General features: G+C 67.8%; 58 protein-coding genes and 1 pseudogene (1 of these 59 running past the window's edge). 23 read left to right on the forward strand and 36 right to left on the reverse strand.

Annotated elements, in window-relative coordinates; translation table 11 throughout:
- Nucleotides 1–447: 447 nt before the first annotated feature.
- The 11 genes from RIF23_RS16065 to RIF23_RS16115 form a co-directional block, all read right to left on the reverse strand.
- Nucleotides 448–627 (reverse strand): DUF397 domain-containing protein, encoded by a 180-nt coding sequence (locus RIF23_RS16065; protein ID WP_310913497.1) that lies wholly within the window; start codon nt 625–627, stop codon nt 448–450.
- The gene (locus RIF23_RS16070) at nt 627–1,409 is read right to left on the reverse strand and encodes a helix-turn-helix domain-containing protein (protein WP_310913373.1); all 783 of its coding nucleotides are present in this window, start codon (nt 1,407–1,409) and stop codon (nt 627–629) included. The genes RIF23_RS16065 and RIF23_RS16070 overlap by 1 nt, the downstream gene beginning before the upstream one ends.
- Before the next feature lie 151 nt (nt 1,410–1,560).
- Nucleotides 1,561–1,908: an IS3 family transposase gene (locus RIF23_RS16075; protein WP_310913498.1), complete on the reverse strand. Its 348-nt coding sequence runs from the start codon at nt 1,906–1,908 to the stop codon at nt 1,561–1,563.
- Nucleotides 1,841–3,139, reverse strand: a complete 1,299-nt coding sequence (gene hisS / locus RIF23_RS16080) for a histidine--tRNA ligase (protein WP_310913374.1) — start codon at nt 3,137–3,139, stop codon at nt 1,841–1,843. Before hisS ends, RIF23_RS16075 begins: the two co-directional genes overlap by 68 nt.
- Nucleotides 3,140–3,182: 43 nt before the next feature.
- A complete protein-coding gene (locus RIF23_RS16085; protein ID WP_310913375.1) occupies nt 3,183–4,430 on the reverse strand; it encodes an asparagine synthase-related protein in 1,248 nt (415 codons plus the stop codon).
- Nucleotides 4,431–4,473: 43 nt separating this feature from the next.
- Nucleotides 4,474–4,641: a hypothetical protein gene (locus RIF23_RS16090; protein WP_310913376.1), complete on the reverse strand. Its 168-nt coding sequence runs from the start codon at nt 4,639–4,641 to the stop codon at nt 4,474–4,476.
- Between the two features lie 126 nt (nt 4,642–4,767).
- Nucleotides 4,768–5,682, reverse strand: a complete 915-nt coding sequence (locus RIF23_RS16095; RefSeq protein WP_310913377.1) for a helix-turn-helix domain-containing protein — start codon at nt 5,680–5,682, stop codon at nt 4,768–4,770.
- Entirely contained in the window at nt 5,640–6,167 is a 528-nt protein-coding gene (locus tag RIF23_RS16100; protein ID WP_310913378.1) for a DUF6879 family protein, read from the reverse strand. Before RIF23_RS16100 ends, RIF23_RS16095 begins: the two co-directional genes overlap by 43 nt.
- Nucleotides 6,139–6,381, reverse strand: coding sequence for a hypothetical protein (locus tag RIF23_RS16105; RefSeq protein ID WP_310913379.1), 243 nt, complete (start codon nt 6,379–6,381; stop codon nt 6,139–6,141). The genes RIF23_RS16100 and RIF23_RS16105 overlap by 29 nt, the downstream gene beginning before the upstream one ends.
- A 656-nt stretch (nt 6,382–7,037) precedes the next feature.
- Nucleotides 7,038–7,229 (reverse strand): DUF397 domain-containing protein, encoded by a 192-nt coding sequence (locus RIF23_RS16110; RefSeq protein WP_310913380.1) that lies wholly within the window; start codon nt 7,227–7,229, stop codon nt 7,038–7,040.
- A 15-nt stretch (nt 7,230–7,244) separates the two neighbouring features.
- Entirely contained in the window at nt 7,245–8,090 is an 846-nt protein-coding gene (locus RIF23_RS16115; RefSeq protein WP_310913381.1) for a helix-turn-helix domain-containing protein, read from the reverse strand.
- Nucleotides 8,091–8,810: 720 nt separating this feature from the next.
- Here RIF23_RS16115 and RIF23_RS16120 point away from each other — a divergent pair.
- The 3 genes from RIF23_RS16120 (at nt 8,811) to RIF23_RS16130 (ending at nt 10,956) form a co-directional block, all read left to right on the forward strand.
- A complete protein-coding gene (locus RIF23_RS16120) occupies nt 8,811–9,110 on the forward strand; it encodes a hypothetical protein (RefSeq protein WP_310913382.1) in 300 nt (99 codons plus the stop codon).
- Nucleotides 9,103–9,669 (forward strand): ATP-binding protein, encoded by a 567-nt coding sequence (locus tag RIF23_RS16125; protein WP_310913383.1) that lies wholly within the window; start codon nt 9,103–9,105, stop codon nt 9,667–9,669. Before RIF23_RS16120 ends, RIF23_RS16125 begins: the two co-directional genes overlap by 8 nt.
- 183 nt (nt 9,670–9,852) lie before the next feature.
- Nucleotides 9,853–10,956 carry an AlbA family DNA-binding domain-containing protein gene (locus RIF23_RS16130; protein ID WP_310913384.1) on the forward strand — a complete coding sequence of 368 codons (1,104 nt, stop codon included), beginning with the start codon at nt 9,853–9,855 and terminating at the stop codon, nt 10,954–10,956.
- 192 nt (nt 10,957–11,148) lie between these two features.
- On the opposite strand, the gene RIF23_RS16135 is transcribed toward RIF23_RS16130, so the two are convergent.
- The 3 genes from RIF23_RS16135 to RIF23_RS16145 are packed head-to-tail and all read right to left on the reverse strand — an operon-like array spanning nt 11,149 to nt 14,557.
- Nucleotides 11,149–11,820 (reverse strand): hypothetical protein, encoded by a 672-nt coding sequence (locus RIF23_RS16135; RefSeq protein WP_310913385.1) that lies wholly within the window; start codon nt 11,818–11,820, stop codon nt 11,149–11,151.
- A gap of 50 nt (nt 11,821–11,870) precedes the next feature.
- A complete protein-coding gene (locus RIF23_RS16140; protein ID WP_310913386.1) occupies nt 11,871–12,779 on the reverse strand; it encodes a 5'-methylthioadenosine/S-adenosylhomocysteine nucleosidase family protein in 909 nt (302 codons plus the stop codon).
- Nucleotides 12,776–14,557: a hypothetical protein gene (locus RIF23_RS16145; protein ID WP_310913387.1), complete on the reverse strand. Its 1,782-nt coding sequence runs from the start codon at nt 14,555–14,557 to the stop codon at nt 12,776–12,778. The genes RIF23_RS16140 and RIF23_RS16145 overlap by 4 nt, the downstream gene beginning before the upstream one ends.
- 83 nt (nt 14,558–14,640) lie before the next feature.
- Here RIF23_RS16145 and RIF23_RS16150 point away from each other — a divergent pair, with 83 nt between their 5' ends.
- The 6 genes from RIF23_RS16150 to RIF23_RS16175 all read left to right on the forward strand — a co-directional run bounded on the left by RIF23_RS16150 (nt 14,641) and on the right by RIF23_RS16175 (nt 22,404).
- Nucleotides 14,641–15,393, forward strand: a complete 753-nt coding sequence (locus RIF23_RS16150; RefSeq protein WP_310913388.1) for an NUDIX hydrolase — start codon at nt 14,641–14,643, stop codon at nt 15,391–15,393.
- A gap of 199 nt (nt 15,394–15,592) precedes the next feature.
- Entirely contained in the window at nt 15,593–19,336 is a 3,744-nt protein-coding gene (gene drmA, locus RIF23_RS16155) for a DISARM system helicase DrmA (protein ID WP_310913389.1), read from the forward strand.
- Nucleotides 19,336–21,219 (forward strand): DUF1998 domain-containing protein, encoded by a 1,884-nt coding sequence (locus RIF23_RS16160; RefSeq protein WP_310913390.1) that lies wholly within the window; start codon nt 19,336–19,338, stop codon nt 21,217–21,219. Before drmA ends, RIF23_RS16160 begins: the two co-directional genes overlap by 1 nt.
- Nucleotides 21,216–21,737, forward strand: a complete 522-nt coding sequence (locus RIF23_RS16165; protein WP_310913391.1) for a hypothetical protein — start codon at nt 21,216–21,218, stop codon at nt 21,735–21,737. The genes RIF23_RS16160 and RIF23_RS16165 overlap by 4 nt, the downstream gene beginning before the upstream one ends.
- 39 nt (nt 21,738–21,776) lie before the next feature.
- Nucleotides 21,777–21,965 (forward strand): phospholipase D-like domain-containing protein, encoded by a 189-nt coding sequence (locus RIF23_RS16170; RefSeq protein ID WP_310913392.1) that lies wholly within the window; start codon nt 21,777–21,779, stop codon nt 21,963–21,965.
- 73 nt (nt 21,966–22,038) lie between these two features.
- Nucleotides 22,039–22,404, forward strand: a complete 366-nt coding sequence (locus RIF23_RS16175; protein ID WP_310913393.1) for a VOC family protein — start codon at nt 22,039–22,041, stop codon at nt 22,402–22,404.
- 22 nt (nt 22,405–22,426) lie between these two features.
- Here the strand turns inward: RIF23_RS16175 and RIF23_RS16180 are convergent, their stop codons facing one another.
- Both RIF23_RS16180 and RIF23_RS16185 read right to left on the reverse strand, forming a co-directional pair.
- Nucleotides 22,427–22,948, reverse strand: a complete 522-nt coding sequence (locus RIF23_RS16180; protein WP_310913394.1) for a pyridoxamine 5'-phosphate oxidase family protein — start codon at nt 22,946–22,948, stop codon at nt 22,427–22,429.
- A gap of 56 nt (nt 22,949–23,004) precedes the next feature.
- Nucleotides 23,005–23,673 (reverse strand): DUF899 domain-containing protein, encoded by a 669-nt coding sequence (locus RIF23_RS16185; protein ID WP_310913395.1) that lies wholly within the window; start codon nt 23,671–23,673, stop codon nt 23,005–23,007.
- Nucleotides 23,674–23,766: 93 nt separating this feature from the next.
- Between RIF23_RS16185 and RIF23_RS16190 the strand changes: the two genes are divergently transcribed.
- A complete protein-coding gene (locus RIF23_RS16190; protein WP_310913396.1) occupies nt 23,767–24,231 on the forward strand; it encodes a winged helix-turn-helix transcriptional regulator in 465 nt (154 codons plus the stop codon).
- A 494-nt stretch (nt 24,232–24,725) separates the two neighbouring features.
- On the opposite strand, the gene RIF23_RS16195 is transcribed toward RIF23_RS16190, so the two are convergent.
- Nucleotides 24,726–25,304 (reverse strand): CGNR zinc finger domain-containing protein, encoded by a 579-nt coding sequence (locus RIF23_RS16195; RefSeq protein WP_310913397.1) that lies wholly within the window; start codon nt 25,302–25,304, stop codon nt 24,726–24,728.
- Nucleotides 25,305–25,375: 71 nt separating this feature from the next.
- Here RIF23_RS16195 and RIF23_RS16200 point away from each other — a divergent pair, with 71 nt between their 5' ends.
- Nucleotides 25,376–26,167, forward strand: a complete 792-nt coding sequence (locus tag RIF23_RS16200; RefSeq protein WP_310913398.1) for a class I SAM-dependent methyltransferase — start codon at nt 25,376–25,378, stop codon at nt 26,165–26,167.
- Between the two features lie 173 nt (nt 26,168–26,340).
- Here the strand turns inward: RIF23_RS16200 and RIF23_RS16205 are convergent, their stop codons facing one another.
- Nucleotides 26,341–27,120, reverse strand: coding sequence for an aminotransferase class IV family protein (locus RIF23_RS16205; RefSeq protein ID WP_310913399.1), 780 nt, complete (start codon nt 27,118–27,120; stop codon nt 26,341–26,343).
- A 210-nt stretch (nt 27,121–27,330) separates the two neighbouring features.
- Between RIF23_RS16205 and RIF23_RS16210 the strand changes: the two genes are divergently transcribed.
- Together RIF23_RS16210 and RIF23_RS16215 are read left to right on the forward strand one after the other, a co-directional pair.
- Nucleotides 27,331–28,161 (forward strand): hypothetical protein, encoded by an 831-nt coding sequence (locus RIF23_RS16210; protein WP_310913400.1) that lies wholly within the window; start codon nt 27,331–27,333, stop codon nt 28,159–28,161.
- Between the two features lie 178 nt (nt 28,162–28,339).
- On the forward strand, nt 28,340–30,013 hold the full coding sequence (locus RIF23_RS16215; RefSeq protein ID WP_310913401.1) for a DUF7507 domain-containing protein: 1,674 nt from the start codon (nt 28,340–28,342) through the stop codon (nt 30,011–30,013).
- A gap of 210 nt (nt 30,014–30,223) precedes the next feature.
- On the opposite strand, the gene RIF23_RS16220 is transcribed toward RIF23_RS16215, so the two are convergent.
- On the reverse strand, nt 30,224–31,102 hold the full coding sequence (locus RIF23_RS16220; protein ID WP_310913402.1) for an SAM-dependent methyltransferase: 879 nt from the start codon (nt 31,100–31,102) through the stop codon (nt 30,224–30,226).
- A 362-nt stretch (nt 31,103–31,464) separates the two neighbouring features.
- Entirely contained in the window at nt 31,465–32,466 is a 1,002-nt protein-coding gene (locus tag RIF23_RS16225) for an aldo/keto reductase (protein ID WP_310913403.1), read from the reverse strand.
- A gap of 373 nt (nt 32,467–32,839) precedes the next feature.
- Here RIF23_RS16225 and RIF23_RS16230 point away from each other — a divergent pair, with 373 nt between their 5' ends.
- The 3 genes from RIF23_RS16230 (at nt 32,840) to RIF23_RS16240 (ending at nt 36,265) form a co-directional block, all read left to right on the forward strand.
- Complete coding sequence (locus tag RIF23_RS16230; protein WP_310913404.1) at nt 32,840–34,126, forward strand: DUF418 domain-containing protein; 1,287 nt, start codon at nt 32,840–32,842, stop codon at nt 34,124–34,126.
- Nucleotides 34,127–34,283: 157 nt separating this feature from the next.
- Nucleotides 34,284–35,690, forward strand: coding sequence for an alpha/beta hydrolase domain-containing protein (locus RIF23_RS16235; protein ID WP_310913405.1), 1,407 nt, complete (start codon nt 34,284–34,286; stop codon nt 35,688–35,690).
- Nucleotides 35,691–35,923: 233 nt separating this feature from the next.
- The gene (locus tag RIF23_RS16240; protein ID WP_310913406.1) at nt 35,924–36,265 is read left to right on the forward strand and encodes an MmcQ/YjbR family DNA-binding protein; all 342 of its coding nucleotides are present in this window, start codon (nt 35,924–35,926) and stop codon (nt 36,263–36,265) included.
- Between the two features lie 109 nt (nt 36,266–36,374).
- Here RIF23_RS16240 and RIF23_RS16245 read toward each other — a convergent pair whose 3' ends face one another.
- From RIF23_RS16245 to RIF23_RS16260, 4 genes are all read right to left on the reverse strand, one after another.
- Nucleotides 36,375–37,550, reverse strand: coding sequence for a hypothetical protein (locus RIF23_RS16245; RefSeq protein ID WP_310913407.1), 1,176 nt, complete (start codon nt 37,548–37,550; stop codon nt 36,375–36,377).
- A gap of 135 nt (nt 37,551–37,685) precedes the next feature.
- Nucleotides 37,686–38,609, reverse strand: a complete 924-nt coding sequence (locus tag RIF23_RS16250) for a Gfo/Idh/MocA family protein (RefSeq protein WP_310913408.1) — start codon at nt 38,607–38,609, stop codon at nt 37,686–37,688.
- Between the two features lie 374 nt (nt 38,610–38,983).
- A complete protein-coding gene (locus RIF23_RS16255; protein ID WP_310913409.1) occupies nt 38,984–39,310 on the reverse strand; it encodes a nuclear transport factor 2 family protein in 327 nt (108 codons plus the stop codon).
- A 361-nt stretch (nt 39,311–39,671) separates the two neighbouring features.
- A complete protein-coding gene (locus RIF23_RS16260; protein WP_310913410.1) occupies nt 39,672–40,388 on the reverse strand; it encodes a Crp/Fnr family transcriptional regulator in 717 nt (238 codons plus the stop codon).
- A gap of 318 nt (nt 40,389–40,706) precedes the next feature.
- Here RIF23_RS16260 and RIF23_RS16265 point away from each other — a divergent pair, with 318 nt between their 5' ends.
- Nucleotides 40,707–41,411, forward strand: coding sequence for a haloacid dehalogenase type II (locus tag RIF23_RS16265; RefSeq protein WP_310913411.1), 705 nt, complete (start codon nt 40,707–40,709; stop codon nt 41,409–41,411).
- A gap of 85 nt (nt 41,412–41,496) precedes the next feature.
- Here RIF23_RS16265 and RIF23_RS16270 read toward each other — a convergent pair whose 3' ends face one another.
- The 6 genes and pseudogenes from RIF23_RS16270 to RIF23_RS16295 all read right to left on the reverse strand — a co-directional run bounded on the left by RIF23_RS16270 (nt 41,497) and on the right by RIF23_RS16295 (nt 44,188).
- Nucleotides 41,497–41,724 carry a hypothetical protein gene (locus tag RIF23_RS16270; protein ID WP_310913412.1) on the reverse strand — a complete coding sequence of 76 codons (228 nt, stop codon included), beginning with the start codon at nt 41,722–41,724 and terminating at the stop codon, nt 41,497–41,499.
- Nucleotides 41,725–42,093: 369 nt separating this feature from the next.
- Entirely contained in the window at nt 42,094–42,240 is a 147-nt protein-coding gene (locus tag RIF23_RS20860) for a hypothetical protein (RefSeq protein WP_407659487.1), read from the reverse strand.
- A 25-nt stretch (nt 42,241–42,265) separates the two neighbouring features.
- Nucleotides 42,266–42,568 (reverse strand): hypothetical protein, encoded by a 303-nt coding sequence (locus RIF23_RS16280; protein WP_310913499.1) that lies wholly within the window; start codon nt 42,566–42,568, stop codon nt 42,266–42,268.
- 6 nt (nt 42,569–42,574) lie between these two features.
- A pseudogene (locus RIF23_RS16285) lies at nt 42,575–43,351 on the reverse strand (FAD-dependent oxidoreductase); the annotation flags it as partial.
- Nucleotides 43,352–43,460: 109 nt separating this feature from the next.
- A complete protein-coding gene (locus RIF23_RS16290) occupies nt 43,461–43,850 on the reverse strand; it encodes a hypothetical protein (RefSeq protein ID WP_310913414.1) in 390 nt (129 codons plus the stop codon).
- Nucleotides 43,847–44,188, reverse strand: coding sequence for a DUF427 domain-containing protein (locus RIF23_RS16295; protein WP_310913416.1), 342 nt, complete (start codon nt 44,186–44,188; stop codon nt 43,847–43,849). The genes RIF23_RS16290 and RIF23_RS16295 overlap by 4 nt, the downstream gene beginning before the upstream one ends.
- A gap of 172 nt (nt 44,189–44,360) precedes the next feature.
- Between RIF23_RS16295 and RIF23_RS16300 the strand changes: the two genes are divergently transcribed.
- The 4 genes from RIF23_RS16300 (at nt 44,361) to RIF23_RS16315 (ending at nt 47,710) form a co-directional block, all read left to right on the forward strand.
- Nucleotides 44,361–44,924 (forward strand): carboxymuconolactone decarboxylase family protein, encoded by a 564-nt coding sequence (locus RIF23_RS16300; RefSeq protein WP_310913417.1) that lies wholly within the window; start codon nt 44,361–44,363, stop codon nt 44,922–44,924.
- A 199-nt stretch (nt 44,925–45,123) separates the two neighbouring features.
- A complete protein-coding gene (locus RIF23_RS16305) occupies nt 45,124–46,080 on the forward strand; it encodes a DUF302 domain-containing protein (RefSeq protein ID WP_310913418.1) in 957 nt (318 codons plus the stop codon).
- 49 nt (nt 46,081–46,129) lie between these two features.
- Nucleotides 46,130–46,864: a hypothetical protein gene (locus tag RIF23_RS16310; RefSeq protein WP_310913419.1), complete on the forward strand. Its 735-nt coding sequence runs from the start codon at nt 46,130–46,132 to the stop codon at nt 46,862–46,864.
- Nucleotides 46,865–46,966: 102 nt separating this feature from the next.
- On the forward strand, nt 46,967–47,710 hold the full coding sequence (locus RIF23_RS16315; protein WP_310913420.1) for a Crp/Fnr family transcriptional regulator: 744 nt from the start codon (nt 46,967–46,969) through the stop codon (nt 47,708–47,710).
- 81 nt (nt 47,711–47,791) lie between these two features.
- On the opposite strand, the gene RIF23_RS16320 is transcribed toward RIF23_RS16315, so the two are convergent.
- The 4 genes from RIF23_RS16320 to RIF23_RS16335 all read right to left on the reverse strand — a co-directional run bounded on the left by RIF23_RS16320 (nt 47,792) and on the right by RIF23_RS16335 (nt 51,809).
- Nucleotides 47,792–48,607: a class I SAM-dependent methyltransferase gene (locus RIF23_RS16320; protein WP_310913421.1), complete on the reverse strand. Its 816-nt coding sequence runs from the start codon at nt 48,605–48,607 to the stop codon at nt 47,792–47,794.
- Complete coding sequence (locus RIF23_RS16325) at nt 48,604–50,223, reverse strand: radical SAM protein (RefSeq protein ID WP_310913422.1); 1,620 nt, start codon at nt 50,221–50,223, stop codon at nt 48,604–48,606. Before RIF23_RS16325 ends, RIF23_RS16320 begins: the two co-directional genes overlap by 4 nt.
- 57 nt (nt 50,224–50,280) lie before the next feature.
- Nucleotides 50,281–50,661 (reverse strand): glutaredoxin domain-containing protein, encoded by a 381-nt coding sequence (locus tag RIF23_RS16330; protein ID WP_310913423.1) that lies wholly within the window; start codon nt 50,659–50,661, stop codon nt 50,281–50,283.
- A 230-nt stretch (nt 50,662–50,891) separates the two neighbouring features.
- Nucleotides 50,892–51,809: an SDR family oxidoreductase gene (locus tag RIF23_RS16335; protein WP_310913424.1), complete on the reverse strand. Its 918-nt coding sequence runs from the start codon at nt 51,807–51,809 to the stop codon at nt 50,892–50,894.
- Nucleotides 51,810–52,021: 212 nt separating this feature from the next.
- Here RIF23_RS16335 and RIF23_RS16340 point away from each other — a divergent pair, with 212 nt between their 5' ends.
- Nucleotides 52,022–52,717, forward strand: coding sequence for a response regulator transcription factor (locus RIF23_RS16340; RefSeq protein ID WP_310913425.1), 696 nt, complete (start codon nt 52,022–52,024; stop codon nt 52,715–52,717).
- Between the two features lie 74 nt (nt 52,718–52,791).
- Nucleotides 52,792–53,658 (forward strand): universal stress protein, encoded by an 867-nt coding sequence (locus tag RIF23_RS16345; RefSeq protein WP_310913426.1) that lies wholly within the window; start codon nt 52,792–52,794, stop codon nt 53,656–53,658.
- 10 nt (nt 53,659–53,668) lie between these two features.
- Here the strand turns inward: RIF23_RS16345 and RIF23_RS16350 are convergent, their stop codons facing one another.
- The gene (locus tag RIF23_RS16350; RefSeq protein ID WP_310913427.1) at nt 53,669–55,429 is read right to left on the reverse strand and encodes a sensor histidine kinase; all 1,761 of its coding nucleotides are present in this window, start codon (nt 55,427–55,429) and stop codon (nt 53,669–53,671) included.
- A gap of 87 nt (nt 55,430–55,516) precedes the next feature.
- A protein-coding gene (locus RIF23_RS16355; RefSeq protein WP_310913428.1) for a universal stress protein crosses the window boundary here: on the reverse strand, nt 55,517–55,552 show its final stretch. It continues 843 nt past the right edge of the window; the window shows 36 of its 879 coding nt (coding positions 844–879); its start codon lies off the right edge, out of view; the stop codon is at nt 55,517–55,519.

The following is a 55,552-nucleotide window of genomic DNA, read 5'->3' on the forward strand; positions in this document are numbered from 1 at the left end:
GCCGTATCGGGACGTGTAGTCGATCCTGTCGGGAGGGCCGTCCTTGATGAGGACCTTGCTAAACGGGAGTGCGACGTGGGGAAGCACACTCCCCGTGTCGATGTGGCCTGGGAGGAGCCAGCCACACGGTGTGCACGTACCAGGTGTCGCCGTCCGGGGGCTGAGTTGGGATTCCTCGGTCGAGTTGCACAGGCACGTCCCCTCGTCGTCCCCATAGCAGGGCCTGTGTCGACTGCGCCTGTCAGGGCGCAGCCAGGAGATTCCCGAGGGATAGTCCCACGCGTCACCTCAGAACTCCTCGAGGCCGCCAGCAGTGAACCAGCGACCGCAATGACGGTAATTGGAGGACTCGGTTTGGGAGCTTGGCCTGTCTCCGGGGGATTGTTGGCCGCGGGAGACAAGAAGGGTGGTGCGGCTGGTGGGCGCGTGCCCCCGGGCAGCCTGTGGCTATAGCTCGTGGGTGCGGATGGCGTGGAGGAAGGCGGCCCACTCGGCGCGGGACACGGTGAGCTTGCCGAGGTGGCGGTGTTGGGTGTCACGAACGTCGACACTTCGGCCATTGCTGCGGCACTCCAGGCAGTTTGGGTTGGCGCCGCTGAAGCTGGACTTGTGCCAGTTTCCATCCATCACAGTGCGTTCCCTATCGACTCGATTAGCTTCGCTGACTCTCGTGTGCTCAGGGCCTCGGCCTGAAGGCTCCCAAATAGAGTGACTAGACCGTTGGCCTGGGGGCCTGTAGCGACATGGACCCCGCTGATGTACTCCTCATGTCCTACCAACCGGCCATCGGCCAGAGTCATGATCCGGAAGGATGACACCCCCGGATGCGTCAGGGTGTCCGTGGGCAACACGGATAGCCAGATCACTCTGGCGCTGACGAGTTCTATCAGGTGATCGAGCTGTGCGTGTAGGACTTTAGGTGAGCCTGGGGCTCGGCGGAGCACGATCTCGTCAACCACGAAGGTCAGGGAGACGGCGCTCACGGCTTCCAGACGTTGCGTGCGCTGTCTGACCAGGTGCTCTATGCGTTCATCATTCCAGAGGCGCAGATTCTGCAAGCACTGACGTGCATAGTCCACGGTTTGCAAGAGGCCAGGAACCACCACGTTCTGGTACTCGCGTATCTCGGTCGCCTGTTGTTCGACCTTTTCGAAGTTGCGCCAGTCCTCGGGTATCTCGCGTTCATCGGTGAGTTCGTCCCAGACGTGGAGTATCGCCCCGCCAGCGGATAGGGCCTGGTCGATGGCCTGTGCGGTGGTCCGGTTGGGAGCGCGGCGGCCGGTTTCGTAGGCGGCGATTGTGGACTCGCCTACGTGGATGCTGCGAGCGAGGGCGGGTTGGGACAGGTCGGTGCGATTTCGGTGGAATTTCACCACCTTGGCGAAGCGGGTCCACCGCTCGTCAGCCATGTTCTTGCACTTTCTTGCGGGAGAGGTTCGGATTGGTGCGGGGGTTTGTACAGCTCACTCTCCTGCAAGATCCCTAGCACTGCAACGCCAATCCCAGAATTGTGGAGGGTTGAAGTTGCTTCGGTTCGGTAGACGCCTGTGAGCTTGGGTTTCAGGCAGCATCGGCCAGGTGGGTGGGGTCCTCTCGGGGCTGTTGGGTGTGGCGACGTTCATATTCGGCGGGGCTGAGCTGGCCGTTGGCCGAGTGGCGTCGGTGCGGGTTATAGAAGCCCTCGATGTAGGAGAACACCTCGCGTTCGGCGTCGGCGCGGGTGGCGAAGCGGGTGCGGTCGATCAGCTCGGTCTCCAGGGAGGCGAAGAAGCTCTCGGTGACCGCGTTGTCGAAACACGAGCCGGTGCGCCCGTCTGGTGCCCCAACGGCAAGCGGGTGGTCAGTCGCGCAGCAGCTCTTCGATGCGTTGGGCTGCGTCGGCGTCGGCCACTCGTTGTTGCTCTCCAGATGTCATGTCGCGCACGGTAACTGCACCGGCTGACTGTTCCTCGGTGCCACGGATCACGGCGACACGTGCCTTGTGGGCGTTTGCCCACGTGAGCTGCTTGCCGAGTTTGGTCGAGGATCCCAGGTAGGTCCCCACCCGCAGGCCGTGGCGGCGAAGCTCGCGGGCCAACCGCAGAAGCTCGCCCCCCGAGTCTTCCAGCACGGTGAGCGCTACATCGAGTCCGTGGTCGCCCCCCGACTCCGGCTCCTGCACCGCCAGGATGCGCTCGATGCCGACCGATCCGCCGACCGCGGGCACCTCTGGCCCACCGAGCGCAGCGACCAATCGGTCGTAGCGGCCTCCGGCTGCGACAGCGCCGGGGTAGCCGGCGGCCTCGACCTCCCAGATGGCGCCCGTGTAGTAGTCCAGCCCGCGCACCATTCGTGGGGAAAAGGCGATGCGCCCCTCCAGGTCGCCAGTCAGCTCCAGCAACCGGTCGACATCGGCAAGTCCTTGCTTGCCACGCGGGTTGGTTTCCAACTTGGCGCGAATGAGGTCAGGGCTGTCGGCCACTATATCGGTGACGAGCCGTTCAGCCGTTGTGGCGGATATCCCACGCTCGGTCAGCTCCGTGACAACGGCCTCGGCGCCCAACTTGTCGAGCTTGTCCAGACTAGCTAGTACCCCGTCACTGAGAAAGGTGTCGACGTTGTAGACCTCCAACAGACCGCGCAGCGCCTCGCGGCTGTTGACCAGGAAGCGGAAGTCGATCACCCCCAGAGCCTCCAAGCCGTCGGCGACGGCCTGGACTATCTCGGCATCGGCCAAGGGCGAGTGGGAGCCGACGGTGTCCACATCGCACTGAACAAATTCGCGAAAGCGGCCCTCCTGGGGGCGATCGGCCCGCCACACGGGGCCGATGGCGTAGCGCTTGAAGGGGAAGGGCAGCTTGGAGCCGTGGGTGCCAATGACGCGTGCCAGGGGAACTGTGTGGTCGTAGCGCAACGCCAGGTCGGCCTGCCCGCCGGCTTCATGGGCACCGCGCCGCAGGATCTTGAACAGCAGGTTGGCGGCCTCCTCTCCGTACTTGCCGGTGACAACCTCCAGTCGCTCGAAGGCTGGAGTTTCAAGCGGGTCGAACCCGTAGCGCTCGAAGATCTCGGAAACGGCGGCGACAGCCGCCTTGCGACGGCGCAGGTCGTCGGCGAGGAAGTCGCGGGTGCCCGAAGGTGCTTGGGCGGCCTGACCCATGGATATGGCCTCCTGCATTACGCTGCGTGATTGAGTGACAAGCCTACTGGCGGCGGGCGGTGGCCGAGCGCCATTGCGGGAAGTGCTCCAGCAGTAGTTCGACCAAGTTGGACTGCGCCCGTGTATCGCCGTAGCCGGTGTGCAGCAGCGGCGTCGTACTTACGTGCGACAGTTTCTGCCAACCTCCGGTCTCCTCCATGAGGGCCTTGATGCCGTTCATCAGCGACAGCGACATTTGTGGGACCAGGGCGTCCAGGCAGTGCGCCAGGTAGTAGATGGATGAGCGTCGCACTGCGGTGGAGTCGACCCGCTCGGCGTAGTTGCACTCGCTGACTCTGGGATAGCAGGCGTCCAGGAGGCTCTTGGGCACATCCCACACCGGCATTACCACCTCCACCTCCCCGGTGCGGCGGCGCGGGAACGGCAGCGGCCGGCGACCGTTCATTAGCAGGAACAGTAGCTCGGCCATGACATCCTCGCGCTGGTACCCCACCAGCAGGTGACCTGCGCCGCGTTGGCGGCATAGCGCGCGCCCTACAAGGTTGACGAAGAACGTACCGAAGAAGTGGGAGGAATCGACGCCGTAGTCCTGCTCGAACCGCGCCCATAGTGCGCGAGGTGAGCCGGTCATCTCTACCAGAGTGGTTGTGTCCTCGGGATACAGCACGACGTGCTCGAAGCCAACCTCGGCGCACAGCGCGCGGGCCCGCTGAGCTGCTGACTCGGGCCATAGCGGCTCCATTACGAGCGTGAAGCACGTGAACTTGGACGGATCCAAATTGTGCTCGCTCGCGTGGCGGTCCATGCCCTGAACGAGACTGCTGCTGTCGCCGCCTCCGGAGATGCCTGCGACCAGCGGTACGGGGATCTCCTGGTGGGCGAGGAAATTGGCGATCTTGGTGAAGACGATCTCGCGCATGTCTGCGTCGTCCACGAGGTGGGCCCGATGCCCGGGGTTCCTGTTGTCATCGGCGTACTGGAAGTCCAGCAGCGCCGTCGTAGGTTCGTCAGACTGCCACACGTTCTCGATATCCGCGGGGCGCAGCGCGTCAATGTCAGTGTTGCGCATGCACTGGAGTAGGACCGTGCGGTCCTCGGGAACCTGTCCGAGGGTCAAGGTCATGGGGATGGGCTTCAACGATCCGTCGCCGGGCACCTCGTAAGCCTGAAACAACGACGGTGGGAGACGGTTAGCCAGCAGGAGCTCCGCCAGCGTCAGATCCGGCACCGGTTTCAGCTGCCGCGCACCGGCGCTGAACAGGAGGGTGACTCTCTTATTCCAGTCGTGCATCCCGGACTCCAATTGCCTGACCCCCGGTGTGTTCGGTCGTGGACTACAGGTGGGCGGTGAGCGCTGGAACGGCGAGGATCTCTTCGATGCGCTCGTCGGTCATGCGGTCGATACCGCCCTCCGGCAGGGCCCGGGTAATGATCTCGGTCATCTGGGCCGTAGTGGCTGACGGTGCTGAGGGTGTCGCGATGGCAGTGAGCTGATGGTTCACACGATCTCCTTCGGGTTTCAGGGGCGACAATCGCGACTCGATCGGCGGCGAATGTGCCGCCAACGACTGTGCGACAAACGTAGTCAGGCGCTTATGACAACCTCAATGGAGTTGCACGAAGTTGCGCTATGGTCCACTGACTTCTGCGATCGCCGACGTGATCAAATTGCGCGCGTGCTCCCCGTAGACCGCGAGTTTGTGTAGTTCGTCGAAGGCTCTGAGGTAGGTGGCGACCTCTGTAGGGGCGCGGAGCGTCACGTCAGTCGTCAGTAACTCGACCTGTACTAGCCGGTCATCGAAGATGTAGCAGGCCTCCAGCGGCCACATTGGCCGCGACGCTGAGAAGGGGATGATCCCCAGCGAGACTGCGGGAAGCGACATGATCGACAGCAGGTGGCCTAACTGGCCCGTCATCGCTTCGGTATCGCCGATGCGGTAGCGCAGCACCGACTCCTCGACGATCAGTGCGAAGCGGCGATGGCTGTCGTGGATGATCTGGGAGCGCCGGGTGCGGGCGGCCACCGCCGCTGAGACGTCGTTGGGAATCTTCCGGAACTCGGTGATGGACGACAGCAACGCCGTTGCATAGGCAGGTGTCTGGACGAAGCCAGGCACGATGTCCGGAGAGTACACACGGAAGTGCGTGGTATCGCGATAGCGCTCCAGGTAGGAATCCTGTAGCCGTCGCAGGCCGGTGCGCTGCTTGCGTTGCCATTCCACGAACATCGACTCGGCGTGGCGCGAGGAGGCGATGAGATCCTCGGTGTGGCGCTCAGCTCCGCAGGCGGCGCACCAGGCCCTGATATCGGCGTCAGAGGGGGGCGTACGCGCATTCTCGATTCGGGAGCATTTGGCCTTGTGCCAGCCGCAGCGTTGCGCTAACTCGACGCCGCTGAGTCCTGCCTCCAGGCGCAGTTCGCGGAGTCGTGCGGCGACAGCGGCACGGGCGGCCTGCGCGCTGGAAGACGAGGACGTTGGCATCGTGGGTGGCGGTGTGGCTAGGAGGGGGTGTAGTCGCTGTGGGGGGTGGCTCGGTCCCACACCTGGGTGAAGGCCGAGTCGCACAGGCGCGCGAGGTCGACATCCTCGCTCACTTCCTGGTCGAGGAGGACGCCGTCACCGCTGAAGTGGTAGATGCGTACCCTGCGGCCGTCGAAGAGCCAGATGTCGTTGCCGGGTAGGGCGATGTCGGTGGCCTGGCGACGGGGGAGCCAGCGCACCTGCTCGCCGGCGCGGATGTTGGCCTCGGTGATGTAGTGCTCGTAGCGGATGTAGTCGCTGACGGGTTCAGAGATCACGCGGGCGCGGCGTACGGTCACGCCGCGGGCCACAGCCTCGGAGACGGCCTGGTAGTAGGGGTGCCACCAGGAGTCGCGGTCGTCCCAGTCGGTGCGGTGTCCGCGTTTCCAGGCCTCGAAGTCCTCGGCCTCGTCGGCCACTGCGTAGATGTCGCGCATCTCCAGGTGCAGGGCCGAGGTATTGCAGTTGGCCAGCATGTCAAGGAACGTCGGCACGCTCGGCGGCATCACATGCCTCCCTCATTGTCGCGACCATCCGGGCCGGCATCCGCACAACCGTCTCATGATCGGGGATCGGACCGGCCTCCAGGCAACCGGACCGGGTCGGACTGTCAGCGATCCAGCCCTGGACCACCAGATCCCCATTGGTGGGGTCAACGAAGACCGTCGGTGACCCGTCCTTGCCAGACTCCGGGTCCTTGCCGATGAATTGCAGCTCCATGAGATCCTCCTGGGGAATGTTGCATGGGTTGCACGACTACGAACTTCGCATCGTCAGCAGTTCGCGTCAATACACGGAATTTCGTTCTCTTTCCGGAGTCTGTGATAGCCGAGATCCAGAGCTTTAGGGCACGTTGATCGGCGTGGCAGGTAGGCACGATGACGCGATACGGCACATGCGTGGTGAGAAGGGAATCGTGTTGCTTGGGTGGGGACCCGCGCCTTGGAAGCCGAGGGCATCGGCATCCCGAGCGGGTGGTGATGTCGTCGCTCTTGGCGCTGGTCGGGCACTACCGGCGGCAGGGCTGAACTCTGCATGCTGGATTTCTCGGCCCGGTCCGAGTAGTTGTTCATACCGGCCCGCCGTGCCTTCATGCCCTCGGCGTCGGAGAGGCGCCAAGGGGGCCCACAGCCCAGCGCCATAGGCGCCACGCGTACCCTGTCGGTTGGCCGTACCCGCCACCGGGGGCGCCTCTGTCCGGACTACCAAACTCGCGGCCGACCAGTTCGTCTGAGACCGCTACAGCCGCATCAGTGGTAATCAGCCGCGAGTTCATCGGGGTGGGCGGCTGGAGTGGGGCGGGGTAGGGTTGTTGCGGGTATCAGAGTGCAGGAGCCCCCAGCGGGTGTGCTGGGGGCTCTTCGCTTGGGGCCTGGTTACAGGCTGTCGGTCTTCATCGCCTGGATGAATGCCGCCCATTCCGAGCTGGTGAACGCCAAGTGGCCGTGGTTGGGGTGCTGGGAGTCACGGACTGCCGACACGCCTGGTTGATCGGCGACTTCGACGCAGTTGTTCGGGGCGCTGTAGCTGGACTTGCGCCACAGGTTGGTGGGTATCGAGTGCGTCATCGTGGGTGTCACTTCCTACTCAAGCTCGCGTAGCCGTGAGATCGTCTCACGGGCGCTCAGTGCGAACCCCTGCAGGTGGTCGAACGCACGGGCGTACTGTTCGACCTCGCTTGCGCGTTCTACGTACAGGCCATCGGTGAGGGTCTCGGCGTAGACGACTGTGGGGGCGGATTCGAACTGCATCTTGGCGAATGCCCCGGTCACTCCGGGGTGGAGGCCGGCGTCCATGGGTATCAGCTGCAGGGTGACCGTTTCCGGGTGGCCGGCTACGTCTATGAGGCGCGCGATCTGTCCGCGCAGCAGCTGCGGCCAGCGTCGCAGGCGGAGCAGTGTGGTTTCTTCCATGATTGCCCAAACCACGGGGGCGTCGTCGTTGGTCAGGATCTCCTGGCGTCGTTTGCGTGCTTCGACGTAGCGGTCCACTTCGCTGGGGGACTTGAGGATGGCCTTGGCGATTTCGGCCGCGTAGTCGTCTGTCTGGAGGAGCCCGGGGACGATCATCGGTTCGTACGTGTCGATGCGGACCGCTTCGGCTTCGAGTTCGACGTAGGCCCCGGTGAACACGTCGTCATAGCGGGTCCACCAGCCGGTTTCTTTTGACTGGCGAGCCAGCTCCAGTACGGCTGCGCGTTGCTGTTCGGCTTCCACGCCATAGAGGTCCAGTAGCGCGTTGATCTCCAGGATGGCGGGCTTCTTCCGTCGCCCCGTTTCGATGTGGCTGATCTTCCCCCGGGACGTTTCGAGCGCCTCGGCCACGCCCTCAAGCGTGTAGCCGGCTGCCATGCGCAGTCGCCGCAGCTCGGTCGAGAGCTGTCGCCGCCTGACGGTTGGGCTCGTGGGCATCAGATCGTCCTCCGGCATCTTGGCACCTCCCAATCGTATCGATCACACCGTGACCTGCGCGTACTGCACTTTACTGTGTGGACAGTTCCAATGTAACGCTTGAAAATGTAAACGTTACGATCCATCATGGCGTTACTGATACCCGAGGCCGCCTACCCAGCGGCTGTCTCCCCGAGGAGGGGTTCGTATGCGTTGTCTGCGGCGTGTGCTGCTTGCGTTGTTGTGTGTGTTGGCGGCGCCGGATCCGGGGTCGCGCCGGGGCGTGGCCCCGGATCCGGCGCCGGTGGGGTCTGGCCCTGATGGGGGTGGTTCACGCCGGTGGGTGCGGCGTCGGGGACGAGGGACACGGGTGCGGCCCTACGTTCGAGTGCACGAAGAGAGGTCGCTACGAACGGAGGAGCCGAGTGGGCGTGACAGCGTCTCCGAGTCTCAGCGTTCTCCGGTGATGGTGTGGCAGTGTCCGGCGGCGGAGTGTTTGTGGGCGTCGGTGAATCCGACCGAGCATCCGTGTCCGTTCCCGATGGCGTGTGTTTCCGCGGTGGACAGCAGGCCGGGCCCGTGGCCCGGGTCCACGGTGGGGCCGTCGGTGACCCGGGCGCGGGCACATGTACCGCCGACTGACGTGCTGGAACAGGTGCTCGCAGGCCTGGAAGGGCTGGAGGTCGGGCGGGGGCAGCAGCAACCAGTGTCAGTGCCCTGCGGGGATGTGACTCGGGAACCGGTGGGGGTGGTGACCCCATGACCGGCCACCAGGAATCCGCGCAGGCCCGGGGGCTGGGGTTGGCGGAGACCCACCGGCTGCACCGGGCGATCCAGGCTCTGGACCAGGCCGCGGGCGATCTCGCGCGGGTGTCTGCCAGTGGCGCCGCCCGTGAGCTGTGGGATGCCGGCGGGTTGTCCTGGCTGGGGTCGTTGTTGGAGCCGGGAGCGGCCCATGCCGACCAGCTGGCCGAACAACTCCGTGCCGCGGCTTCGGGCACCGGGATCGTGCTGCCCACGCAGGCACAGCCCATGGGCGGGGGTGGGGACCATGTGTGAACGATTCACCCGCACCTTCCCCGGCATCCCCGCCAGTGTGGCCAGCGCGCGGGCTTGGGTCGCCGAGATCCTGTCTCCGCGGGTCCCCGATGGCGAGGCCATCGGGGATGCCCAACTGGTGGTGAGCGAGTTGGTTACCAACGCGCTGCAACACACCAGCAGTGGCGATCGTGGCATGGGACGTGCTGAAGCACGGCTGCGGGCGATCCTGGGCCGGGTTCACCTCCGCCTACTCCTCGCCCCCCACCGCATCCGCGTGGAAGTCACCGACACCGGAACGTCGATCGGGACCGATAGCTCCGCTCCGTCTGGGGATAGCCGGGACGGCGCCGGAGCACCAGGCCCCATGGTGCGGTGCCCCGACCCGGACGCCGAACACGGCCGCGGACTCGCCCTGGTGGATCACCTGGCCCAACGTTGGTTCTGGCGAGGCGACCACACCAGCCGAACGGTCACCGCCGATCTCGCCCACCAGCCCGCCGACGCCGGGCATTCCGCCACGGCCGGGGTTTCCGCCACGGCCCGCGCCGGGGGTGTACCGGCCCAGCGCCAGCCCTGACCCCTAACGCAGCACCCCGTTCGGATAGTGAAGCGCACCCCGCACGCCCGCCAGGCGCCCGAGGCAGGCCACACTACCCCGAACCACCGACCACCCCCGGCTCCCTCGCCCGACCTGGGTGGCCCCGAGACGGCTATGGCGCCTCGGGGCCGACCCCCAGACGACCAGAGCCCTCAAAAGCCGATGGGGGCGAGGAAAAGCCGATGGGGGTGGCTCCAGGACGGAGAGGATTACGAGACCGAGTTCAAAAGCGACCGGAAGCAGGTCAGCGACCATGATCTGGTGGAAGCCGTCGTCTGCCTGGCCAACGGTAGCGGGGGGCGACTCCTGATCGGTGTCGAGGACGATGGGCGGGTCACCGGAGCCGTGGGGCGCCATGAGCACGGGGGTACCGATCCGGTGCGCCTCGCGGCGCTCATCGCGAACCGCACCGAACCTCCGGTGACGTGCCAGGTCAACGAGGTGGAAAGCGACGGCTCGACGGTCCTCGTGGTGGAGGTTCCGCACAGTCCCCGGGTGACGGGGACCACCAGCGGAACGTACCTCCGACGCGCGATGGGGCAGGACGGGAGTGCGACCTGTCGACCGCTTCGGGCGCACGAGCTGTTAGCCCGGGAGATTGACCGTGGTGCCGCGGACTTCGCTCGGCTGCCGATTCCGGGAGCCGGCTGGGAGGATCTTGACCCGTTCGAGTTCGAGCGGGTACGCCGTCTGGTGGCCGCGTCGGGCAACCGTGCGGATCGGGTGCTCGCCAAGCTCTCGGATCGGGAGATTACCGCCGCGCTGGGCCTGGAGACCACCGAGGCAGAGGCCACGGCCGGAGCCCTGCTGCTGTTCGGGCGCGAAGCGGCCGTGCGCACCCATATTCCGACCCACCAGGCCGCGTTCCAGGTTCAGCAGCGGCGCGCCACCACCACGGAACTGGCCACGGTGACGCAGGGCACAGAGAAGGAGACCCGCCGCCTCCTCGCTGGCATGGTGGAACGGGGCTGGATCCAACCCCGTGGTGAGCGCAAGGGGCGTAGCTGGCACCTCTCCGCGGCGGCAGATCGGGAATTGCAGGCGCCGGAAGGCTACACGCGTATCCGCGGCTTCGAGCCACTCCAGCAGGAGCAGATGGTGCTGACCCACGTCACCGCGCATGGCAGCATCACCCGCGGACAGGCCGCCGAGCTGTGCGCTCTCAGCCCCAGTCAGGCGAGCCGGCTACTCAAGCGCCTGGTCAGCGAGGGCAAGCTGCGGCAACAAGGCGAACGCAAGGGAACCTACTACGCACTGCCGGAATAGGTGGCGGCCGCGACTCCCGCGCCGACCATGTGAGCTGCGGCCGGGCGTTGGGTTGGTGTCTGTCTTATGCCAGAAGCGACCGAAGCCTATCGTGTCGAAGATGATCGCTCAGCAGGGACAGGGACAACTGTGCTTGGGGACTGGACTGGCAACCTGCTCGACATCGACCACGACGGGCCGGCTGCCGGGGCCTCAGCTGGATCGTCCTTCGCGTTGCACCGGGCGGCTCTTGCGCCAGGCGGTGTCGAACAGGTGCAGCGCGATCTCGTACATGAGTCCGGGTCTGCGCGCATAGAGGCACGGCGAGTTCCGCCCATGGGCACGTCCGCGGTAGAAGGTAATGTATGCGGCTTGGTCGGTGGCGATGATGCGGCAGGTGTTCGGCAGGTCGTAGTAGTTCAACTCGATGTCAGACCGGTCACGCGCGACCTCGGCCAGGTAGGAGGCGTTGGTCCGTACCTGTGCGGAAAGAAGCCCGGTGGCGAAGCCTGGATCCGCATCGCACATATCCCCTTCTCGTAGTTGCAGCCACGAGTCCTGGTTCTGGTCGGGGTCAGGGAGCAGGATGCGCGTGCACTCGACCCGTTCGGAGCGTCCCAGCCAGAGTGGTGCGAATGCCTCCCGGGTGAGGGCGTTTCCGCGGCCGGTGAGGACCCGGACCCACGTCGCGGCGGCAATGTCCGCGGCCACATCCCACTCCGCGTCGCGCTGTCGTCGGTACACGCGGTGCACACCCAGGCCGGTGAGCCGGGAGAGGAGCCGTGTCAGTCCGTGGCGCATATGCCGTGACACCGTCCAGCCAACGGCGAGGGTCACCGTTGTTGCGGTGATGGAGCTCAGCATGCCGATCAAGAATTCGGACACGGCGATCATCCTCTCCTCCGGCTCGTTCGGATCGCGGTTACTGGCGACAGTTAGGGGAGATAGGGGAGGAGTGCGCGTAGTACGTGGGCGGCGTTACGGGCGGCGAGTCGGTGGTGTCGGTCGTCCTTGGCGCTGTCGGCGTTGTCGGAGATCCCGCGGACGACCAGCCAGCCAGGGTTGTGGCCCAAGTCCGCCGAATTCTCCTGCCAGAACTGGCTCAGCCCGCCGGCCTCCATATCAAGAGCGAGGATCTTGTCGTTGTAACCGGCTAGGAAGGACCGGATGTCACTGTCGGCGTCTGCGACGACAGCTTCCCCCGAACCGATGGGGCTGGGTAGTGCCCGGAAGGTCCGTTCTCGGAATTCGTCGACCTGACCGGGAAACTCGGCAGGTTCGCCGTGGTCGGTGAAGAACGCGTTCACCGAGTGCACGATCTCCGCCGGCGTTTCGCGATCCTCGCCGCGACGTACTGTTGCTTCGGGCTTCTCCTTGCGCAGCTCGTAGTAGACGACGCGGGTTCCGATAACGACGTCACCGACGTCGATGTCGTCCAGACCGCCGCCGATACCGAAGAGCACCAGAAGTCGAGGGTTGAAGTGTTGCCGGAGGTGTTCGCATGCGGCCATGGCGGATCGCTGCCCCTGTCCGTGCGTGCGGGTGGCAACGACCCTCTTGGTCTGACCGTGATCCTCGATCCGTCCGGTGTGGAAAATGAGCCCGCCGGCCCGGCCGGGTTCCCGGGCAAGCCCCAACGTGTCGTGGATGGCCTGGGCCTCTTCTGCGAGGATGGTGACTACGCCGATGTCCCAGGGATGTTCGGGCTTTGCTGGTTCCTGCGCGGTTGGGTCAGTGGCCTGGCCCAGGGAGTAGGCCACGGTGCTGCCCTCGAACGCATTGCCGCTGACGTTGTTGTTGTCCCCGACGTTGACGACGCCCCTGTTTGGGCCGATACGGGTCATGATTCTGTGGCGCCTTTCTGTTGCCCTGCATCCCCACCCTGCTGAGCGGACAGCAGGGCATTCATGTGCAAGCCGCCGAGGATGTTTCCGTTGACCTGGTTATTGTTACCCAGGTTCATGATTCCGGAGTTGAAGATCTTGGTGGCCTGCTTATCGAACTCCGATGTGTCCACATTGCGCGCGCGCAGGAAATCTTCGGCAGCGTTGAGCAGCCGCTTCTCGATAATCTTCATGTTCTTCAGCAGCGTGGTCCTGTCGAGTTGGACCTTGCTCCACTCCTGGGCCTGTTCCGCGCGAACACTGAGGCGAGGACCGATCATGACACCGCGTCGTGGCGTGAGGGTGCGGTCTCGTTGAGCCCAGAGAGCCAGCCCGAACAGGGCCGGTAGTTCGACGAGACGCCAGAGCTTGCCGAACTCGGCGGGAAGCGTGACCAGGGTGCGTAGCGCACCAGCGAGCACGGCCAGGACACCGTGCTCCCCATAGGCCTCCACACGCTGGTACTCGTGCGGTGTCTGGGCGAGCGCGCAGCCAGCGAAATCGATGCTGAGCATCCTGCCCTGCACGATTACCCGTAGGAGGACCACGGTCACCAGCTCACCGTCCTCGGCGGGAGCCGTGACCTCCAGGAAGTGGTGTTTGCGCCCGTGCGGGTCGTCGATGATTGTGGCGATCTCTTCGCGGGTGGGTTCTCTCCGCAGTAGTGTCCGGTCAGCGGAGGCGGCGGTCTCCGAGATGTAGACCCGGCGGCGTACGTCGAGATCGAGGCGGACGTCGTCGTGGTCCCGGTCGAGAGTCTGAACCGCCGACTCCAAGTGGTCGACGAGTTCATGTGCGGTGAAAGGGGGCGTGCGGTATTCGCGGCTGGCGGTGTCCTCGTCTCCTTCGCTGAGGATTCGGACTGTCATGGGCGGATCCCAGTGGTGCATCAGTTCCCCGGTGCCCACGAACGGTGACTCGTTGCCGTACATACTGAAGAACGGCATCTCGTCCTCGTCGTCTCGAGTCGAGATTCGCCGATATACCGCACAGGGGTGCTGCTGTTGGGAGTCGACAGTGCGCTCCCGGGGGGTCATCCGATGTGGGCGCAGCTGCTTCGGATCGTGGAAGCGGTTGATCAACCCCTGACGCAGACCGCCAAGGAACATCGCGCTTGCTGCGAGTCCGAGCGAGAGCTGCCCCACGAGCAATAGCTCGTCAGGACGCGCAGCCACCAGGCCGAGGATCACCACCACGGTGATTACGCCTGCGGGCAGAATGATCCTGAGTCGTCCGCGCAGCTCATCCCAGGCAGACGTTCCTCGGTTGCGTTGCAGCCGTTTGAACGTCAGCTGTGACTGTTTGACAGTGTCACCGTCGCGCTGAGCCTGCCGGTGCCGGACATGCTCATGGACCAGCGATCGACAGGTTGCGACTTCGTGCCAGACCAGCCAGTAGAGGAGAAGTCCTCCCGCCATCAGGGCTGCGACTGTCTGGTGGCCCAGCAGCGCGGGGATGGAAAAGCTGCCGACGAGGGCGGTGTGGAGTGCGGTTTCCAGGAGACGCGCGTACCAGGCGTTCCGCATCAACGGGATGAGATCGAAGGCGTAGGACGGTGCGACTCGCTTGTACGGGGAGTTGTGGACCTTGCGAAGTACACGGTCCCGGAAAGCTGCATCGATGTAGACGCCGGTGCAGAGGTGGCGCGTGGCTGCGGTGTGGGAGGCGGTTGGGGGGACGCTGTCCGTCGTCGGGGGTGCAGATACTCGCTGATCTGCGACAACGTGGGGTGCGCTCATACCTTCCTACTTTCTCCTTTTAAGGTCAACATGACCTTAAAATAGGAAGTTCGTTTTGGTCAATATGACCTTTAGGGGGAGAGATGAATGTTCAGCGGGACGGAATCGGCGCGGTGGAGACCATGGCGGTCGCAGTAGACCTGGCGATCTTCACGGTGCGCGACGACACACTCCAGGTACTGCTCATCGAACGCGGCAAGGCGCCCTTCCTGGGTCGCGTCGCCCTGCCCGGCGGATACGTCCGTGCACAGGAGAACCTGGACCATGCCGCCCGCCGAGAACTCCAGGAAGAGACGGACATTCGGTCAGCAGGCGACAAGAGCGGGCTGCACCTGGAACAACTTGGCTCCTACGGCGACCCGGGACGCGACCCGCGCGGCCGGGTCGTCACTGTCGCCTACCTCGCACTTGGACCCAACCTGCCAACACCGGTCGCAGGAACCGACGCCCGACACGCCTACTGGACGCCGGTGCAGGAACTGCTCGCCGCCCCCGACACTCTAGCTTTTGACCATGCGACCATCCTGCGGGACGCAGTGGAGCGGGCCCGTACCAGGTTGGAGTACACGACTGTGGCGGCGGCCTTCTGCGCCGAGCCATTCAGTGTGAGCGATCTACGCCGGGTCTATGAGGCGGTTTGGGGGATCGCCCTCGACCCCAGCAACTTCCGCCGGAAGGTAACCCGCGCTGAGGGCTTCCTCGAAGCAACTGGAGAGCAACGGATCCCGGAAGTCGGCCGTCCAGCGGCCCTATATCGAAAAGGGGAGGCCGAACTACTCATTCCACCCCTGCTGCGATCCACCAACGCCACACGTCCGCCGGTCGCACCTGGGTAGAGGGGCTGCGGCGATGACGTTGTTTCGCGCGGTCCGATAGCTCTCACGTGGTCGGCGAGGTCATGGAATCGGCAGCGAACTGCTCGCACTGGCGACTCGGGACGCCCCCAGTGGATAGGGGCGGGAACGGCCGACTGTCGGCGCGCGAGGCTACAGTGAGTTTCTGCACGCATCCCCCAGTTCCGCGGAGAACCAGCCGATGACCGATTCCGCCGCCAGGAACACCGAGTCGCCCAGCCCGGTGCTGGACGTGCCGCTGAACCTGCGTGCGGCACCCTCGCCGCAGGTTCGAGACGAGCTCGAAGATCTGGTGCGCCGGGACCTACTCGGGCCCCGGGACGGCGACTACGAAGAGTTCGCCCCCACGGAGAGCGGCCCGCTGGAGCGCTACCTGGTGGGGCGGCTCGGCCCGAAACAGGAGGCCACCTCGGTGCTGGACACGACCGAGGACGGCGGTAACGACACCGAGAACGCCACCGGCTCCAACGGCGACGACGGCGAGCTCACCGCCCAGCTGACCCCGCAGAACGCGGGAAAACTCTGGGCCTCGGCCATGGGACTGTCCTTCGTGGTGGCTGGCGGCGTCGATGTGGTGCATGTGACGGCGGAGTGGGGCCGCTACGACCGCAGCGAGTCCCTGGACGAGGACGGGGCCACCCGCCGGGTCTGGTCCCGCCAGCCCGCGCGCTACACCACCGAACTACGCCTGGACGGCACGCCCACACGCCGGATCCCGCTCACCGTCGACTCGGTGAACCTCCCCGGAGTACACCTGCGCGCCGACATTCGCACCGGCAGCCACCCCCCGGATCCCGAGGCGCGGGTGGTTGAGCTCAGCCTGGTCAACACCCAAACCGAACCGTCCAGTGGACCGCGGGACACCGCGTGGCTGTTCCAGCCCCGGCTCACCGTCACCGCCCTAGACGGCCACCAGGCCGTGTTTCTGCCGATCGACGACCCGCTCGCGGCGCCTGCGCACGACGCTGACCACGTCGACGCCGAAGAGCAGCACCTGCGCCTGCTGTACCGGAACCACCTGCGCTACGCCGCCGGCCGCAACGTTGCCGTGCACACCCAGGCGCGCACCGGTGAGCGTCAGGCACACCGGCTCCAGACCACCTGGCTGCCCACCTACGACCTCCCGGACACGGTGGCGCCGTCGGTCCGCGACACCCCGCACCTGACCGGTCTGGTCGTCGGGATGACCGCGCTGGCCGAAGCTGAGCCCGCCGAGCTGGCCCGCGGCCTCGCCCCCCTCGCCGAGGGCTACACGGCCTGGCTGGACGAACAGCAGGACAGCATCGGCCAGCTGCCCGACCATCTGCGCCCCACCGCCGAAAGCGCCCTGTCCACCGCCCGGGACGCCGCCGCGCGCATCCGCGAGGGCATTACCCTGCTCACTGACCCGCAGGCCAACCAGCACACAGTGGCGCTGGAGGCGTTCCGGTTCGCCAACGAAGCGATGGCGCTGCAACGCCGACACACGCTCATCGGGGAGCTCCGCGAGAACGAACACCTCGACTACGCCACCGCGCGGGAACGCATCCTCGCCCAGGAGGCGGACGCCCCACACTCCTGGCGGCCATTCCAGCTCGCCTTCGTCCTCCTCAACCTGCCGGCACTGACCGACCCGGGGCACCCGGAACGCTCCACCACCGTGGACCTGCTGTTCTTTCCCACCGGCGGCGGAAAGACCGAGGCCTACCTGGGGCTGGCCGCCTATACCTTCGCGCTGCGCCGCCTTCAGGGCGTGGTGGGCAGCGGCACCGAGGCCCGCAGCGGCGAAGCCGGGGTGGCGGTGCTGATGCGCTACACCCTGCGGCTGCTCACCGCCCAACAGTTCCAGCGTGCCGCCGCCCTGGTCTGCGCCACCGAGGTGCTACGCCGCGGCCGATACGCCACCGGCGACACCCGGTGGGGCGCGGAACCGTTCCGCATCGGACTGTGGGTAGGCCGCCGAGTGGCCCCCAACAGCTACACCGACGCCGAGGACGAGATCAGCAAGGTCAAGAACTCCGGCGGAACCAGCCGGGACACCGTGCTCCAGACCCTGGCCTGCCCGTGGTGCGGCGCGGAACTGCAATCCTGGCGGGACCTACGCCCCGACGGGGCACGGCGCCGGGTGCTGCTGTACTGCCCGAACAGCGAGGGCATGCACGCCTGTCCGTTCTCCGAATCGCAGGCGGACGGGGAAGGGCTGCCGATCCACACCGTGGACGAGGAGATTTACCGGCTCGCCCCCAGCCTGGTCATCGCCACGGTGGACAAACTCGCCCAGCTGCCGTGGAACGGCCAGGCCGGCATCCTGTTCGGCCGGGTCAGTCAGCGCTGCCCCCGGCACGGCTACCGACACGCCGACCTGGACCGCAGCACCGGCTGCACCGACAACCATGGCCCCAAGGGAGCACTGCCCAAAGCGCGGACCGAGCCCGTGATGCCGCTGCGGCCCCCGGACCTGATCATTCAGGACGAGCTGCACCTGATCTCCGGGGCGCTGGGCACTGTGGTGGGCCAGTTCGAGAGTGCGGTCGCCGAACTCTGTCGCTGGCGGGTGGCCGGAACCGACACCAGCCCCAAGGTTGTGGCGTCCACCGCCACCACCAAACGTTCCGCCGAGCAGGTCCGCGGCATCTTCGCCCGTGGACTGGCCGTGTTTCCCCCACCCATCCTGGACGTGGGCGACAACTTTTTCTCCCGCCAGGTGCCGGTCAGTGCGCAGCAGCCGGGCCGACGCTACCTGGGCCTGTGCGCGCACGGCATCCGGCTGAAGCAGGCCGAGATCCGGCTGTCGGAGAGCCTGCTGCTGGCCGCGCAGCGCATGTTCGACACCTACGGGGCGGCCGCCGACCCGTACATGACCCTGGTCGGCTACTTCAACTCCACCCGCGAGCTGGCCGGCATGCGGCGCTACCTCGACGACGACGTCACCGCCCGTATGCGCCAACACGCCACGACGAGTGAGGACAACGAGGTCCGGATTCGTCCCGGCGGGGCAACTCTGGAACCCCAGGAACTCACCGCGCGAGTCTCCTCCGGGGACATCAGTGGCATGCTGCGACTGCTGAACACCGGCTTCGACCCCGAGTACGAGACCACGGTGCGACGGCGTGCCCTCACCGAGGAGGCGAAGAACGCGCATCGGGAGAAGCGGGACCTGAACTGGCCGCAGCGGCCCACCCGCCCGGTGGACGTGCTGCTGGCCACCTCCATGTTGCAGGTGGGAGTGGACGTGTCCCGGCTCGGACTGATGGTGGTCACTGGACAGCCCAAGAACACCGCCGAGTACATCCAGGCCTCCTCCCGTGTGGGCCGCGACCCGCGGCGGCCCGGCCTGGTGGTGACGCTGTACAACTGGTCCCGCCCCCGCGACCTGGCGCACTACGAAGACTTCGAGTACTACCACGCCACCTTCTACCGGCAGGTCGAAGCCCTGTCCATCACCCCCTACACCCGCCGCGCGCTTGACCGTGGCGCGGCCGCCACCTTCGTGGCGGCGCTACGCCACCGCAGGGAAGAATTCTCCCGCAACGCGGACGCGCACCACGTGCCGCTGGACGGCGAGGTGGTGACGGAGGTGCGCACCCGCATGCTGGACCGCGCCGGAGTCGTGGGCGGGCAGCGGGCCCGGGAGTACCTGGACCAGCGTCTCGCGGACGTACTGGACCGGTGGCGTCAGGCGCAGACCCTGGGCTCCAGCGCCCTGGGCTACCAATCGGGCAGCCACAATAAGCAGCAGCTGCGCGGCCTACTCACCGACACCCACAGCATGGAACCCACCGAACTGACCGTGGCCCGGTCCATGCGCGAGACCGAGAACGAAATCAACCTGCTGGTTCCGGCCACCAACCTCTTCACCCCGCAGCGCGAGGAGCCCTGGTCTTACGCCGCGCCGGAGCAGGTTCCCGACCAGGACGGCGACGACACGCGGCAGGGGGCGCAGTGATGGCGAAGACGACACAGCACCGGCGTCGCGTGGGTACAGCCCGCCCCAGCCACCTGATGTTCACCAGCGGGGTGGGCGCGCTGGTGGACCTGCCGAACTTCTCGGCTCTGGTGAGCGGGATCGACGACTGGAACTACGACCCGGTACCCGAGTGGGAACCCCTGTCCGAGCCGCGACTACTCAACGCGGTCTCCACACTGTTGGATGCCCCGGTGAGCGAGCTGCGCACCCCGCCGTGGCGCGACGACGCCAGCAACCCCGAGGAGGCCGCTCGGGTCGGCGTGCCCACGATCCCCTTCCCGCAGTGGCTGCGCTGCACCGCCTGCAACCGGCTCGCCAAACTCGATTCCGGAGACTGGGGCTTCACAAACGAGCTCCCGCGCCAGCCCGACAAGGCGCACTTCCACCACGCCAACTGCTCCGGTAAGAAGAACAGCAAACCGCTGGCCGTGCCCGCCCGGTTCGTGCTGGCCTGCACGAACGGGCACCTGGACGACTTTCCCTACGTGCCGTTCGTGCACAAGGGGGATGCGTGCCCCGTGGCACCGCACCCGCGTCTGACGATGCGGGACCGGGGCGGAAACCAGGGTCCGGACGTGTTGATCAAGTGCGTCAGCTGCTCGGAGTACCGCCCGATCCGGGACGCCATGGGGGAGCGGGGCCGGGAGAACCTGCCCCGCTGCCGGGGACGCCATCCGCACCTGGGCACCTGGGAGGAAAACGGCTGCGGCGCCGACACGCTGAAGGTGTTGGCCGTGGGCGCCTCGAACCAGTGGTTCCCGGAGGTGCGCTCGGCCCTGGCCATGCCGCCGACCAAGGCCAACGCCCTGGACAACGAGATCGAGAAACGGTGGGACCGGCTGGTCAAAGCGACCTCGATCGACAAGCTGGAGATTCTGCTGGAGGAGCCGCGCTACGCCCCGCTGAATGACTGGGCGTTGCCGGAGGTGTGGGAGGCCATCGAGCGGCGCCGCGCCGCCGAGCAGGACGGCGATACCGCCGTGGACACCGCCACGGACCTGCGCACCCCCGAATGGGAGATCCTGTCCACCCCGAATCCTCCGAACAATCAGGAGGACTTCGCGCTGCGCCGCGACCCGGACGGGGTGCCCGCCAGTCTGCGGGGGATGTTCGCCGATGTGGTGCAGGTCGAGCGGATCCGCGAGGTGCGCGCCCTGGTGGGATTCACCCGGTTGGACGCGCCCGACCCCGAAGACCCCGAGCTGGTGCAGCGGGCACCGCTGTCCCGCGGCAAACCCTCGTGGGTGCCCGCGAGCGAGGTGCGGGGGGAAGGCATCTTTCTGCGGGTGGACGAAGACATGATTGCTACCTGGGAGCAGAAGGTCGCCACCAGTCCGGCAGTGGTCGAACACCGGGAGGCCTACCGGCGGTTCCGCCAGAACCGCTACTCGGGACGCATCTCCGGAGACGTCGACCCGCTGCGCGGCTGGCCCGGCCCGCGTTACCTCGCGCTGCACACCCTGTCCCACCTGGTGGTGCGCACCATCGCGCTGGAGTGTGGCTACAACGCCGCCAGCCTGTCCGAACGTATCTACGCCCAGCCCGGCCAGGCCGGAATCCTGATCTACACCGCCGTCCCGGACGCCGAAGGCACCCTCGGTGGGCTGGTGTCTCTGGCCGAGCCGGAGCCCCTGCAACGGCTACTGCGCCGCGCCCTCGCCGACGCGCGCCGCTGCTCCTCGGACCCGCTGTGTGCCGAGCGGCTGCCCCGCGCCCCCGCGGACCTGCTGCACGGGGCGGCCTGCCACGTGTGCCTGTTCGTTTCCGAGACCACCTGCGAGCGCGGCAACCGGTTCCTGGACCGCCGGTTCGTGGTGCCGATCGACGCCGAACTTCCCCCGCTGTGGGGAGAGGCCCGGTGAGCTGGGCCGAGCTGGAGCGCCGCGCCGAGTCGCTGGTGCCCGAGCTCGGTGCGGTGCGGTTGCGGGAGCTTGCGGGATGGCTGGCCCAGGGCTGGTCGCCAGAGGTGGTGCGGCGGGCCGAACCGCGGGCGGCGCCACTTCTGGAGGCAGTGGCCGCGCTGCCGGAGCCCGGGCCGGAGCCGGCCCTGGCCTACCTGCGTGGGGTTGCCGCTGGATACGCGCGGCGCGGCAGCGAAGCCCAGGTGGAGTCGGTGTGGAGCGGTCCCGGCACCCACCGGGTGCCGGTGCGGGCGATGGCCCAGGTGCTGACCAGCCTGGTGGAGGACGCCCGCACCGAGCTGGTGCTGACCACCTATTCGGCGCGTCCGTACCCGCCGCTGCTGGATGCGTTAACGCAGGCCCGTGCACGCGGGGTGGCGGTGACGATCGTCGTGGAAACGCTTCAGGGAGCCGGCAGCGCCCTAGCCGGCGCCGAGCCGCACCAGGCCTTCGCTGAGGTTCCCGGGGTAGAGCTGTGACACTGGCCGGTCGCCAACCGTAGCGAGTCGGGTTCCCGAATGCACGCCAAGCTGGCCGTGGCGGACCGGCGAGTGTTGCTGGTGTCCAGCGCCAACCTCACCCAGTCCGGAGTGACCGCCAACATCGAGGCGGGCCTGCTGGTGCGCGGCGGCAGCGCGCCCGCGCGGGCCGCGGAACATGTGGCGGCGCTGTGCAGTAGCGGCACGCTGACTCGGCTGGAGTGGTAGCCGGCTGCGTGCTCGGCTCCGGCTCGCGGTGGGGCGAGCCGGGAATGTCACCGGGGCGCGTCATGCTGGGGGCATGCTCGATCACATATCGATTCAGGTGGATGACCTGGCGGCCTCGATGGCCTTCTATGACGCGGCGCTCGCCCCGTTGGGCGGGCGGCGGCTGCTGGAGTTCGATTTCCTGGTGGCCTACGGAACCGACCAGCCAACCTTCTTCGTTGAGGCGCACGGGGTTACCGGCCCGCAGCGGGAGACCCACATCGCGTTTGCCGCGGCCGACCGGGGGAAGGTCGCGGCGTTCTACGAGGCGGCACTGGCGCATGGTGCGCAGGAACTTCATGCCCCACGGGAATGGCCCGAATACCATCCCGGATATTTCGGTGCGTTCGTGCGGGACCCGGATGGGCACAACGTCGAGGCGGTGTGCCACGGGGAGTGACCCCGGAACCCGTGTACTGCGTTCAGTGGAATCGCCACCGGGTCGCGGTCATGCCCTGGGCTCCGTAGCCCAGGGCCCGGGTGGGGCTGATCCGATACAGCGCGTATTCCGGGGAACCCGGCAGGGCGTCGTCGAACAGCGCACCGTCCCGCAGAGTGAGCTGCCATCCGAGGCTGGTGGCGAAGGCGTTCAGCACCCGGCGCAGGCTGTCTGGCGCGTGTTCCCGGGTGGCGGTGCCCTCCAGGGCGAGGTCCAGCTCCGAGCTGGAGACCGACAGGGTGCAGTTCGGATTGGCGGCCAGGTTGCGCCCCTTCTGGGAGCCGGGGCGGGTGGCGAACCAGGGCACGTCGTCCAGCCACAGTGTTACCACGGGGGTGCTGTGGGGGCGGCCGTCCGGACGCACCGTGCCCAGCCACACCGTGACGGCCGCCTCCATGGCGGCGCGGGCCTGCTCCCAGGGCGTGATCGTGTCCGGGTCGGTGCTCATCGGGCTGGCGTCGGCGTCGCTGAATAGTAGTTCCGCGGTGGGTGTGTTCGTACGCACGGGGTTCTCCCATCTCCGGTGGGCCTGGTCGATGGTGGTGGGCTGGTCGTGGCGCGTTACGGCGTGGGCCGGTCCTCGTATTCGTCGTGGAGCCGCCACCAGGCGTACGGCGGCTCCTGCGGCCATCCCTGCGGGGAGTCTTCCCAGGTTTCCTGGCGGCCGTACGGGGTGAGGTCCAGCAGGGACCAGGTGCTGCCGAGCCGATCCACGCCACGGGCGGTGGTGACGTAGCTACGGTAGACGTCCGCGCCGTCGCGCAGGAAGACGTTCAGCGCGAAGCCGTCTCCGGCGTCCATGTCGTCGACGAAGCTGCTGTCCAGCGCGGAGTACCACGGCAGGGTCCAGCCCATGCGCTCGCGGAACGGCAGGATCTCGTGTAGAGGGCCGCGGGAGACCAGTGCGATCGAGGTGTCGCGGGCGTGGAGGTGTGCGGGGTGTCCGATGTTGTCCACGAACATTGAGCAGCCCGAGCAGTGGTGGTCGGGTCCGTGCCACATGAACACGTAGACGATGAGTTGCCGGCGCCCGGCGAACAGGTCCAGTAGCCGGACCGGGCCGTCGGGGCCGTGCAGGGTGTACTCGGTGTGCACGCGCACCATGGGCAGGCGGCGGCGCCGCGCGGCCAGGGCGTCGGCGGCTCGAGTGTGGTCCTTCTCTGCCCGCAGCAGCTCGCTTCGTGCGGCGCGCCACTCCTGCTCCGAGACGATTTCGGGACGAGGATACATGTCATTACCTCGAAAGTTTCGTTAGGGAACTCAATAGGGCTAGCCTAGCTGCATACGTTCCCTGAGGGAACCCATTGCGCGTACGATGGCCACATGCAGCGCACCCGATTCGCCGACATGACCTGCTCGATCGCCCGCACCTGGGACGTGATCGGGGAACCGTGGTCGCCGCTGATCCTGCGCAACATCTACATCGGCGTGACCCGCTTCGAGCAGCTGCACGAGAGCCTGGGGATCTCCCGCAAGGTGCTGACCGAGCGGCTCAAGTGGCTGCTGGACTACGGGGTGCTGGAACGCCGCGCCTACAGCGAACGCCCACCGCGCCACGAATACACCCTCACCCCAAAGGGCACGGAACTGTGTGACCTCCTGCTGGCTATGGTTCGTTGGGGAGACCGCTGGACCGCGGGGGAGGCGGGGCCGCCGGTGCTGTACCGCCACCACGCCTGCGGCCGGATCAGCCATATCGAGCCGCACTGCTCGGAGTGCGGCGAGCCTATGCATGCCACCGACGTTGACGTCCTGCCCGGGCCCGGTTCCGAGCCCGAGGTGCAGTAGGGATGGGCATGGGCGGGGCCAGCCGGTTTTGGTGGAGACGGGGCAGCGGCCGCCACCGCACAAACTGGCCCCACCGACGCGGGATGGCAGCGCCAGGCGAGTCGGCCCCGTCCCGCCAGCGGGCCTGGCGCTGGAACTGGGACGGCCCGGTCCGCGTCATGGTGGGGCAGTAGCGGCGCGGCCCGGGCCCAGAGGTGCGACCACGATTCGTATGGTCGGCGCGACGTTAGGTTAACCGGGTGTCGTGGAGTTGCGCTGGCGTTTTTCCAGATCGGCCCGAGGCTTCCCGCGGCGCCTGCGGAAGGTCGCCCGCGCGCGGCGGGCTAGGGTGCGGCCACGGTCGAGGGCTGGTGGCGGGATGGATCGCAGAGGTGACCAGTTCGCTGCCCATCGGTTGGGCGTCTTTGAGGGTCTCGCCGTCGGTGATGTGCGTCAGGGTGCGTCGTGGGGGGCGTGCCCGGCCCTGCCTTCTGCGTGGGGGCTTCTGCTGGCCGCTATCCGTTCCGGCTGGCGCGGCGGGCGCGGAATGCGGCGGTTTTCGTGCGGTTTTGGCAGTTGGTTGAGCAGAAGCGTCGGGTGCCGTTGCGGGAGGTGTCGACGAACACCCGGTCGCACTGTGTGGCGGAGCAGATTCCCACTCGGTCGGCTGCGGAACTGCCGAGTACGAAGGCGAGGGAGGTTGCCATTCCGGCTACCCACGCGGTTGCCCAGTCGGCGCCGGGGGCGTGAAAGTGCAGGTGCCAGGGCTTGTCGTCGTAGCGCACGAGGGTGGGCCGGGATCCGGTGTCGGTCATGAGCTGGTTGACGGTGGTGCAGGCCGTGTCCAGGTCGGAGGCGTCGACATCGGAGAACACGGTGTAGAGCCGCATGGCGTAGGCGCGGAGGGTCTCCAGTTCCGCGGGTTGGGGAGTGTGCCGTGGGAACTGGCTTCCGCCGCTGGCCAGGCAGCTGCCGACTTCTTCGGGGGTGGCTTCGCCCGGGAAGGGGCGGCCGTGTCGGTATCCCGGCCGCAGCAGGTTGACGGCGGCGACGGTCGCCGTCAGCACATCCGCCATGTGACTGTCGAAATTCACTTGATCGGTTACGCTCCCACTGTCTAGCGTCGTTACTGTCTAAAACAATAAAGACAGTTACGGAGTTCCCCATGGCAGCATCGCCTACGGACACGACCGTCAGCCCGGATGTGGCCGCCGAGTGGATCGAACGCTGGGACCGCCAACAGGAGGGTTTCATCCCCCATCGGGAGGAACGCTTCGCCGTCATCACCGACTCCGTCACCGCCGCGCTCTCCGATATCGATGCTCCCGTCATCGTAGATCTTGGCTGCGGCCCCGGGTCCCTCACCGCACGCCTCGCCCGCAGCCTGCCCACGGCGACACTCATCGGGATCGACGCCGAACCGCTGCTGCTCGGGCTGGCGCGTGCCCACTACGGAGAGATCGCAACCTGGGTGCAGACCGACCTCGGCGATCCCGCCTGGGTGAACGTCCTGCCCGACACGATCCACGGCGCCGTCTCGACCACGGCGCTGCACTGGATGCACCGTGACTCCCTGGCCGCGCTGTACAGCAGCCTCGCCAAACGCACCGTCCCCGGCGGCGTGTTCGTCAACGCCGACCACATGCCACTGCCCGACGAGCAACTCCAGGACCTGTCCACCTCGGTCTACGCCGGACAGTGCCGCCGCGCCGGTGTGGCCGACCGGGAGGGCTACCATGAGTGGTGGGACGCCATTCTCGCTGACGAGCGACTGGCCCCGATCACCGGAGCCCGCCCCCACCCCGAGGCCGACTCTGCCGACGGGGCCGAACACCACCACGGCAGCAACCTGGTCACCGCCGCCGAACATGCCCGGCTGCTCCAGGAGTCCGGCTACACCTCGGCCGGGCCCGTGTGGCAGGCCGCGGACGACTTTGTGGTGGCGGCGCTGCGCTGAGGGGGACCTGGTCCGGGCTGGGCGTGCCCACCGCCAGGCGCCGCGGAACCGGTGCCGCATCAGGCATGCCCGGCTCCGATCTGCTGGGTGACCGTGAAGCGGCTTTGGTGGCTCACGTTCACCCAGCTACTGCCGCACTGTTCCGGCGAGCTGTTGGCCGTGCGACCACGGCCCTACACGGGCTCCGAGGGGAGCTCGGCATAGCGTGTGGCCAGGGTCTGGAACACGGGATGCTCCGCGGGCAGCGCAATATCGTCGATCGCAGTGACGGGGCGCACCCCCACGGCGGCGTTGGTGGCGAACACCGCGTCCACGCCGGGCAGGTCGTCCCGCGTCAGGGGGACGGTGTCGTGGGTGCCGCCCGTCTGTTGGAGCAACCGCATCGTCACTCCGGGCAGGCAGTCCGCCCGCGGCCACAGCACCGTCGCACCGGCCACGAAACCGATGTTGGATGTGGCCGCTTCGACGAACACCCCCGCGGGATCGGTGAACACCACGTCATCGAATCCGCCCCGCTGCGCGCGCCGACGCAGGTGCATCGCGCCGAACAGGCCCACATGTTTCACCTCGGGCAGGTCGCGTCGGTAGGTGACGGACTGGAGCCGCAGCCCGGAGGGTGGCCCCTGCGGAGCACCCCGGGTGGTCACCAGCACACGGGGCCGGGCCGCAGCACCGATGTGGCCCAGGTCCAGCGCCGGATCGACGATGGTCACACGCACGATGACCGCCTCCTCGGAGCCGGCCACGGCCCGCCGGACCAGCTCGCGGACCCGCTGCGGATCCAGTTCGGCATCGAACACCCGGCGACAGTCCCGCACCAGCCGATCCAGATGCAGCGACAGACCCCGCACCCGTTGGTTCTCCACCCGCAGCGTGGTGAAGTGCCCCATGTTGGTCAACGCCACGGCCGTGAGCTGCTCGATATCCACAGGGACGCCGTCAAGTTCCGCCATGGGCCTCAGTGTGGCAGCACACGCGGCTCGGGGCTGCACCGGTTCCGCGAGGTCCCTGGCGGGGCCTTCGGGGAGACCTCGGGCACACCGCGTGCCGTTGCCCAGGGTTCCACGGCGTGACGTAGCGTGGTTCGGGTGCAGATGCGCCGGGGAGACGAGGCTGGGCACGTCTCCCCGGACGCGTGTCCCCGATGTGGTTGAGGAGTGCTTGTGCCGGACTTGAATGGTCGGATGATGGGATTCGACGAGTCCACATCGAAGATCATCAAATGGTCGCCGGAGGAGGTTACCCCCCCGATCATCGCCATGGCCGGCGCTGAGGACAACGTCCTGCTCGCCATGGCCAACGCTGGACTGCGACGCCACCGGGGCCTGCTCGTCGCGACCGGGGGCGACCTCCGCTTCTACGAACAGTCCCAGGTCACCGAGGCTATCGAGAATGGTGGCCGGGCATTGCAGGACGCGCTGCTCGTCCTGCCCTACACCGAGATCCTCCAGATCAACGCCCCGGAAGGGGGCGAGGAACTGGGAGTGTGGACCGCACACCACGACCTGGTCCGGTTCCTGTGTGACAGCCCGCGTGGCATGGTGCGCCTGGGGCGGGTACTCCAGGAACGTACCCACGGGCAGGGCCACTTCCGCGCCGACCGCAGGATGTGCCGGCAGGGGCGCCGCTTCGCCCTGCTGCACGGCCCGCAGGACACCGTGCTCAACGAACGGGCCTGGACACGTGTGTGGCTCCAGGACCGGGACATCGCCCTTGTGGATCCGCGCACCCGTGCCGGAACCACCATCCGCTACTCCGACATCACCTCCCTGAGCGTCGCCGCTCCCCCCAACGGCGACGGAAACACCATGCTCAGTGCGGCCGCCACGGACACCCTGCGGCAGCTGCGCCGCCGCAAGGCCGTCCGCGCGGTGCTGCGCCTGGACACCAACCACGGCGAGCTGGACCTGGCCACCTGTGACGTCTCGCCTGAGGAGTTGGACGCCGAACTCGCACCCGCCCGCCGCCGTATCGGCACTGCGGACGCGACCTGACCCCAGACCGGCACGGTCCGGACGGACGTCCACCGCTCCGAGTAAAACCGTTGCCAGCCCAGTCACCACCGAAAGTGATATTCCCGTCAACTGGGTATGTCGTTGACTCGTTATGTGGCCTGCACGTGACCAGCATCGAATGACAGCAGGTCCGTGACGCCACGCTGACGGGGGCGATATGCGCAACGGTGAACCGAAGCCATGGACGGCGCTGGGGACGACCCTCCTCGCTGTTCTGGTCACAACAGCGATGGCGCTACCCGCATGGTCCGCGTCCGGAATCGGACCAGCTGCCGCCCAGGGCGCACCGTCCCTACAGCTGACCAAGACGGTGGCCCCCGACCCGTTGGTGATCGGGGAGCAGGCCCAGTACACGATCACCGTCACCAACACCGGCGACACTGACGCCGAGGATGTCACCGTGGTTGACCAGCTGGACCACGGCATCATCGCCGGGGACCTCCCGGATCCGTGCACTGCCGACGGGCAGGACATCACCTGTGGCGGTAGCGGGTTCACCGTTTCGGCGGGGGAGACGGTCGAGTTCGTGCTGCCGGTGACCGTGGACTCCGCGCTCGCCGATGGAACCAACATCGTCAACGAGGCCGAGGTCAGCACGTCCACCCCGGACGCCGGCACCGACTCCACCCGGCTCATCACCATCGCCCAAACCATGACCGACGTGGAGATCACCAAGTCCGGACCTGCCACGGTCGAGCCCGGCGGGACCATCACCTACACCGTGGAGGTCACCAACCACGGTCCGTCCGAGGCGGTGGACGTCACAGTCCAGGACCCCACCAACGGCAACCTGACCGCGATCAGCGAGCTGCCCGAGCAGTGCCCCGACTCCGGGCTCACCATCAGCTGTGCCCTGGGCATTCTGGAGCCTGGCGAGACCGTGACCCTCACCTTCGTGTTGACCGCGGCCGATCTCGCCGAGGGCGCCACGATCGACAACTGCGCAACGGTATACACGGGGAGCCGCGAATCGAATGTGGCCAACAACGTGTCCTGCGTTTCCACTGACGTCGGCACCGACGTGGACGCGTCCGAGGCAGACGTGGAGATCAGCAAGTCCGGACCGGCCACGGTCGAACCGGACGGCACCATCACCTATACCCTGACTGCCAGCAACGTCGGATCGGCGGCCGCCGACGATGTCCACCTCCTGGACCCCATCGATCTTGGCCAAGCGACGCTCACGGAGTTCCCGGAGCAGTGCGAAATTCGGGAGAACACGCTGATCTGCGAGATCGGCCACCTGGATCCGGGAGAATCCGTGGACCTGGAGTTCACCGTGCACGTGGCCGCCGACGCCCAGCACGGAAGCATCGTCCACAACTGTGTGCTGGCCTATTCGCCATCCCGCGCGGTCAGTGCGGACGCCAACCGCGACTGTGTCGACACCGAGGTCGAGGATCCAAGTCCGGACCCGTCTCCGTCACCCACCGACGAGCCGGACCCGTCCCCGTCACCCACCGACGAGCCAAAACCCACGCCCACGGAGGACCCCGACCCCGGCCCCGAACCGACGGAGCATCCGTACCCGACGCCGCCGACGAGCGTGGGGCCGGAACCCTCGTCCGCGCCGAGCACGGACGCCGACCCCACACCGGCCGCCGTGCCGAGTTCGGGCACCAGCACCGGCCCCGAGCCGGTTACCGCACCCACCGGGAGTGACCGGGGCAGTGTGTCCAGCCTCCTCGGCCGGGATGACGACGGGCGGTCCCTGCCCACCACCGGCGCGGCGATCGGTCTGATGGCCGCGCTGGGGGCCGTACTCATCGTGGGTGGGCTGATGCTGTGGCGTGCCGGTCGTCGGGCCGAGGCGGGCACATCCGCGCAGTAGCGGCCGTGCCCACGTGGCGGTTGCGGGCCCCGGCGCTGCGGTGAGCTAGGTCCTGCTTCGTGAACCATTTCGGGCTCGCGTCTCCCAGGACGACGCGCGCTGCGCCGATGCGCGCACACAGCCAAAACCAGGATGCCGTTCGCACATCGGCTTGCGAGACCTCGCCCTGGAGAGCCGCTCCCTCATCCGAAAGCGTTCAAGAAACACTCCCTAGCCGCCGCCGGGCCGGGATCCCTGCCCGTCCAGGTGCAGCACCCCGCCGAACTCGTAGACGCGTTTGGAACGGGCGGAGGCCCCGAGGAACGGGGCGAGTTCGGCGGCCACCTCCTCCAGGGGCGGCTGGTCCGGGTCGGGCCGCCAGTCGGTGATGTCGCCCAAGCCCGGTGCCACCGGTTCCAGGCCCTCCAGCCAGGTGGTGACCTCGGCGGCGGTCCGGGTCCGCCAGGTCATTCCGATCGAGGTGGCGACCTGTGTGGATTCCGCGGCCGTCGCCTCGTCGTTGGCGCAGACGTGGGAGAACGCGAGGTAGCTGCCCGGCGCCACCCGTTCCATCGGCCCGTGCACGGCCCGCCGCGCCGCCGCATCCTCCGGGATGCAGTGCGGAATCGAGAACATCAACACGGCCACCGGCTGGCTGACGTCGATCAGGGAGCGTGTGTCCGGGTGATCAAGCACCGTGTCCGGTTCTGTCATATCGGCGGAGATCACCGTGGTGTTTGGGTTATCGGCGAGCAGCGCGCGTCCGTGGGTGAGCACAATCGGGTCATTGTCCACATACACGACGGTGGAGTCCGGAGCGAACTGCTGGGCGACCTGGTGCACGTTGTTGTTCGTGGGTAGCCCACTGCCCAGGTCCAAAAACTGTCGAATACCAACGTCGCGCGCGAGGTAGCGCACCGCCCGGTACAGAAACAGCCGGTTCTGCCGCGCGATGTCCAACAGTTCGGGAAACACGGTCAGCCCCTGGACCGTGGCGGCGCGATCCACGGCGAAATTGTCCTTACTGCCGAGGCCATAGCCGTAGACGCGGGCCGGGGTGGGGTAGTCGGTCGGTAGATCGGGCGGGAAAGGCTGGTCAGTGTCGGACATGGTTGCCGTCCTCTGGAGTGGGGGGAGCGGGGCCGCCACGATGCGGTGATTCCCGCCGCAGGGTAGTGGGACGAATATCCCGTTCGCTACGAAGTCTCCTCGGGGCCGGTAATGCGTCCACCCCAGGCGGCGGAGCCGACCGGGGTGGGCGCGTGGCTGGCGTGGCTGGCGTACCCGCCCGCCCCTACACGCGGAGCTCGGCGCCCCGGTTTGCTGCCCTCCTCCGGTTCAGCCCGGCCGCGCCACCCTGGCTGTCACCCGGATAGCAGCCGGGGCGCCAGCGGCTCCGGCCGGCGCCCCGGAGACCACTCCGCCATGGACGGAGCACACATGCATGGAACGACGTTCCGGCCCGGCGGGCACTAGCGGACCGGCAGCGGTGCCTCCGGGCTGATCAGGCCCTGCTCGCGCAGGGTGGCCCAGAACTCGTCCGGGACGGTGGTCTGCAATGCGGCCACGTCCTCATCGATGCGGCCCGGACGGGTGGAGCCGGGGATGACCGCGGCCACCGCCGGGTGGGCGAGTGGGAACTGAAGCCCCGCCGCCTTCACACCGATGCCGAAACTCTCGGCGACCTCGGTGATGCGCCGTACCCGCTCCAGAATCTCCGGGGGCGCGGGCCGGTATTCGAAGTGCTGCCCGCCGACGAGGGCTCCCGAGCTGTAGGGGCCACCCACCACAATGTCCACATCCTGCTGGTGTGCGGCAGGCAACAACCGCTGGAGCGCCCGCTCGTGGTCGAGCAGAGTGTAGCGGCCCGCCAACAGGAACGCGTCCGGCTGCGGCTCCTCCAGATCCAGGGTGAGTTCGCAGGGCTCGACACGGTTCACCCCCAGCCCCCACGCGCGGATCACGCCTTCCGCCCGAAGCCGGCTCAAGGCACGGAACGCGCCGGTGCGCGCGGCCTCGAACACCTCCAGCCACTGGTCTCCGTGGAAGTCCTGCGCGACGTCGTGCACCCACACGATGTCGAGGCGGTCCGTCTGGAGGCGGTTCAGACTGTCTTCGATGGAGCGCAGCGTCCCGGACTCGGTGTAGTCGTCCACCACAGTGTTCGGGCGGCCATGCTCGAACAGTGCCCCGGACTCCGAGGCAGTGGTCGTGGGTGCTTCGTCCGCAATGACCCGGCCCACCTTGGTACTCAGGACGTAGTCCGAGCGCGGATGCTGTGCCAGGACCCGGCCCAGCCGGATTTCGGACAGGCCCGCGCCGTACAGGGGGGCGGTGTCGAAGTAGCGGATGCCCCGGTCCCAGGCCGCCTCGACCGTGCCGGTCGCGTCGTCCTCGCTGATCGCGCGGAACATGTTTCCCAGGGGCGCTGCGCCGAAGCCGAGTGCCCCCGGGACGAAGGAACGAATACTCACAGTGTCCCCAGGCGTCGCAGAGTTGGTCCTGTGTCCGCACCGCTGTGGACGCAACGATGGTGGCCGGCCTCGCAACGACCGGCGTGGACCGGCCGCGACGTGCGAAACCACGACGGTGCGCGGTCACTCTAGCCGCGGCGCGACACCGCACGTACCGTGACATGCGGCACCCCGTCGACGCGCGTGCCGGGCCAGGAGCGGGCCCCGCCGTGGGGGAAGCAGCGTGTTAGCATCGCATGGTTTACCGGCCAGTAGGTGTGATGGGCGTCGCGCTTACCGGAATCTCGGGTGTCATGCTCGATTCGCCGGCGCCCGCGCAGGCGACCTACGTAGGCTGGCGCCTGACCCGTCGTCATGTGAGCGCGCGAGCAGTATGGAACAGCGGCACGCGTCCGCCCCAGCCGACCACCACACAGCAGAAAGCACGGCCGAACCACCGGAACCACAGGGGCGGGCAGCGGCGTCGCCCACCCGCCGCCACACAGCGCGTCTGGACGGGGTGGACCTGGCCCGCTGGATCGCGATCTTCGGCATGCTGATCGTGCACTTCTGGGTGCCGTTCCTGGACCCCATACAGCCCACGAATCTCCTCATCGAGGAGTACGCCTGGGGCCGCTCCACGATCCTGTTCACATTCCTGGCCGGAGTGACCCTCGCCCTGCTCACCGGGGGAACAGCTCCCCACCGCGGGCATCGCGCCCGGCTGAGCACCGGCCGGGTCGCGGTACGCGGCGGGGCACTGCTGGTGTTCGGCCTGGTGCTGAGCGCCATCGTCACCCCCACCGGTGCCGGACTCACCGTCATCATCGCCTACTACGGGCTGTACTTCCTGCTCGCGCTTCCGTTCCTGCGGCTGACAGCCGGCTGGCTGGCCGGAGGTGCCGTCGTTGCCGCCCTCGTCGGCCCACAGCTGCTGTTCGTGCTGCGTCGATCCAGTGAGACCGGCGGGGCGATGGCCGAGTTCGCGCTGAACTGGAACCAGGTCGACATCGCACAGCGGCTCGCGGACCAGGGGCTCCTGGAACTGACCGTGTTCGGGTTCTACCCGGCACTGTCGTCCCTGGCGGTGATCCTTGCCGGGCTCGCGGTGGGGCGCCTGGACCTGTGGAATCCACAGGTGCGGGTCACCCTGATGCTGCTGGGCGGGGCCCTGGCCTTCGTTTCCTACCGCATTTCCTGGCACGCCTGGGAAACCTACGGCCTCGCCTGGGAACTGGGTCCGCAGGACGACCTGATCGGCCCCGTGCCCACCCACGACGCCCGGTGGCTGTGGACCAGCATGCCGCACACCTCCACCACACTGGAGGTCGCCGGTGGTGTCGGTGTCGCACTGATCGTGGTGCCCGCCTGCCTGTTCCTTGCAGAACGTTTCCCGACGGCGCTGTGGCCGTTCACCGCGGCCGGAACCATGGCACTGACCATCTACTCGACACACGCCCTGCTCATGGCCTGGGACGAGACCGTGCCCGACGGGTCCGGCGGCGTGGCCGACTGGATCAGCGGCAACCTCGCCGCGATCAACGTCCTCGGCGCTGTGGCCTTCGCCTTCGCCTGGCGCCGCTACGTGGGCCGCGGTCCCCTGGAGGCAGGCATCTCCACGCTCAGCACCACGATCGTGCCCGACCCGCCCCGCCGGGAGACGCAGACCGGTTCCGAGTAACCGTGCACGGGCGGCGGGACGCGCTGTGGTGGGTCCGGATGCCGGCGTGCTCAACTCCCCGATCCGGAGGATCACCAGTCTCGCCCCGCAGCCCTTGCCCAGAAAAGTTCGGCATCCGTAGCATCTGACCGCATCAGTGCCTGACCGGAGGGAACAGATGCAGGCCCGAACCCGAGCCCTGTGGCGCGGCGGCGCCGGAACCACCAGTATGGTCCTGGCCGCCGGACTACTGACGGCGACGCCGGCCCACGCCCACCCCACCGACACACCCACCCCGGCCACCGTCAGCGGCCCCCTCGCCACCACCGCCGACAACTACCCCTTCATGTCCCCAGCCGGCCCCGACGTGCCCCCGATCGATGCCGGCCCCTCCATCGAGGTCGACCTCGACGCCCACGACTACGTGGAAGAAGAGTTCCTCCTCGAGGGAACCGCCAACCACGACAACTCAGACACCGGCGAGACAGGGAACTCCTCGCCGTACACCACCCGGATGGTGGTGCGCCGCCCCGCCGACCCCGACGACGCCAGCGGCTCCACCTTCCTGGAATGGAACAACGTCAGCTTCGGCCAGGACATCGAGATCAACTGGTCCCTGTCCCACGACTACTTCCTCCGCAACGGGCACGTGTGGGTCGGACTGTCCGCCCAGCGGGTCGGAGTCGAGGCGCTGAGCCAGTGGAACCCCGACCGCTACGGTGACCTGGACGTTGGCGGCCCCGAACTGGCCGACGCCCCCGCCTTCGACATCTACACCCAGGCCGCACAAGCACTGCGCGAGCCACCGCAGGGCACCGACCCACTCCCCGGAATCGACACCCACACGCTCGTGGCCACCGGCCACTCCCAATCCGCCCGCTACCTCGCCGAATACCACAACACCGTGCATCCCCGACACGAGGCGATCGACGCATTCATGATCCACGGGGCGAACACCGCACTGGACACCCCCGAAGGCACCCCGGTGATGCGCCTGATGGCCGAAGGGGACGTGCGCAGCCGTGCCTCCAGCGCCGAACCGGACACCGAGTACTTCCGCCGCTGGGAGGTCGCCGGAAGCTCCCACGTCGGCTACACGGAGTACCGCACCTTCGCGCCGCTGATCGCGCGAGATGTCCCCGGAACCCAACCAGACCAATGCGACCGGCCGCCCCTCAGCCGCATCCCGTTCCACTACCCACTGAACGCCGCCTACGACCACCTGCTTGACTGGGCGGCGACCGGAACCGCCCCGCCACAGGCGCCCCGACTCGACTGGGACAGTGCCCTCACCCCCAGCCGGGACGCCCACGGCAACCAACTCGGCGGGATCCGCCTCCAGGAACACGAGGCCGCCACAGCCCGCAACGACGGCAACAACAGTGGTGACCCGTTCTGCTTCCTCCAGGGCGCCCACATCCCCTTCGATGACGACACCCTCACCGAGTTCTACCCCAACCGGGGCCAGTACCGCTCCGCCGTGAACCAAGCCCTCAACACCAGCAAACGCGACGGCTACGTCCTCAACGCCGACGCCCGCGAGTCCCGAGCCAACGCCTGGGAGGTGCGCTACGACTGGTGGTGAGACCAGGCGGGTGACCCACGTCCTCCGGGGTCCCCAGGTGCTGGTCCCCGACCCGCAGCATCCGGGTCGGGGACCAGCGCCGACACATCCTCGACACACAGCCATCCCGCCCCCGCGCGGGCGCGGCGAAACAACAACCCCACACCCTCCCCAGGGGCGGCAGCGAGACTTTCCCAAGCGAGTTGACCGTGCGAGTGTGGAGACCGGCCCTATCTGCGGAAGGCGGTGCGGTCGTGGTCACCTGGAGCGAGATCGTGGACATGGCGGCGCGGCTGCCCGAGGTGGAGGAGTCCACCTGGTACCGCACCCCCGGGCTCACAGTGCGAGGGCGTGGCTTCGCCCGGCTGCGCACCGAATCCGACGGCGGGCTTGTCCTCCTGTGCGCACCGGACGAGAAGGAGGCGCTGCTGGCCTCCGGCGACCCGGCGTACTACACCACCCCGCACTACACCGGCCACGCGATCATCCTGGTGGATCTGGATCACGTCGACCCCGACCAACTACGCGAACTCCTCACCGAAGCGTGGCGCCGCAGAGCCCCCGCACGCCTGCGCCGCACCCTCCCGGAGCCGTAGCTGGCGGGCGCGGCACCGGGTGCGTGAACACACCACATCCGAACCGTACGGCCCCATGGGCTGGCTGGAGAGGCGCCCCCACCCGCGGGTCTGGCCCGGCTCATCGAGATCAGCCGTCCTGGACATCTCCGGTGTGCCGCGGACCGGGACGCAGTCCGTACGGCTCGCTGAGCCCCGCCAGCCAGCCGTCCTCAGCGAGCAAAACGAACGCCAGCTCGGTGGCATGCCCGTGCCGGTGCCGTCGCGACGGCCAGGTGTGTGCCGCGGTCACCGCCGCCCAACTCGGCCCGTGGCCGTGCTTCTCCCGGAACTCCCGCACCCACGTCGCCACCGCGTCCTCCCGGCCGGAGATCAACAGCCGCGCGCGTTCGGTCACGTCGCCGGCCACGTCCAGCCCGGGCCAGGCCGCATCCACGGCGTTGGCCTCCGTGCTGGGGGCCGCGGGCGGCTGCTGGGCCGGCGTCGTCTCCGGCGCGGGAGCGATCGCCAGAACCTCCGCGCCCAGCTGGCCGCGCACGCCGTCGGCGCCCACCGACGGCAGGTCGGCCAGCCAGCCCTTGTTCACCAGCTCGCCCAGGGCAGTCACCAGCTCGTCCACCCCGGACAGGGCGCAGGCCGCCACCAGATGTTCGGCCGTGAACTCCACGACCCCGTCGGGGGTGGAGTGGGTCACCAGGTACACGGCCGTCAGCCGAACTGCGTTGGATTTCTTCCGCAGCCGCTTATGGGCCAGCGTCCCCGTGGTCCAGCCGGATACGCGGGTGCGTACCTGCCGGCCCACGCGCCACGGATTACCGGAGAACTCCGGCAACGAACACGTCGCCGGATACTGGGCATCCGCAGCCAGCACGGCTTCCGGATCCGCCTGCAACCAGCCAGATCCGGTGAGTGCGGCCACGGTAGCCCGCGGATCGGCCAGCCGCATGCCCTGCATGTCCTGGGCAGTCAGATTCGCACTCCCGGCCCGAGCCGCCCGCAGCAGGCACACCAGCGCCAGCAGCCGCTCGTCCGGATTCGATCCGGGACGCGCCGAGGCCAGATAGTCCCACACCTGCCGAAGGAACTGGAGCTGGTGGGGGCTGAGCCGCGGCGGCTGCCCCGGCCGGGGTTTCCGTTCCGGCCGGGGCTGCGGCGCCGGGATGGGCGAGTGGTTGCGGATCCCCGCCTCTCGGCACACCTCGCAGTCCAACGCCCGCGCCAGGTCGGGGGAGTCGGGGTCGGGATCTGACTTGGGAATCTTCCGGGGGCTAATCGCGCGTCTCCCGCCGTTCGTCGTCCCTGGCATCCGCACCAGGATGGGCTGCAACGGGAGCAAAAGTGTAACGCGCACCGCCCGCCCCACGCGGCCACACCGGGAAATCCGCGGCATGGACCCCCACGTTCGGGACGCCGCCACCCACGGAAAACCATGGCGGGCCGGCTAGCGCCGCGGCAGCTCTGCCCCAACCGCCACGGCCCGCCCCTCCCGAACCGAGGTCTGCGCGGCGGAGAGCACCGCGACCACATCCCGACCGAAGGCCAGACCACACGGCTCGGCGGGCGCCCCAGGACGGGTGCCCGCCACCAGCCGGTCAATGGCCCCACCGAACGCCGCCACCGCGCTGCGCTCCCCGGCGGGGACCTCGCGCCAGCCCTCCTCGGTGCAGAAGGACACCTGCCAGCACCGCGCATCCAGCGCGGCATCGACCGTGACGGAGAGGTTGCCAACCGCGCCCCCCTCGTGCCGGGTCAACAGGTGCGTGGTCTGGCGCGGGGCGGCCATGGCCATCACCTCCACCACCGGTCCCAACACCGGCACCAGTACCGACAGCGCGTGCGGGCCCAGATCCCACAACCCGCCCTCCTCCTGGCGCCACCGCGACTCGGCGTACGGGCTGCCCGGAGCGTACATCGAGGCGTGCACGACAGCCTGTGCCTCGTTCGTGTTCCCCGCGGCAGCGGTCTTGGTGAGGAAGTCGTCAATGGCGGGGTTGAATCGCTGGGTGAAGAACACCACCCCAGCAAGGCCACGCCGATCGGCCTCGGCGGTGATCTCTGCGGCGACCGTGGGGCTCAGCGCAACCGGCTTGTCCAACAGCAGGTGACATCCCGCACGGGCGGCACGCAGCGCCAGTTCCCCCTGCACCTGCGGCGGCAACGCGATCGCCACCGCGTCCACCTCCGCCAACAGCGGGTCCAGATCGCCGTAGGCGCGTGCGCCGTAACGCTGGGCCAGCACCTCGGCCTTGGCGGGATCCCGGCCCCACACCGCCGCCAGATCCACCTCCGGATGCGCCGCCAGCGCCGCACCCTGCGTCTCGGCCGCCCAGTAGCCGGTGCCCAGCAGCCCGAACCGTACCGTCATCCCTGTTCCTCCCGTGTCGACCAGCACCCATTCTCCCCACCAGCACGCACCCTGGATAGGGGAGACCGGGGAACGGCACCGGGACCCGCGAAGACCAGAGCGCCAGACGTTCCGCATATCCGCCAGCCAGGAACGACACCACACCGCGATGACTCTGTCATCGTCTTCGTCACCGCAACGCATGCGTCGCGGCCACAGGATCCTCGGGCGGGCAGAGTTCTTTGCCCGGATCGGAGGTTCTCCGCATGGCGGCCGACGGGGATGGTGGTGGCGGTGGTGGGTGTGGGTGGTGGTGGCCGCCGACGGTGTCGCGCCCTGGGGGCGCTTCCCCACACGGCGGCTCGGCCTCCCCTGGGGCCGAGCCGCCGTCGGGCTCAGCCTTCGCGGATGGTCATCCGGGAAATCCGGTCCCCAGCAGTCTGGAACGTGAACGAACTTCTGCCGTTGGCATAGGTGGAGCGCCAGTCGCCGATGACCATGACCTCTGAGCCGTTCTGTTCCACCGACTCCGGGGTGAGAACGCCCGAGGCTCCGATGAATTCGCGGTCACTCCAGGACTTGATGTCCTGTCGGCCGGTGAACTCCCGTCCCCAGTCGTCGACGACACCGTCGCTGGTGAACGCGTTGAGGAAAGCATTCTCGTCGTGCCGGTTGACCGCGTCGATGAACGACGCCACGGGTTCGGGAAGCTTGACGGTCACAGTTCGCTCCTGTCGCTGATGGGACACCGGTCTCGCTGCACATGGCACCTGCGGGCCACCGCCTGTGCTCCCGGTGTGCGGTTCTGCGGGCTCTCCTGGTTGTGCCGCCCTGCGTTTCCCGGCGGGGTGGCGCCGGACCTGTGGCCGAGGTGGTTCCCGGGCCGCGGCGGCACCGATAGGCGAATCCCCGCACGCAGATGTTTCCGGGAGGGGACCGGCCGGACCCCAATGCTGGGCAAAAACCCGGCAATGCCGGCCGTTGGGTGTGAACCAACGCCTCCACCACGCTGCCAGCGCAGGGCGTGGGTTGCTCCGGAGGGACGCGGCCCGGGCAAGCCCCGCCCCGGGGCGGGCCGTGCGGCTACGGCGAGGCTCGTGTCGCCAGAGCGTCGGGGTCGAGGATGGTGATGGCCGCGTAGCTGACGCTGATCACGCGGGCGCGTTCCAGCTCCTTGAGGACCTTGTTCAGTGAGGGGCGGCGCACGCCAAGCATCGCGGCCAGGGTGTGTTGGGGTAGTGCGACCGAACCGTCGGCCGCCTCGTCCAGGAGTAGCTGCGCGGTCTGCTGGGACAAGGTCCTGCCCAGCAGACCGAGAATCCGCATGTGGCTGGCGCTGAGCCGCTGGGCCACGCTCGACAGCCACCGCCGTGCTATCGGTGCGTGCGTGCTCAGCAGCTGCTCGAAGTCGGATCCGGTGAGGAATAGCAGCTCGGTGTCCTCCACCGCCCGTGCGGTGTAGGGCATTGGCATGTCCAGCAGGAGAGGAATGTCACCGTCCACATCGCCGGGGTGCAGGATCTGCACCACGACCCGGTTCGTGCCCCTGCCGGTCGCGAGTTCCAGGCGTCCGGATCGGACGATCCACACCCCGGGGCTGGCGTCGTCCGGGCCGAAAGCCAGTGCGCCGTGGGCGACACTGCGCCGATGGAGTGTGGCGGCCAGCGCCGACACGTCCGCGCCGGTGAGTGGGGCGCTGTCTCCACGTCCCACACAGCGCGCAACCCAGGCCGCTTGCTGAAGCTGGGGGTCGGCCGGTTCCCCGCCGAGGAGCCGCATCGCCCGTTGCATCGCACTCATTCCGCCGCGTGATCGCGACGCCCCCGACCCCGATGCTTCCTCACTCGCCGTCATACCGGGCATCCTAGGTGAGTGATGGGGTGCGTTCCGCCGGTTTCCCGACAGGGGACGTCAGCGGGGCTGCCCTGGCTCCTGCCGCACTGCTATATCCTCTTATTCCCTCTGGGAATAGGGCGGTTCTGCCGCCTGGGGGCGGATCCACAGTCGGTGGGGCCGTGTGGACCGGTACGCAGCACCACCCGTGTGGGGCCCGCGGGACGAGCCCGTGGCCGTGTAGCCAGCACGCTCCGGGCGGTGAGCCGGATCTGTGAGGTGACAATGACCGAACGGCCCACGGTTATGGCCGTCGACGTGATCGAGACCATGTTTTCCCTGGAACCGCTGCGGGATCGGCTCGCCGCGGTTGGACAACCGGCGCACCTGCTGGAACTGTGGTTCACCCGGGTGTTGCGGGACGGATTCGCGCTTGCGGCCAGCGGCGGTTACCAGCCGTTCGCGCGGTTGGCTGACGAGGCCTTGGCCGCTGTCAGCTCTGGGGTGCTCACGCCCGAGGAACGCGACACGGTTCTGACCGGGATCGGTGAACTACCGGCGCACCCCGATGTCCTGCCCGCGCTGCGTCTGGCCCACGATTCCGGGATGCGGGTGCTCGCGCTCACTAACGGTGCGGCGGCCACCACCCAAGCCCTGCTGGAGCGTGCCCGGCTAGAACGATACGTGTGGCGGGTGGTCTCCGTGGACGAGGTACGGCGCTTTAAGCCGGCGCCGGAGGTCTATCACCACGCGGTGCGTGTGGGTGGAGCCACGCCACAGCGAACCGCGCTGGTTGCCGCGCATGCCTGGGATGTACACGGCGCCCACCATGCGGGGCTGGCGACCGGTTGGGTGAACCGGGCCAAGGCGCCGATGTCCGAGGTTTTCGCCGTGCCAGACGTGTGCACCTCCGGCCTGGATGAGGCCGTGGCTCGGTTGTTGGGGCGGCCCGGGCCTGCCCAGGCCCGGGCTGGCGTTGAGAACCGGTGAGTGCGGTCCATGTGAGTGTGGTCCGTACCGGGATGCGCCGACGGGCCGACTCGGCCGGCACCGCCGACGCGTCCATCACCGGGCGTCAGTAGCCCCAGCCCAGGCACAGCAGCCCGTACAGCAGACAGCCGTGACTGTGCCCGTGGTGATTGTGTGTTCCGTGGTGACCGGTGTCGGAGCAGCTGATGGTGTAGCAGTCGCCCCCCGCCGGTGTCGTGCTGGCCGTCGCTGGGGCGCTTGTGGCCACCAGGCCCGCGCCGAGGATCAGTGTGCTCAGCAGTGCGGCGATTGTCGAACGCAGTGTGCGTGCCATGGTTTCCCCCGTGTGTCGTGGACCCGAGCTCGGCCGTGCGGGCTCGGGCGCGGTACTCGGTAGCTACCCGCCCCCCAGAACGGGCCACAATGAATGTCATATTTGTTACATAGTGTGTTGGGTTGGGTGTCGCCACGGGAGGGTGCCCCGACTCATGCCGCCTGCCCAGAATTCGGCCGTTACGGGGACCTGAGGGCCGCACACGAAACCGAACTCGGGACGGTGCGTGACACTCGAAGCCCGACACTGTCGGGACTCTGACAAACCCATCCCCACCCGGACGAATCCTGACCCAGGATGGGGATATTCCGGTGGCCACGGCCCCAGGTGGGCGACTCTGGAGGGACACAGGAGGGGGCCAGGGCCGTCCTAGTGCTCGTTTCCGGCGGGAATGTGCATGGCCGTGGCCGCCGGAGGCGTAACCAGCTGTGCGGCAGCCTGCTGGACCGCCATCGACCAGGTCGGATAGGCGTGCACCGTCTGAGCCAGACGCCCCGCGAACATACCGGTGCGCATAGCCAGTGCCAGCTCGTGAATCAGTTCACCCGCACGGGGACCCACAATCGTGCCGCCGAGTACCCGCCCCCCCGCCGAGGTGCCCCAGCAGGCGACGCCGCCCGGCCACGATACGCACGAAGCCGGTGGTGACACCGGAGATGCGCGCGCGGTCCACCTCGGAGAGTGCCAGCTGGGCGACCCGGATCCCGCGTCCCGCGGCCTGCGCCGTCCCGAGCCCCACCTGGGCGATCTCCGGATCGGTGAAGGTCACCTGGGGAATCGCGGCCGGATCGAAGCGTGCCCGCCGTCCCCGGCCCAGGGCGTTGTGCGCGGCAATTCGTCCCATGTGGTAGGCGGCGTGGGTGAGGTCGTAGCGGCCGGTGACGTCACCGGCCGCGTAGACGCCCCGCACGGTGGTGGACAGGTCTGGTCGGGTCACGATCGCGCCGTGCTGGTCGGTGGCCACACCGGCCGCCGCCAGCCCCAGGCGTGCGGTACTGGGCACTCGGCCCGTGGCGAGAAGCAGCCGCTCGGCCGTAACCGTCGTTCCCGTGGCGAGTTCCAGGCGCATCCCCGCGTCGGTGGCGCGTGCCCGCTCCACCGCGGCACCCGTCCCGATGCGCACCCCTTCCGAAGTCAACTGCTGGTGGAGCAGGTCCGCGGCGGCACTATCGACGCCCGGAAGTAGCTGATCAGCCGCCTCCAACAGGGTGACCTCCACCCCCAGTCGTTGGAGTCCCTGAGCCAGTTCGCAGCCCACCGCGCCCCCACCGAGCACCACCAAGCTGGTCGGCAGATCCGGTAGCTCGAACACGGTGTCGGTGGTCAGGTACGCCAGATCGTCCAGACCACGAATCGGCGGGATCGCGGGTTCACTTCCGGTGGCGAGTACTACCCGGGATGCTCGCCCGGTCCTGCCGTCCATGCAGAACCGGCCGCCACCGAGCAGCGTCACACGTCCACGCCGCACCCGGATTCCCTGCGCGGACAGGGTGGACTCGTCCTCATCGGCCGCGATCGCCGCCACCGTGCAGCGGACCCGTTTCAGGGCCGACTGCGGAGCACTGCCCACGGCCGCGGCATCCAGCAGGGTCTTGGAGGGAACACAGCCCGTGAACGTGCAGTCCCCACCCGCGGCGGACCCTCGGTCACCAGGGTGGGATGCACTCCGTGTCGCAGGGCCATGTGGGCCGCGCCCAGCCCCGCCGCCCCACCCCCCACGATGAGGAGATCCAGCGTCACGCGAATGTCCCCAGCCAGGTGGTCACGCCGTAGAGCAGCACGTACACCCCCACGGCGACCGCCAGCATGGCCGCCAGACGCCAGCGGACCGTGCGCACCCCGCCCAGGGAACACATGCGGCGGCGCCGCAGCGACCACCACACCAAGCCCGCCATGGTAGCCAACCCGGCCAGACGGAACCACCAGGCATAACCCTCGTACAGGTCGGTCGCCCACACGAACGCGGTACTCCCACCCACGATGCCCAGCAATGCCAGAACGGTCGGTCCGACACAACACAGCATCCCGACGGTCCCACCGGCGAGACCGATGCGCCAGGTGGGAAGATTCCGACCCGGGGACCGTTCTGGGGGCGCAACGTCCTGCTCTGATACCGGCTGGGTCATGCTGGGTCTCCGTTCGTCGGTGTGTGTGGTGCCTTTGGTTCGGTCGTATCGTCCACCCGCTCCACGGTCACGCCCGGACCGAAGGCCACATATCCCCGGATGCGACGAATCCACGGGATGGGTCTCGAATAGGTCCAGGCGACGTCCGGGTGGGTGCCGTCCGCCACGACCAGGTCGTAGTAGTGGGCAACCCCTTTCCACGGGCATACCGTGCGGGTGCCGCTGCCTCGTAGGTACTCCCAGGACAGGGACTCGGGTGGAAAGTAGTGGTTTCCCTCCACCCGGACCGTGCGCGGGGCCGCAGCGAGGACCACGCCGCCCCAGCTGGCTCGGATCATGGCTGAGCGCTCCTCTCGGGAATGTGTCTGCTTCCCGTATACGCCCTGAGCTGTCCGTGCGCGGACAACAGTGTCAGCGTGCCGACACCGATCGCTTCCAGACGGGGCCTCGGACTGTTCTGTGGAGAGCGGAAGTAACACCTGCCGCCGTACCACCACAACAAGGGAGCACATGATGGCGCGGATACCGGTCCACTCCACCGACGACGCCCCGGAGGGGGCTCGGGAGCACCTCAAGCAGCTGGAAGCCCACCTCGGCACCGTGTTGAACATCCACGGCGAGATGGCGCACGCTCCGGTTCTCCTGGCCGCATACACCGGCATCCAGCAGGCGATCACCACCCACGGAACCTTCGAGGCCCGCACCCGGGAGGCGATCGCACTGGCGGTCGGTGCCGTCAACGACTGCGCGTACTGCCAGTCGGCGCACACCGGCATGGCGCGCCAGGTCGGCTGGAGCACCGACGAGACCATTGCGATACGGAACGGGGAGCATCTGCCACAAAACGAGAGCCTGACGGTGCTGCTCAGGGTGGCGCGGGACATCGCCGAGGCCGGTGGTGAGGTCCGCGACGACACCTGGCAACAAGCCGTGGACGCCGGATGGACCACCACGGAGCTCACGGAGCTGTACGCCCACGTCGTGGTGAACCTGTTCACCAACTACTTCAACCACTACGCGCGTACGGACCTCGATCTTCCGCCGGCCCCCGGCTTGGAGTCACACCACACATAGCCCACGCCAACCCCAACCCCGAACACCGGCGGGCCGGCCCGACGGGGCGGCCCGCCGGTGGCTCCGAAGGTCGAAGGTGTCACCGTGCTGACAACTTACCGGATCCGGGGGTGCACGCATGGTTGTGTCGTGATGGTGTGCTTGCCCCCGCGGACGTGGGGCCAAGCCCCGGAAGTAAACGACGTCAGGAAGTTGACCAATGACAATGAAGCACCGACTTCTCCCCGCCGCCGGAAGTGCCGCCGTTATTCTCATCCTTGCAGCCTGTGCCGAAGGCGCGAACGACAACGGCACGGAGAGCCCTGAAGGGAACGACGCCGAGGAGCAGGCCGGCGAGGAAGGTGCCGAGGGCGATATCCAGACCGAATTCGTCTCCTACTCCTCGGAACAGTCCTTCGAGGATACTGAGGATGCGTTGTCGGAGGCGGTCGCGGATGCGGGCATGATGGTTTTGGGGGACTTGGACCAGGCGGGTGCGTTGGAGTCGGCTGGTGCCGATATTGCGGGTGCGCAGTCGTTCTTTGTGGGGAATCCGACCAAGGGTCAGGAGTTCTTTGAGGCGAATCCGGCGATCGGTTCCGTGATTCCGGTTCGGATGTTCGTGTGGGCCGATGATGAGGGCAATGGAAATATCGGCTACTTCGATCCCGAGCCGTTGTTCACTGCGGTGGATCCCGACCTGGCCGAGGGCGGGACTGAGATGTCCGAAGCCACCGAAATGATGGCCACCGAGGCAACAGATACGACACCGGAGGAGAGCGACCGGGTGACGGCCCAGTTCGTCACGCACACCGCCGACTCTTCGTTCGAGGATACTGAGGATGCGTTGTCGGAGGCGGTCGCGGATGCGGGCATGATGGTTTTGGGGGACTTGGACCAGGCGGGTGCGTTGGAGTCGGCTGGTGCCGATATTGCGGGTGCGCAGTCGTTCTTTGTGGGGAATCCGACCAAGGGTCAGGAGTTCTTTGAGGCGAATCCGGCGATCGGTTCCGTGATTCCGGTTCGGATGTTCGTGTGGGCCGATGATGAGGGCAATGGAAATATCGGCTACTTCGATCCCGAGCCGTTGTTCACTGCGGTGGATCCCGACCTGGCCGAGGGCGGGACTGAGATGTCCGAAGCCACCGAAATGATGGCCACCGAGGCAACCCAATGATTTCGGTTACGCAACCACAGACGCCACCAAACCAGCGGGGACAGCCGTGATGCCGCCGCGGACGCGTGGCCTGGTCGAGACGGTGCTCGGCGGTGTGGCCCTGGCCGGAGCTACCGCCAGCGGTGCTCTGTTGTTCTCCCTCACCCAGGCCGGGCGTGGGAGTCTGCCGGAACTCGTGGTCACCATCGGTGTTCCCGGCACGCTGGCGCTGGTTGCCGCCGTCGTCCTCGCGCGAGTAACCACCGGACCACGCCTGGTCCACGCGGTGTTGCTCGGCGCGGGGGCCGGAACCGCCGGTACTGTCGCCCTGGAGGTCATTCGGATCACCGGATTCCGGGCCTTTGACTCTATGCCCGGAGACATCGCCATGCTGATGGGGGTGCTGCTGCTAGACCGCATCATGGAGGGCCCCAGCACCGCCTCCAACCTCGCCGGATGGGGATACCACCTGTGGAACGGGGCCATGTTCGGCGTGACCTACGCCGTGACGGTGGGTGGATTTCCCCGCAGTCGCCGGTCGAGCTACGGCGGTGCACTCCTGGGAGCGGCGTATGGTGCGTTACTCGGAACCGGTTTCCTTGCGGGGCCGGTTCCCCACTCCCTGGGCGCAGGCGTCTTCGGCGTCGACTTCGGTCCCCAGTTCGCGGTTACTGTATATCTCGCCCACCTTGCCTTCGGAGCGGTCACCGGGTGGCTGGTGCATCGCTACGGCACCAGCATCACCCCGTTGTGGGAGGAGGCTGCCACGGGGGCCGGCCTGGGCTCCCGGGCCGACCCCAGGTGAGCGACACGATCCGGTGCGGTGTCGTCGAACGAATCGGGACGACACCGCACCCGCGCCGCCGTCCATCCGAGTGGCGGCGTGCGGCAGAAAGGAGACGTGCCTATGGCCGCACCCCCGCCTCCGCCCCCCGACGGGGCTTCCGCCTTTCAGCAGGCACTACGGGCACTCGGCACCTCCCGGGCGGATGGCCGGATTCAGCAGGCGGCGTGGGTGGCGCGCTGCATCGGGCGGGGGAACACCGCCCCGCTGACTCCGCAGGACCTCACTGCGCTGGCCGAAACCCTGGAATCGCGAACCGTGGCTCGCGGCGCTGTGGCCTACGGCGGCCCGCGGTCGAACACCGGGGTGTGGATTCTGCGCTCGGGACGGTTGGAGCTCGCCGCCGGAGCCGGCCCGCATCGGGTGGTCCTTCAGGTGCTGCGTGGAGGCGATGTGGATGGAGACATTGCCCTGCTGTTGGACATGCCGCTGCCCTACACCGCACGGGCGCTGGAAGACAGCGAACTATTGCATCTGGACGCCCCGGACTTCGACCACCTGCTCACCAGTCATCCAACGATTACCCGCCGCTGGCTGTCCAGCGTGGCCGAACGTCTCAACGCCAGCCACATGCGTATCATCGGGCTCCTCGGCGGTAGCCTCACCCAGCAGACCGCGCGCCTGCTCCTGGAGGAGGCCGACGATGATTCCGTGGTGCTCACGCAGCGCAACCTGGCGGCGATGCTGGGCGTGCGTCGACCGTCAATGAACCGGGTGCTCAAGGAGCTCGAAGCCGAGGGTGTGATTGCGCTGCGCTACTCCGCCATCGATATCCGCGACCGGGGGCGCCTGGAAACCTTCAGCTGAATGCGGCGACCGCCCCCTTCGGCTCGGTGGTGTTCCGTGGTCCGTGGCGGGCGCACCAGCGGCCCAGGTGGTGCTGCCCGGTCACGGCTTCTCGGCCACCACTAGGGCATAGCCCAGGGATCCGTCCTGCACCGCACGACGCGCCGCATCGAGGTACGGAACCACCGCCTGGACATCCACCCCGGCCGCATCCAGGCGCGCGGGTGCGGTCATATGCAGCACCCGCAGCCGCGCGTCGATCCGGTCCACCAGTTCGGCCAGGGCCGCATCGTGCCGTTCGGTGTGCACGAGCCGCAGCCCAGCCTCGGTGAACAGCCGCACATACTCCTCGGCGGGGCGAGCATCGGCGATGCAGGCGATCCATCCGGTAACTCCGGCCAGAATGTCGGGCAGGCCCCCGGGATCGACCGTGACGTCGGTGATTCCGATCCGGCCGCCGCTCCGCAGCACGCGAGCGAACTCGGCTGCGGCACGAGGCTTATCGGGGAACGTGCAGAATGCACACTCGCATAGCACAGCGTCGTAGGAGCCGCTCGCGGCCCGAAGCGACTCGGCATCCCCGACGGCAATCCGAACCTGGTGCGCCAGCCCCGCCTGTTCGGTTGCTGTCTGGGCGCGCTCCACCGTGGCGGCTCCGAGATCGACCCCATCCACATGCACGCCGTGTTCCACGGCCAGCAGTCGGGCGCTCGTCCCCGATCCGGCCGCCACATCCAGGACTCGCTGCCCGCGATCCAGCGTCAGCTGCGTCGCGAGCTGGCGGGTCAGGGACAGCCCTCCCGGATGGTAGGAATCACCCAGCAGGAGCCGCACGGCGTCATGGCCGTAGGCACTGGCGCAGCAGGACTTCAGTGCTTCCGCAGACTCGGAGGGTGCGGGCGGTTGCTCCCCGGTCACGGTTCCACCGCCCGACGTCCCACGTTGGTGCGGTCCGCGGCGATCCTGCCGGGCGACGTCGTCCCGTTCCGCTGATCGGTCGACGGTTGTTCGGCCGACGGTGCGATGCGGGAGCCGTAGGGGGACTCCACGGTGCGGTCAGTGAGTTCCTGGGCGTTGGGCACCACGTCCGCCACCGGAACCCCGGACATCTGGGCGCGCACCTGTTCCCGGTACCCCACCGAGTTGTAGGCACAGAACGGGATGATGCGCCCGTCCGGAGTGATCTCCTCCACGCAGCACTTCATGAGCTGTTTCACGTTGAGGGTGTAGGGATCCTGGAAATCCTGCACCACGATCATGAACGCCTTGTCCCCGAGGTCCTGCGCGGCCGCTGGCAGGTCGATGCCGCAGGCATCGCACTCGGCGGTGGCGGCCCGCAGGTTGTCCGCGGTCGCCGGGGTGCCCATGAACGCCGAGGCGCTCCAGAGGCGTTCCAGGGCGGTGCGCAGCTCCGGATCGGGCAGGACCCGGTTGCTGACGTAGTCCAGGTGGTCGTCGATGTTCACCAGCCGGGGGATCGGCACGACATCGGTCCGCTCGGGTTTGCGGTCCACCAGCAGGTAGGTGATGGACCGGCAGGTCGGAAAGCAGCACGGAACCGGAACGAAGTCCCCGGGGCGGAACCAGTCCGGACACTGCTGATTGATCAGCTCAATCACATCGGAGTTCGTCAGGCGACGCAGTGGGTCGAATTCCACGTGCCGCCCCGAATGGGTCACGGGCTGCACCGACACCGAACGCACCGCGGGATGGTCCACACCAAAGCGGATGATGTCGCCCAGCTCGTGCTCGTTCAGGTCACGTTCCACCGTGACGACCAGCGTGACGGTGAGTCCGGCCTCGGCGCAGTTGTCCAGGGCTTGCTGTTTGCGTTCCCGCAGGTCGACGCCGCGGATTGCGCGGTGGGTGGCCGGGTCGAATCCGTCGAACTGGAGGTAGATGTTGACTGAGGTGCCGTTATGGCCGTGCCGGTCGGCCAGCGCCTGCACGAACCGGCGATCACGGGCAAGCCGGATCCCGTTGGTGTTGAGGTTGACGACCTGGATGGGCCGCTGTTGCGCCAGGTCGATGAAGTCGAGGATGTGCTTATGAATGGTGGGTTCTCCACCGGAGAACATGACGACCTCCGGCTCCCCCTCGGCCGCCACGAAGGTGTCCAGCATGTGTTCGCACTGCTCGAGGGTGATGGAGTACCCGTCGGGCTGATGCCCAGAGTCGGCAAAACAGATCGGGCAGTCCAGGTTGCATCCGGTGTTGACCTCGATGATGCCCAGGCAGGCGTGTTGCTTGTGTTCCGGGCACAGGCCACAGTCGGAGGGGCAGCCTGCCGCGACCTCGGTCTGGTAGGCCAGGGGAAGCGTTCCCGGCTTGTTGAAGCGCATCGAATCCAGGTAGGCCTGAGCATCCCCGTAGACCAGGGCTTCGAACACGCCGTGCTCGCGGCACTGCTTCCGCAGAAAGACCTGGTTGGTGCGGATGTTGACCTGGGCGTCCAACACGGTCTTACACACCGGGCAGATGCTCTTGGTGTACTCGACGAAGACTTCGGATCGCTCACGCGTGGAGTCGGACACGTATACCTCTGCTCTCCCGGGGGACGTCCCCGGACATGATCGGGACAAGGAGCTGACTCACCGGGATGTGACCCCGGAGATCATGCTGCGCAACCGAGCGAACCAGCCACGCACCTCGGTTGGGGACACCGACGAACGGGCGCTGTCGGAGGGGGTCAGCAGCTCCGGGGCGTGTGCCCGTACCGCGCGTACCACCTCGTTCACCGGCGGACTGACCAGTTCGGCTGGTCCAACAACGACGGTGGGCACGGTCTCGTCGCCACCCGTGATGGACCGCACCCGGGCGGCGGCGCCAGCATCGGCCCAGATGTTGAACTCGACAAGGGGGATCCTTTCCCGGCGAAGCCCCCTCCGCAGCGCGAAACAGAACGGGCATCCCGGGCGCCAGTAGAACAGCACCCCATGGGGAGATGCCGACGGAGGCTCGGCAGCGGTCATCGTCACCCCGGTCAGCTGGACGCAATCCGACGCTGCCATGGTCCGGCGCGCGGCGGTGCGAAGCCACACGGACTGTCGGCCTGCTGACACACCCGAGGCGAATCATGCCGCCTGGCCGCGGCTGACATGGTCCCCGCACCGTGGAGCCCGACCGTCGAATTCGGTGACACCATCCCGGTCCGCCATGATCCGCGGGTGGGTGTCACCGAATCCGGAACGCGGGTCGCCGGTCACCGGTATCCCATGGTGTCTGCGGGGTGTCCGGCATCGGCGATCTCGGTGATATAGCGCCAGCCGTCGGGCTGGCTGCCGTCCACATCGGTGATGCCGTACCGCTGGGCGAGTTGGCCACTGTTCAGGGTCTGCCCGCTGAACCGGCCGCGCTCTGGGTCCGCCGCCAGCGCCGCCACCGTACGACCCACGTACGCCGGTGACTCGGAGATCGCGAAGTGGGGTTGCTGCGCGATCGCGTCGCGCCAGTTCTCTTCGCCCACCCCGAATTCGTCGAGCATAGCTTCGGAGCGTAGCCAGCCCGGGGTCAACCCCACCGCCGTGCAGCCGTGTGTGCTCGTCTCGGCAGCCTCGGCTCGCGCCAAGGGATGGATCGCCGACTTGGCCACATAGAACGCCATGGTGGTGCCGCTGCGATAGGTGGTGTTGTACTCCTCGGTTCCGTCGGTGAGCTCCACCACGAGTCCGCCTGGTTTTCGGATCATCAGCGGCAGTAGGTGATGTGCCGTAATGAGGTGCGCGTCGACGCCGAGTCGGATCATCCGCAGGCTGGTTTCCAGCGGATGCTTCCACACGGGGGTGTCCCAGCTCAGGTGACCGTCCCCGCCCCACAGGCCATTGACCAGGATGTCCAGCTTCCCGTGCTCGGCGTCGATCCGTTTGGCCAGGTCGTGGACCTGCTGCGGCTCCAGATGATCGACCCGGATGGCAGTGCCACGGCCCCCGGCCGCCTCGATCGCAGCAGCCGTGCCCTCGATGGTTTCGGGCCGGTTGACTTCGGAGCGTCGGCTTCCGGAGCTGCGTCCCGTCACGTAGACGTAGGCCCCGGCGCGGGCCAGCTCCACCGCGATTGCGCGGCTTGCCCCCCGAGTTCCGCCCGCAACCAGTGCGACTCGTTCCCGTAGATCTGTGTTCATGTCGACCAGAGTTCCGCAGAAGTGTGACATCGAATGTCAGAGTTTGGTTGGAATCGTGACCGTGCCGTACCGCGGCGGAAGACTGTGTGGACGCGCCCGGGACCAAAGTCCTGACCTGCACCCTCCTAGGTCCGTCATGGCCGCGCGGGTCTGTCCAACACGTGCCGGTCGGCCTACCGTGGCTAGTGCGGACCCTGCTGAGAGGACATCCCATGCCCAACGCCTCGGGCCACCCGACCCGCGTGTTCCTGTTGGACGACCACGCCATCGTGCGGCGTGGACTCGTCGCCCTGCTGGAGGACGAGGATGACATCATCGTGGTCGGCGAGGCCGAAACCGCCAACCAGGCCGTGCACCGCATCCCCGTGGTTCAGCCCGACGTGGCGGTACTCGATGTGCGGCTGCCCGACGGCGACGGTGTGAGCGTGTGTCGCGACGTGCGATCCCTGTGTCCGCAGACCGCCTGCCTGATGCTGACGTCCTACTCCGACGATGACGCCCTTTACGAGGCCGTCATGGCCGGAGCGTCTGGCTATGTCCTCAAACAGATCCACGGCTCCGATCTGGTTGGAGCGATCCGCACGGTCGCGGGTGGCGGATCCCTGCTGGACCCGCGCACCACCTCACGGATGCTGCACCAGATCCGGGACCGTGCCGAACGCAGTGACCCGCTGCGCGCGTTGTCTCGACAGGAACGCCAGATCTTCGAGCTGATTGGGCAAGGACTCACCAACCGCCAGATCGGCCAGCGTATGTATCTCGCGGAGAAGACAGTCAAGAACTACGTGTCCAGCCTGTTGCGGAAACTGTCCATGCAACGCCGAACCCAGGCCGCCGTATACGCGGCACAACTGCGGCAGGAGGATTCCCGAGGCTCCGGCTGGGAATCCTCCTCCGAGGAATCCTGAACTGCACACGCGGTGCGGGACGCCCCACAGGGCGGAAACAGTCGGGCGCACGCAACAACAGAGGGAGGCCACCGATGACAGCGCCGATCCTGGTGGGCGTGGACGGGTCCCCCGGCAATGAGCGAGCCCTGGACTGGGCCGTGGACACGGCCCTGCTGCGGCAGCGGGAACTGCGCCTGCTGCACTCCGCCTGGGTACCGATGATGGAACCGGCCTTCGTCGGCCGGGAGCACCTGCTGCGTCAGAGCGCCGCCATCCTCGAGGAGGACGCCCTGGCTCGGGTGCGGGAACGCGCACCAGAACTGCACGTGTCCACCTCACTGAGCTACGATCCCGCGGCCAATGCCCTGGTGCACGCCAGCTCCGACGCCGAACTTGTGGTGGTGGGGATGCGGGGCCGCGGCGGCTTTCCCGGTAAGCGCTTGGGGTCGGTGTCTTACAAGGTGGCCGCCCATGCGAACTGCCCGGTGGCGGTGATCGGCCAGGAACGCCCCGTGCCCACGGACCCTCCACAGATCGTCGTGGGACTGGACGATTCCCCGCACGGCCGGGCGGCCCTGGCAGCGGCCTTCGCCGAGGCTCGGATGCGCACCGCCCACCTTCGGGTGGTCTACGCGGTGCGGATGCCCACCGACTCCCTCGCCGAGGTTCTCCAGCACTCCGGCTACGAGTGGGACCGGCTGCGCGCGGAGTACGAGTTCCAGGCCGAACAGATCATCGCCGGGCTGCGGGAACGCCACCCGGAGGTCCCGGTCACCGTCAGTATGCGGTGGGACGACGCCACCCACGCCCTCACCCAGGATTCCATGGCCGCATCGCTGCTGGTCGTTGGCGCGCGGGGCCGGCACGCCTTCGCCCGCTGGGCCTTGGGCTCGGTCGCGCACGGAGTGCTGAACCACGCCTACTCGCCGGTGCTCGTCGTGCACGTAACCGACGCCTGACCCGAACCGGTCAGGTGTTCGCCCCGTCCGGCGGGGACATCTCCGGGAATAGATCGTCCGGAAGCGGGACCTGCCAATACAGCACGGTGCCGCCGGTATCCCCAGGTACGGTCCGCAGCGTTCCCCCGAAGTTCTGGGCGCGCTGTTCAAGGTTGCGCAGCCCACTGCGCTGCACCTGCGCGGGTATGCCACATCCGTCGTCCCTGACTTCCAGTATCACCCGGTCGTGTGCCCGCACGTGCACCGTGACCCGCGAGGCCCGGGCGTGCTTGGCGATGTTCGACAGGGCCTCGGTCAGCACCGCCAGCAGCTGTTCACCCACGTCCTCCGGGATACTACTGTCGATCGGGCCGTCCAGATTCAGGGCGGGGGAGAAACCGAGGTGCTCGGTGCCCGCCTGCACGACGTCCAGGATCTGGTTGCGCAACCAGGGCCGTTGCTCATCCCCACTGGACTGGAGCGCGAAGATCGTGGAGCGGATCTGGCGGATGGTCTCGTCCAGCTCGTCCACTGCGTTCTGCACCCGCGCGGCCGACTTGTGGTCCTCGATGCGGCGGACTGTTCCCATCAGGCTCGTCGCCGTCGCGAACAGGCGTTGGATCACCACGTCATGCAGGTCACGGGCGATGCGGTCCCGGTCCTCCAACACCACCAGCCGCTCCGCGTCCGCCCGAGCCTCGGCGAGTTCCATGGCCACCGCCGCGTGCCCCGCGAAGGCATGCAGCATGTGCACTGTCGAGGAGGAGAACTGTTCGCGCCCCGGTCCGCGGCTCAGGATCAGCAGTCCGCGTGCCGACCCGGGCACCCCCAACGGGATGAACACGACCGGGTCCAGGTCCAGCCCGCGCAGCAGGGGGGCAGGATCAGAAGCGTCCCGCAGCGACGAGTAGCCCACGGGCTGACCATCACGGAACGCGCGGCCGGACAGTGTCCCCTCGATGGAACAGGACCGGCCCCGGACCTGCTCGGCGTTGCTTCCCTCGGCAACCATCACCACCAGTTCGGCGGGCTCGCGAGGCAGTGCCAGGGCGGCGATGTCGGCGTCGGCCATGCGCCGGGCCCGGTGGGTGATCAGTTCCAGGACCTGATGCGAGTCCGAACCGGACAACAGCCGCCGGGTGACCTCGTCGGAGGCGTCCAGCCAGGTCTCGCGGCGGCGGGTCTCCTCGAACAGGTGGGCGTTCTCGATCGCGACTCCGGCCGCGGTGGCCAGGGCCAGCACGATGGCCTCGTCATCCTCGTCAAACTCCACCCCGCCACGCTTCTCGGTGAGGTACAGGTTCCCGAACACCTCTCCCCGCACCCGTAGCGGCATCCCGAGAAAGGTGCGCATGGGCGGGTGTCCCCGCGGGAATCCATGCGATTCCGGGTGTTCGCTGAGGTTCCGCAGCCGCAGCGTCTGCGGCTCCTTGATCAGCAGCCCGAGCAGGCCCTGACCATGCGGCCAGTGCGCGATTCCAGCGATCTGCTCCTCATCCAGCCCCACCGGGACGAACCGGGTGAGCTGCCCGTCCTCCCCGATCACTCCGAGTGCCCCGTAGCGCGCGTCAACCAGTTCCGTGGCCAGCTCCACGAACCGGCGCAACATGGTGTCCAGGTCCAGACCGCTCCCGATGTCGACAACGGCCTCCAACAGTCGACGCATCCGGTCGCGGGTGGCGACCACATGGTTGAGGCGAGCCTGGAGCTCGCCCAGCAGTTCGTCCAGGTGTAGCTGGGGCAGCGGGATGTTCCGGTCGGTCGCTGCGTTCGGGCCCTGTTCCCCGCCCATGCCGCTCCCGTCACGTCCGTGGGCTGACGATTCCAGTCTCGCGGACAGTACAGAGCGTGTCCAGGTGAGGTGCGGAACAGGGGGTGTCTAGGGGCTGGGGACCACCGCCACGGGCGACTCCGC

The organism is Lipingzhangella rawalii (assembly GCF_031628175.1).
In the GTDB taxonomy this organism is placed as follows: domain Bacteria; phylum Actinomycetota; class Actinomycetes; order Streptosporangiales; family Streptosporangiaceae; genus Lipingzhangella_A; species Lipingzhangella_A rawalii.

Coding starts and splice junctions, on each gene's coding strand:
- RIF23_RS16085 (WP_310913375.1), bottom strand. CDS start 4,430: ATGCACGACTGGAATAAGAGAGTCACCCTCCTGTTCAGCGCCGGTGCG.
- RIF23_RS16265 (WP_310913411.1), top strand. CDS start 40,707: ATGACCGAACGGCCCACGGTTATGGCCGTCGACGTGATCGAGACCATG.
- RIF23_RS16330 (WP_310913423.1), bottom strand. CDS start 50,661: ATGACCGCTGCCGAGCCTCCGTCGGCATCTCCCCATGGGGTGCTGTTC.
- RIF23_RS16300 (WP_310913417.1), top strand. CDS start 44,361: ATGATGGCGCGGATACCGGTCCACTCCACCGACGACGCCCCGGAGGGG.
- RIF23_RS16115 (WP_310913381.1), bottom strand. CDS start 8,090: ATGCCGGAGGACGATCTGATGCCCACGAGCCCAACCGTCAGGCGGCGA.
- RIF23_RS20860 (WP_407659487.1), bottom strand. CDS start 42,240: ATGCGCACCGGTATGTTCGCGGGGCGTCTGGCTCAGACGGTGCACGCC.
- drmA (WP_310913389.1), top strand. CDS start 15,593: ATGACCGATTCCGCCGCCAGGAACACCGAGTCGCCCAGCCCGGTGCTG.
- RIF23_RS16205 (WP_310913399.1), bottom strand. CDS start 27,120: ATGGCGGAACTTGACGGCGTCCCTGTGGATATCGAGCAGCTCACGGCC.
- RIF23_RS16140 (WP_310913386.1), bottom strand. CDS start 12,779: ATGACCCGTATCGGCCCAAACAGGGGCGTCGTCAACGTCGGGGACAAC.
- RIF23_RS16150 (WP_310913388.1), top strand. CDS start 14,641: ATGAATGTTCAGCGGGACGGAATCGGCGCGGTGGAGACCATGGCGGTC.
- RIF23_RS16185 (WP_310913395.1), bottom strand. CDS start 23,673: ATGTATCCTCGTCCCGAAATCGTCTCGGAGCAGGAGTGGCGCGCCGCA.
- RIF23_RS16270 (WP_310913412.1), bottom strand. CDS start 41,724: ATGGCACGCACACTGCGTTCGACAATCGCCGCACTGCTGAGCACACTG.
- RIF23_RS16315 (WP_310913420.1), top strand. CDS start 46,967: ATGGCCGCACCCCCGCCTCCGCCCCCCGACGGGGCTTCCGCCTTTCAG.
- RIF23_RS16125 (WP_310913383.1), top strand. CDS start 9,103: ATGTGTGAACGATTCACCCGCACCTTCCCCGGCATCCCCGCCAGTGTG.
- RIF23_RS16100 (WP_310913378.1), bottom strand. CDS start 6,167: ATGCCGCCGAGCGTGCCGACGTTCCTTGACATGCTGGCCAACTGCAAT.
- RIF23_RS16160 (WP_310913390.1), top strand. CDS start 19,336: ATGGCGAAGACGACACAGCACCGGCGTCGCGTGGGTACAGCCCGCCCC.
- hisS (WP_310913374.1), bottom strand. CDS start 3,139: ATGGGTCAGGCCGCCCAAGCACCTTCGGGCACCCGCGACTTCCTCGCC.
- RIF23_RS16190 (WP_310913396.1), top strand. CDS start 23,767: ATGCAGCGCACCCGATTCGCCGACATGACCTGCTCGATCGCCCGCACC.
- RIF23_RS16120 (WP_310913382.1), top strand. CDS start 8,811: ATGACCGGCCACCAGGAATCCGCGCAGGCCCGGGGGCTGGGGTTGGCG.
- RIF23_RS16230 (WP_310913404.1), top strand. CDS start 32,840: ATGGAACAGCGGCACGCGTCCGCCCCAGCCGACCACCACACAGCAGAA.
- RIF23_RS16200 (WP_310913398.1), top strand. CDS start 25,376: ATGGCAGCATCGCCTACGGACACGACCGTCAGCCCGGATGTGGCCGCC.
- RIF23_RS16305 (WP_310913418.1), top strand. CDS start 45,124: ATGACAATGAAGCACCGACTTCTCCCCGCCGCCGGAAGTGCCGCCGTT.
- RIF23_RS16280 (WP_310913499.1), bottom strand. CDS start 42,568: ATGGGACGAATTGCCGCGCACAACGCCCTGGGCCGGGGACGGCGGGCA.
- RIF23_RS16105 (WP_310913379.1), bottom strand. CDS start 6,381: ATGGAGCTGCAATTCATCGGCAAGGACCCGGAGTCTGGCAAGGACGGG.
- RIF23_RS16110 (WP_310913380.1), bottom strand. CDS start 7,229: ATGACGCACTCGATACCCACCAACCTGTGGCGCAAGTCCAGCTACAGC.
- RIF23_RS16340 (WP_310913425.1), top strand. CDS start 52,022: ATGCCCAACGCCTCGGGCCACCCGACCCGCGTGTTCCTGTTGGACGAC.
- RIF23_RS16245 (WP_310913407.1), bottom strand. CDS start 37,550: ATGCCAGGGACGACGAACGGCGGGAGACGCGCGATTAGCCCCCGGAAG.
- RIF23_RS16170 (WP_310913392.1), top strand. CDS start 21,777: ATGCACGCCAAGCTGGCCGTGGCGGACCGGCGAGTGTTGCTGGTGTCC.
- RIF23_RS16070 (WP_310913373.1), bottom strand. CDS start 1,409: ATGGCTGACGAGCGGTGGACCCGCTTCGCCAAGGTGGTGAAATTCCAC.
- RIF23_RS16350 (WP_310913427.1), bottom strand. CDS start 55,429: ATGGGCGGGGAACAGGGCCCGAACGCAGCGACCGACCGGAACATCCCG.
- RIF23_RS16220 (WP_310913402.1), bottom strand. CDS start 31,102: ATGTCCGACACTGACCAGCCTTTCCCGCCCGATCTACCGACCGACTAC.
- RIF23_RS16215 (WP_310913401.1), top strand. CDS start 28,340: ATGCGCAACGGTGAACCGAAGCCATGGACGGCGCTGGGGACGACCCTC.
- RIF23_RS16295 (WP_310913416.1), bottom strand. CDS start 44,188: ATGATCCGAGCCAGCTGGGGCGGCGTGGTCCTCGCTGCGGCCCCGCGC.
- RIF23_RS16345 (WP_310913426.1), top strand. CDS start 52,792: ATGACAGCGCCGATCCTGGTGGGCGTGGACGGGTCCCCCGGCAATGAG.
- RIF23_RS16335 (WP_310913424.1), bottom strand. CDS start 51,809: ATGAACACAGATCTACGGGAACGAGTCGCACTGGTTGCGGGCGGAACT.
- RIF23_RS16145 (WP_310913387.1), bottom strand. CDS start 14,557: ATGAGCGCACCCCACGTTGTCGCAGATCAGCGAGTATCTGCACCCCCG.
- RIF23_RS16250 (WP_310913408.1), bottom strand. CDS start 38,609: ATGACGGTACGGTTCGGGCTGCTGGGCACCGGCTACTGGGCGGCCGAG.
- RIF23_RS16260 (WP_310913410.1), bottom strand. CDS start 40,388: ATGAGTGCGATGCAACGGGCGATGCGGCTCCTCGGCGGGGAACCGGCC.
- RIF23_RS16130 (WP_310913384.1), top strand. CDS start 9,853: ATGGGGGCGAGGAAAAGCCGATGGGGGTGGCTCCAGGACGGAGAGGAT.
- RIF23_RS16235 (WP_310913405.1), top strand. CDS start 34,284: ATGCAGGCCCGAACCCGAGCCCTGTGGCGCGGCGGCGCCGGAACCACC.
- RIF23_RS16310 (WP_310913419.1), top strand. CDS start 46,130: ATGCCGCCGCGGACGCGTGGCCTGGTCGAGACGGTGCTCGGCGGTGTG.
- RIF23_RS16175 (WP_310913393.1), top strand. CDS start 22,039: ATGCTCGATCACATATCGATTCAGGTGGATGACCTGGCGGCCTCGATG.
- RIF23_RS16290 (WP_310913414.1), bottom strand. CDS start 43,850: ATGACCCAGCCGGTATCAGAGCAGGACGTTGCGCCCCCAGAACGGTCC.
- RIF23_RS16065 (WP_310913497.1), bottom strand. CDS start 627: ATGGATGGAAACTGGCACAAGTCCAGCTTCAGCGGCGCCAACCCAAAC.